37 protein-coding genes (1 of these 37 cut by a window edge) are annotated in these 57,671 nt (G+C 49.0%); 2 read left to right on the top strand and 35 right to left on the bottom strand.

The window, feature by feature from the left end:
• The first annotated feature begins 5 nt into the window (after positions 1-5).
• Entirely contained in the window at positions 6-1,019 is a 1,014-nt protein-coding gene (locus H608_RS0116480) for a zinc-binding alcohol dehydrogenase family protein (protein ID WP_028788647.1), read from the top strand.
• Positions 1,020-1,152: 133 nt separating this feature from the next.
• Here H608_RS0116480 and H608_RS0116470 read toward each other — a convergent pair whose 3' ends face one another.
• From H608_RS0116470 to H608_RS0116455, 4 genes are read right to left on the bottom strand one after another with little or no spacing between them, the layout of a single operon-like run.
• Positions 1,153-1,941 carry an SDR family oxidoreductase gene (locus H608_RS0116470; RefSeq protein WP_028788646.1) on the bottom strand — a complete coding sequence of 263 codons (789 nt, stop codon included), beginning with the start codon at positions 1,939-1,941 and terminating at the stop codon, positions 1,153-1,155.
• A 10-nt stretch (positions 1,942-1,951) separates the two neighbouring features.
• Entirely contained in the window at positions 1,952-2,791 is an 840-nt protein-coding gene (locus H608_RS0116465; RefSeq protein ID WP_038008728.1) for an amidohydrolase family protein, read from the bottom strand.
• A 4-nt stretch (positions 2,792-2,795) separates the two neighbouring features.
• Positions 2,796-4,061, bottom strand: a complete 1,266-nt coding sequence (gene fucP / locus H608_RS0116460; RefSeq protein WP_028788644.1) for an L-fucose:H+ symporter permease — start codon at positions 4,059-4,061, stop codon at positions 2,796-2,798.
• Between the two features lie 12 nt (positions 4,062-4,073).
• Positions 4,074-4,979 carry an AraC family transcriptional regulator gene (locus H608_RS0116455; RefSeq protein ID WP_028788643.1) on the bottom strand — a complete coding sequence of 302 codons (906 nt, stop codon included), beginning with the start codon at positions 4,977-4,979 and terminating at the stop codon, positions 4,074-4,076.
• A gap of 132 nt (positions 4,980-5,111) precedes the next feature.
• Here H608_RS0116455 and H608_RS0116450 point away from each other — a divergent pair, with 132 nt between their 5' ends.
• On the top strand, positions 5,112-6,551 hold the full coding sequence (locus H608_RS0116450) for a sialate O-acetylesterase (protein ID WP_028788642.1): 1,440 nt from the start codon (positions 5,112-5,114) through the stop codon (positions 6,549-6,551).
• Positions 6,552-6,702: 151 nt separating this feature from the next.
• Here H608_RS0116450 and H608_RS0116445 read toward each other — a convergent pair whose 3' ends face one another.
• The 31 genes from H608_RS0116445 to H608_RS0116295 all read right to left on the bottom strand — a co-directional run.
• Positions 6,703-8,991 carry a DUF5703 domain-containing protein gene (locus tag H608_RS0116445; RefSeq protein WP_028788641.1) on the bottom strand — a complete coding sequence of 763 codons (2,289 nt, stop codon included), beginning with the start codon at positions 8,989-8,991 and terminating at the stop codon, positions 6,703-6,705.
• Positions 8,988-12,359: a glycosyl hydrolase gene (locus H608_RS0116440; protein WP_038008725.1), complete on the bottom strand. Its 3,372-nt coding sequence runs from the start codon at positions 12,357-12,359 to the stop codon at positions 8,988-8,990. The genes H608_RS0116445 and H608_RS0116440 overlap by 4 nt, the downstream gene beginning before the upstream one ends.
• A gap of 5 nt (positions 12,360-12,364) precedes the next feature.
• A complete protein-coding gene (locus H608_RS0116435; RefSeq protein WP_028788639.1) occupies positions 12,365-13,474 on the bottom strand; it encodes a glycoside hydrolase family protein in 1,110 nt (369 codons plus the stop codon).
• A 4-nt stretch (positions 13,475-13,478) separates the two neighbouring features.
• Positions 13,479-16,820 carry a glycoside hydrolase family 2 TIM barrel-domain containing protein gene (locus H608_RS22695; RefSeq protein WP_245565770.1) on the bottom strand — a complete coding sequence of 1,114 codons (3,342 nt, stop codon included), beginning with the start codon at positions 16,818-16,820 and terminating at the stop codon, positions 13,479-13,481.
• Between the two features lie 9 nt (positions 16,821-16,829).
• Entirely contained in the window at positions 16,830-18,140 is a 1,311-nt protein-coding gene (locus H608_RS0116425) for a bile acid:sodium symporter family protein (protein ID WP_028788638.1), read from the bottom strand.
• An 18-nt stretch (positions 18,141-18,158) separates the two neighbouring features.
• Entirely contained in the window at positions 18,159-18,818 is a 660-nt protein-coding gene (locus H608_RS0116420) for an aspartate/glutamate racemase family protein (RefSeq protein ID WP_028788637.1), read from the bottom strand.
• 2 nt (positions 18,819-18,820) lie between these two features.
• Positions 18,821-20,101 carry a four-carbon acid sugar kinase family protein gene (locus H608_RS0116415; RefSeq protein ID WP_028788636.1) on the bottom strand — a complete coding sequence of 427 codons (1,281 nt, stop codon included), beginning with the start codon at positions 20,099-20,101 and terminating at the stop codon, positions 18,821-18,823.
• Complete coding sequence (locus tag H608_RS0116410; RefSeq protein ID WP_028788635.1) at positions 20,098-21,342, bottom strand: ribulose-bisphosphate carboxylase large subunit family protein; 1,245 nt, start codon at positions 21,340-21,342, stop codon at positions 20,098-20,100. The genes H608_RS0116415 and H608_RS0116410 overlap by 4 nt, the downstream gene beginning before the upstream one ends.
• 3 nt (positions 21,343-21,345) lie before the next feature.
• Complete coding sequence (locus H608_RS0116405) at positions 21,346-23,367, bottom strand: aceric acid hydrolase (protein WP_028788634.1); 2,022 nt, start codon at positions 23,365-23,367, stop codon at positions 21,346-21,348.
• Positions 23,368-23,390: 23 nt separating this feature from the next.
• The gene (locus tag H608_RS0116400; RefSeq protein WP_028788633.1) at positions 23,391-25,562 is read right to left on the bottom strand and encodes an alpha-L-rhamnosidase-related protein; all 2,172 of its coding nucleotides are present in this window, start codon (positions 25,560-25,562) and stop codon (positions 23,391-23,393) included.
• A gap of 22 nt (positions 25,563-25,584) precedes the next feature.
• Positions 25,585-27,165, bottom strand: coding sequence for a sodium:solute symporter family transporter (locus H608_RS0116395; protein ID WP_028788632.1), 1,581 nt, complete (start codon positions 27,163-27,165; stop codon positions 25,585-25,587).
• Positions 27,166-27,177: 12 nt separating this feature from the next.
• Positions 27,178-28,272, bottom strand: a complete 1,095-nt coding sequence (locus tag H608_RS0116390; RefSeq protein WP_028788631.1) for a Gfo/Idh/MocA family protein — start codon at positions 28,270-28,272, stop codon at positions 27,178-27,180.
• A gap of 14 nt (positions 28,273-28,286) precedes the next feature.
• Positions 28,287-29,036: an L-rhamnose mutarotase gene (locus tag H608_RS0116385; RefSeq protein WP_028788630.1), complete on the bottom strand. Its 750-nt coding sequence runs from the start codon at positions 29,034-29,036 to the stop codon at positions 28,287-28,289.
• A complete protein-coding gene (locus tag H608_RS0116380; RefSeq protein WP_028788629.1) occupies positions 29,033-30,952 on the bottom strand; it encodes a hypothetical protein in 1,920 nt (639 codons plus the stop codon). Before H608_RS0116380 ends, H608_RS0116385 begins: the two co-directional genes overlap by 4 nt.
• Before the next feature lie 123 nt (positions 30,953-31,075).
• A complete protein-coding gene (locus H608_RS0116375; protein ID WP_028788628.1) occupies positions 31,076-31,939 on the bottom strand; it encodes a sugar phosphate isomerase/epimerase family protein in 864 nt (287 codons plus the stop codon).
• An 82-nt stretch (positions 31,940-32,021) separates the two neighbouring features.
• Positions 32,022-33,440 carry an alpha/beta hydrolase family protein gene (locus tag H608_RS0116370; protein ID WP_245565769.1) on the bottom strand — a complete coding sequence of 473 codons (1,419 nt, stop codon included), beginning with the start codon at positions 33,438-33,440 and terminating at the stop codon, positions 32,022-32,024.
• On the bottom strand, positions 33,437-34,984 hold the full coding sequence (locus tag H608_RS0116365; RefSeq protein WP_028788626.1) for a sodium:solute symporter family protein: 1,548 nt from the start codon (positions 34,982-34,984) through the stop codon (positions 33,437-33,439). The genes H608_RS0116370 and H608_RS0116365 overlap by 4 nt, the downstream gene beginning before the upstream one ends.
• A 23-nt stretch (positions 34,985-35,007) precedes the next feature.
• The gene (locus H608_RS0116360; RefSeq protein ID WP_028788625.1) at positions 35,008-36,051 is read right to left on the bottom strand and encodes a four-carbon acid sugar kinase family protein; all 1,044 of its coding nucleotides are present in this window, start codon (positions 36,049-36,051) and stop codon (positions 35,008-35,010) included.
• Positions 36,048-37,088: a 4-hydroxythreonine-4-phosphate dehydrogenase PdxA gene (gene pdxA, locus H608_RS0116355; protein ID WP_028788624.1), complete on the bottom strand. Its 1,041-nt coding sequence runs from the start codon at positions 37,086-37,088 to the stop codon at positions 36,048-36,050. The genes H608_RS0116360 and pdxA overlap by 4 nt, the downstream gene beginning before the upstream one ends.
• 9 nt (positions 37,089-37,097) lie before the next feature.
• Complete coding sequence (locus tag H608_RS0116350; protein WP_028788623.1) at positions 37,098-38,015, bottom strand: dihydrodipicolinate synthase family protein; 918 nt, start codon at positions 38,013-38,015, stop codon at positions 37,098-37,100.
• A complete protein-coding gene (locus H608_RS0116345) occupies positions 38,012-39,163 on the bottom strand; it encodes an iron-containing alcohol dehydrogenase (protein WP_028788622.1) in 1,152 nt (383 codons plus the stop codon). Before H608_RS0116345 ends, H608_RS0116350 begins: the two co-directional genes overlap by 4 nt.
• 6 nt (positions 39,164-39,169) lie before the next feature.
• On the bottom strand, positions 39,170-40,126 hold the full coding sequence (locus H608_RS0116340; protein ID WP_028788621.1) for a dihydrodipicolinate synthase family protein: 957 nt from the start codon (positions 40,124-40,126) through the stop codon (positions 39,170-39,172).
• 21 nt (positions 40,127-40,147) lie between these two features.
• On the bottom strand, positions 40,148-40,981 hold the full coding sequence (locus tag H608_RS0116335; protein ID WP_038008721.1) for a fumarylacetoacetate hydrolase family protein: 834 nt from the start codon (positions 40,979-40,981) through the stop codon (positions 40,148-40,150).
• A 35-nt stretch (positions 40,982-41,016) separates the two neighbouring features.
• Entirely contained in the window at positions 41,017-42,585 is a 1,569-nt protein-coding gene (locus H608_RS0116330; RefSeq protein ID WP_028788619.1) for a sodium:solute symporter family protein, read from the bottom strand.
• Positions 42,586-42,612: 27 nt separating this feature from the next.
• Entirely contained in the window at positions 42,613-46,407 is a 3,795-nt protein-coding gene (locus H608_RS22690) for a family 78 glycoside hydrolase catalytic domain (RefSeq protein WP_051268387.1), read from the bottom strand.
• Positions 46,408-46,422: 15 nt separating this feature from the next.
• Positions 46,423-49,191 carry a glycoside hydrolase family 2 gene (locus H608_RS0116320; RefSeq protein WP_051268396.1) on the bottom strand — a complete coding sequence of 923 codons (2,769 nt, stop codon included), beginning with the start codon at positions 49,189-49,191 and terminating at the stop codon, positions 46,423-46,425.
• A gap of 6 nt (positions 49,192-49,197) precedes the next feature.
• Entirely contained in the window at positions 49,198-50,739 is a 1,542-nt protein-coding gene (locus H608_RS22685; RefSeq protein WP_038008719.1) for an MGH1-like glycoside hydrolase domain-containing protein, read from the bottom strand.
• 2 nt (positions 50,740-50,741) lie between these two features.
• Positions 50,742-52,580: an exo-alpha-sialidase gene (locus H608_RS0116310; protein ID WP_028788617.1), complete on the bottom strand. Its 1,839-nt coding sequence runs from the start codon at positions 52,578-52,580 to the stop codon at positions 50,742-50,744.
• A gap of 12 nt (positions 52,581-52,592) precedes the next feature.
• Complete coding sequence (locus H608_RS0116305) at positions 52,593-53,519, bottom strand: glycoside hydrolase family 43 protein (protein ID WP_028788616.1); 927 nt, start codon at positions 53,517-53,519, stop codon at positions 52,593-52,595.
• Between the two features lie 5 nt (positions 53,520-53,524).
• Entirely contained in the window at positions 53,525-54,925 is a 1,401-nt protein-coding gene (locus tag H608_RS0116300) for a glycoside hydrolase family 140 protein (protein ID WP_155990210.1), read from the bottom strand.
• Positions 54,922-57,671: the 3' portion of a DUF6298 domain-containing protein gene (locus H608_RS0116295; RefSeq protein WP_081658919.1), read on the bottom strand. 382 nt of this gene lie beyond the right edge of the window; only the last 2,750 of its 3,132 coding nucleotides appear in the window; the start codon falls outside the window, past its right edge — the gene reads right to left on this strand; the stop codon is at positions 54,922-54,924. The genes H608_RS0116300 and H608_RS0116295 overlap by 4 nt, the downstream gene beginning before the upstream one ends.

The raw sequence follows: 57,671 nt of genomic DNA, 5'->3' as shown, positions 1-57,671 counted from the left end.
GATCCATGAGAACACTGGTTTGTACAACACCCGGACAATTCGATTACCAGGATACGGCTGTGCCCACGCTGACAGAGGGGCACAGCCTGTTAAAAATACAACGCATCGGCATTTGCGGTACCGACCTGCATGCTTTCGAAGGCACACAGCCTTACTTTCAATATCCGCGCATCCTCGGTCATGAACTGGCTGCGACCATAGAGGAGCTTGGAGCAGCGCAAGGATTCGAAAAAGGAGAAGCCGTAACATTTATTCCCTATTTCCATTGCGGCACCTGCATTGCCTGCCGTCGTGGTAAGTTTAACTGTTGCGTACAGATGCAAGTATGTGGCGTGCACGTGGATGGCGGCATGCGTGAATACCTCTCGGTACCCTCGCATTCGCTGATAAAGGGACAGGGATTGGGTTTTGATGAACTGGCCCTGGTGGAGCCATTGGCGATTGGGGCACACTCCATCCGTCGTGCCGCCGTAGAGCCCCGCGAATGGGTATTGGTGATCGGTGCAGGACCAATCGGATTGGGCATCATTGAATTTGCCAGAATCGCCGGAGCCAATGTGATAGCAATGGATGTGAACCAGCGGCGTTTACAATTCTGCAAAGACCAATTAAAAATCGAACACACCGTTGATGCCACGAAGGCGGATGCAAAAGAACAAATAGCGACTATTACAAATAATGATATGCCAACCGTAGTTATTGACGCTACGGGCAACCTGCGGGCGATCGAAGGCGCTTTCAACTATCTGGCACATGGCGGTCGTTATGTAATGGTTGGGCTACAAAAAGAAAATATTTCCTTCAGCCATCCCGAGTTTCACAAACGCGAAGCTACGCTGATGAGCAGCCGCAATGCCACGCGTGAAGATTTTGAACACGTGATCAGCAGCATGAAAGCGGGAAAAGTAAACCCTTCAACCTATATTACGCACCGTGTAAATTTTGAGGAATTAGCAGATCAGTTTGCGTCATGGCTCGATCCCAAAAATGGAGTGATCAAGGCGATGGCATCGATTTAAGTCAAAAGTAAAAACAGCTGGTTAGAATTCTGCGCCTTAAATTTCTTTGCGCCTTTGCGTGGAAAATAAGCGTCGATTGCACGCAAAGGCGCATAAGAAGCAAAGACCGATAAGTTTTTGATTTTTGAATTGCTTAAGCGTTGGCCAAAGCCCGATCGAGGTGTACATAGCCTCCATCCACATGAATAATCTGCCCGGTGGTATGCGAAGAAACATTACTCAACAGGAATACTGTCATGTTTGCAATCTCTTCCGGTGTAGTCATGCGGTTCTCCAAAGGAATCCGCGCCGTGATTTCTTTTAATTTCTCTTCCGGATTTTTCAGCGTCTTGATCCATTTGTCGTAAGCCGGTGTATAACATTCCGCCACGACTACTGCATTTACCCGTATCCCATATTTCAACAACTCCACCGCCCATTCCCGTGTCAAGGCATTGCGTCCGCCATTGGCAGCGGCATAGGCCGAAGTATTGCCCTGCCCTGTTTCAGCGGTCTTTGACGTAATATTTACGATCGAACCTTTTGATTGTTTCAACGCCGGCAATGCATGATGTACGATCAGATAATAATGTACCAGGTTGCGATGCAGGCTGGCCATGAAATCTTCGTAGTTGCCATTTTCCAGTCCTACGCCGTCGTTCACCCCCGCATTGTTCACCACGCCGTCGATGCGGCCGTATTCCGCTAATACCTTCTCTACCGCTTCCGCACAGGCTTGGGGCTCGGCCAGCTCGGCCGCTACCTGTCCGGCTTTGCCGCCATTCTTTTTTATCGCTTCAACAATGGCTGCATTATCTTTTTCATTGCGGCCAATGATCACGGGTATGGCGCCTTCGTTGGCCAGTGCATGACTGATGCCTTCCCCGATTCCTTTGGCGCCACCTGTTACGATGATCACTTTATCCGTTAACTGCAGATTCATTTTTCCTGTTTTATAAATTATAAAATGATACGGCATTACCACCGAAGAAAGCGGCTTGCTCTTCTTCAGCAAATACCGAATAGTATTCTTTTACAATGGCCAGCATCCGTTCATACGATGCCGCTACCAGGCACACCGGCCAGTCGCTGCCGTACACCAGTCGTTTCATGCCAAATGCATCGGTCACTATGTCCAGGTAAGGTTTGAAATGTGCAGGTTGCCAATTTCGCCAATCGGCTTCCGTAACCATTCCGCTTACCTTGCACCATACATTTTGCAAGGAAGCCAGTTCGCGGATATCTTTTTCCCAATCACCTATCGTACCCGCTTTGATGCCCGGCTTTGCAATATGATCAAGGATAAATTTTTGCTCCGGGAATGCGGCTGCCAATTCGCATGCGTACTTCAACTGATCTGGGAAAATGAGTATATCGTAGGTATAATCGTATTTCGCCAGTAAAGAAATACCTCTTTTGAATGCCGGTTGCAACATCAACGCACGATCCGCTTCTCCCTGCAATACATGCCGGAATCCTTTTAATTTCGGATAAGCTTTGTATCCCATCAGCGTTTCTTCTACTCTTTCATCCCGCAGATCCACCCACCCCACTACACCTTTTATAAACGCATTTGCTTCGGCATTTTCTAACTGAAATTCATTTTCCGCCAGCGATTGATCCGATTGTACGGTAACGCACCCGTCGAAGCCGTTTGCTTCCAATACCGGTTGCAGATCGGCGGGTAAAAAGTCTCGTTGTATCACCTTCATTTCTTCCGTGATCCAGTTGTCACGCACGGGATCAAATTGCCAGAAATGCTGATGTGCATCTATTTTAGGGATCGAATTCATAAGATTAATGGGCGGTGGTTAGTTTCACTTTGTTCTCATTGTAATTACGCAGGCCGAAATAGCCTACCACCAGGAAACACGCGGCCGGCACCAGGTAAGAGAGCTGGATATTCGTGGCATCGGATACGGCTCCCATCAGTACAGGGAATAGCGCACCGCCCACAATCGACATGATGATCAATGCAGATCCATCTTTGGTGCGTGAACCCAAACCACGGATGCCTAAGGCAAATATGGTCGGGAACATGATCGACATAAACAGCTCCACGCCAAACAAACAATAGATAGCTGCTTTGCCTGTTACCAATACAGCCGCCGTAGTAAGCAGTACACACATAATACCGTAGATGGTAAGCAGCCGGGCGGGAGAAATAAACTTCATGAGGAATGTGCCCACAAAACGCCCGATCATAAATAGCAGCAGGGCAATCGCAAGATAGCTGGCCGCGGCTTTTTCATCGATGCCCGCTACCCTGTCTGCAAACCGGATAAAGAAACTGGTCATGCATACCTGCGCACCTACATAAAAGAATTGCGCGATCACAGCCCATACCAGGTTCTTCTGTTTGAACAGTGAACCCGTGCTTTGTTCACCGGTTGGTTCTTCTTCTTTGATCTCCGGTAGTCTTGTCCGCCAGATCAGTATCGCTACCAGCAATACCACGGAGGCAATAATGATATAAGGAATTTGTACCGAAGCCGCTTCCTGGTCAAGGTAGGCATTCAGTTCGGCCGGGCTCATTGCCTTTTCCTGTTCGTTCGTTAACACTACACCCGAAAGAATAAACATCCCGCCGATCTTCGGCGCAATGGACTGTGCCAGTCCGTTAAAAGCCTGCGCAAAGTTGAGGCGTTGTGTAGCGGTATCCGGCGAACCCAACACCGTGATATACGGATTGGCGGCGGTTTCCAGGAAAGTAAGACCGGAGGCAATGATAAAAGAAGCCACCAAAAAGAAACCGTAAGAGCGGATGAATGATGCCGGATAAAACAAAAAAGCTCCAACGGCGAACAACATCAGCCCAACCAATATGCCACTTTTGTATCCGAACCGCTTCATGAATTGTCCCGCCGGAATGGCCAGCAGGAAATAAGCGAAGTAGGAAGCCGAGTCGATGAACGCGGATTGTGTATCCGACAAGCGGCAGGCTTTTTTCAAATGTGGAATAAGAATGGGATTCAGGTTGAGCGCAAAGCCCCAGAGAAAAAACAACGAAGTGATCAGCACAATGGCGAACCCGTATGTCTTTCCTGCTTTTTGTAAGGTCATATAATAGTTGGGTTAGTTGTTGAGTGTCCGGTATTTTTTGGGCGACATCCCGATGATGGTCCGGAAGCGCTTGGAAAAATAATAGGGATCGTCGAAGCCCATGCTGAAAGCAATGTCTTTCACCGAACGGTCGGTAAAGTTCAACTGCTGGCAGGCTTTCTGCATTTTCATCTGTACGAAATAATCAATGGGTGCGTACCCGGTTTTTTGTTTGAACAGATTCGAAAAGCGCGACACCGAATAATTATAGAGCGCGCTCAGTTCATTCAGGGAAATATTTTCGTTGATATGATCCTGCATATACAGGATGGCATTGTCCACACAATCCATTTTGTCGCTGCCCGTTTCTGCATAGTGGCGGGAATTATAAACAAACAAAGCCAGGAAATGCGAAAGACACATGTTGGCAAACAACAGGTTGTCGATACTATAACCTAATTCCAGTGTCTTGTATATTTTGGTAAACAGCGGAATCACATCACCGTTATTCTTGATACGGTGCGGCTTGAAGTGCTGCTGGATGGCATGTACTTCATTCAATTCCGGTAAGGCATCGCCGCCAAAATGAATCCAGTAAATGCTCCAGGGATGTTCCTCGCTGCTGCCGTAAGCATGCTCTGCATTTTGCGGCAGAATGAAAAATTCGTTGGGACCAACCTCGTATCGTTGATTGCCGATCTTATACCAGCCATGCCCGTCGACACAATAAAAAAGAAAATTTTCCGGCAGGCCTTTCTTGCGATAGGTATAATGATCTTTTGCTTTGGGATAATAGCCGATGGAACAAATATGAAGGCTGCGCAGCAGCAGGTTGCTCTGCACCCTCGTCTTGAGGATCGTGCGCGGAATTTCGATGCGTTGCCGCCCTGTTCCGTACCAGATATTTTTCCGGGAGCCTTCCTTATTGGTTTCTTTCATAATGGCAAAACGAATGGGTAAATTAATGAATGCATTCCGGCTGACCTTCCTGCACTGTACCGATGGACAAAACTCGTATTTACGGGTCAGATTCCGTTATTTTCGTAGCCTCAACGATTTTAAGCGCCTTGTATGAAACAATCAACCGTTTTCCGTCTGTCTGTTACGCTTTTTGTGTTGTTTTCTTTTTCCGTGATGGCTATCGCTCAGCCGCAGCTACCGGCTTTCTTCTCGGATGGCATGGTATTGCAGCAGCAAACCGATGCCGCCATCTGGGGCAAGTCTGCCGCCGGCAAAACGGTAAAATTGACCACTTCCTGGGATCGCAGGAGCTATACCGCAAAGGCAGATGAGCAGGGACGCTGGAAAATCCGGGTACGTACCCCGCAGGCGGGCGGCCCGTATGAAATTTCCATCACCGATGGACAAACCATCCGCCTCCGCGATGTAGTAATTGGTGAGGTATGGCTTTGCAGCGGTCAATCGAACATGGAAATGCCCATGAAAGGTTATCGCGATCAACCCGTGATTGGCGCCAACGAGGCGATCTTTGCTGCCAATAATCCGCAGCTTCGCTTCTTTACCGTACCACGTGCACTGCGCATGCAACCACAGGATACCGTCAAAGCCAGCAACTGGAAAAAAGCGACGCCTGAAACAGTAGCAGATTTCAGTGCTACGGCTTATTTCTTCGGCAGGCAAATGCAGCAAACGCTGAACGTGCCCATTGGACTCATGCAAATCAGTTACGGAGGCTCTTCGGCCGAAGCCTGGATGAACGAAGAAGCACTGACCGCATTTCCTGGTATTAAAAAATTGCCCGCGGCAGATTCCGCGAAGATCAGTCAGCGCTCGCCGATGTCATTGTACAACGGCATGCTCAAACCGTTTATCGGCTATGCGATCCGCGGTTGCATCTGGTACCAGGGCGAAAGCAACTACGAACGCCCCGATGAATACGAAACCTTATTCCCCGCGATGGTGAGTTTATGGAGAAAAGAATTTGGCCAGGGCGACTTCCCTTTTTACTACGCACAGATAGCACCTTACAACTATTCACAATTGCCGCCCTACAATACCGGGGGCAAATACAACTCTGCCTATGTCCGCGATGCACAACGCAAAGCGCTGGATAAAATTCCGAACAGCGGCATGATCGTGTTGATGGATGTTGGCGAAGAGAACTGCATTCACCCCTCCCAGAAGGCTGCTGGCGGACAAAGATTTGCTTATCTCGCACTCGGCGATACCTATGGTAAAAAAGGCTTCGCCTACAGATCGCCTTTGCCTGATTCGATAAGAATTCAGAATGGTACAGTGGTGATCCGTTTCAAAAATGCGCCGGTTGGACTGACGACTTTCGGGAAGCCATTGGTAAACTTTGAAATTGCCGGTGCCGATAAATACTGGCGTCCTGCCCGTGCCGTAATTTCAAAAGGAGAGCTGCATATTTCTTCACCTGAAATAAAAGATCCGGTGGCGGTGCGTTATGCGTTCAAGGATTTTGTGATTGGAGAGTTGTTTAATACAGCAGGATTGCCGGTGAGCTCTTTCAGAACAGACGACTGGTGATTAAGTCAAAAGTAAAAAATAGCCGGCTGAAACTCTGCGCCTTAATTTCTTTGCGCCTTTGCGTGAAAAGAAACGTCGATTTCACGCGAAGATGCATAAGAAGCAAAGCTGCCAAGAACCTTTTGACTTTTGAATTTTTACTTTTTACTTTTTACTTAACCAGCATTTCCACATCCGCTCTCCTTGCCTCCGGCGTTACTTTAAGGTTCATCACTTTCCCATCCTTCAACTCCGCTTCTACAATTGTATTATAAGGCGCGTGTAACTTAAAACGCACATCGAGCTCTTTCGGCCAGGCGGGGAACAACAAGATGCGTTTGCCATCTGTTTGCAATAACATTTCCTGCAAACCAATCCAGGCGCTGCCACCCCAGTTGTGATCGGGAACCCAATCAAATCCCGGACCCCAGAAAGCAGGGAAACGACGACCGCCATCAGCCAGCTTCTGCGAGGTCAGTTGCCAGGCTTCCTTACTCAATCCCAAACGCGCAGCCCAGATATTATCCTGTTTCCAGCCAACATGACTGCGGAATTTGATTACGTTCGTATCGTAACGCCAGGTGTTCAAAGCCGTATCCAGACCGGGTTTGCCTACACCGAATATCCCCCATGGATATACCGGGTACAACTGCGGCGACTCGGTATTATTGATACGCTCCCACAGTTTTGCGGGCGCAATAGTCGTGTGTCCATTGAATGTTGTATAACTCATAGGAGGTATACGTTGGAGAAAAGCCTGCCAGTTTTTGCGCTGTTCTGCCGACAAAGGCAATTCCAATAAGCGCTGCGTTACCACCCGCAGGGCGGCGACTGTAGACGTAGCGTTATAAGCCATCTTATACGTTTCCGCAGCTGATCCGGGGTACAATACCAAATGGCCATTTTCGTCCAATGCTTTTCTTCCGCGTTGCAATGCGAGATACTGGTAATGCTCATCGAAGAAACGAAGACAACTTTCAATGAAGGGTACATAGTTGCTTATGTCCATTCCCGTGTATTGTTGCTGATCCAGCATCATCAGGCAAAATTCCAGCACCGTATCCCATTGGTATTCCAGCCAGGCATTGTATTCTACACCGGGATCAAAATTCGCGGGGCGCTTCTGTCCGTATTCTGCATAGTTGGGCAGACCGAAGTTTTCCATCTGCTCGGTGAAGCTCGCGCCACCATGATTCCAATAAGTCCGGGTACGTATCTCAGCATTTTTCAGGATGCGCATATAAAACTGCAATTGTGCCTGCAGCAAATCGAAGTCGCCATTTTTGAACAGGGGAAAATAAACAAGCCGCTGGTTCTGCATTGTGTGTAATCCCCCACCCCAATTGCGGAAGTCGGGACCGAATGCACGCGCCGTATCGGTAAAAACGGGATCAACCGTAAACAATCCGCCATTGAATTTGGTGGGCCAACTGCTGTTGGCATTGCAGCCCATCATGTAGCGGAACAACTTTGCATTGCGACCGGCAGCATGCGCGGTCGATTGTTCATTGCCCGGATCGATATCGATATAACTGCGTTGCCAAAATTGCTTCCACCAGTTGCGGCTGCGTTTGCTGAGACCTGTGGCCATTGGTTTATACGTATGCTGCAGAGAATCGAGCGACCGTTGCCATTGCGCAATATCCGGTGTTTGCGCCGTATGAAAATAAATAGCGAGTTGATGACTGCGTTGCGCACGCCGGCTTTTCAATTCCCAACCTTTAAAGGCGGTCTGCTGGTACATTCCCGATGTGTGCGTACCCGCTACAAATCCTTTCCCGGTAAAATACCCGCCCGATGCGAGGTAAGCCAGGGGATTATAAAGAGCATCTTTAACAGCATTCAGTCCCTGCTGCGCAACCGTTGAATCAAAGATGGTTCGCGCACCGTTGTGATGATAAAACAATACGCCATTCTCGCGGAAACTGACCGAATCGCGATGAGCAATGGTTTGTTTCGGCCCCGCCCATTTCCAGGAGTTGCCGAAGTTTTCGCGTGTCGACAACAGGCGATCTTCGTGCCGCCAGTTTTCATACACCGCGGTTACATTGACCCGCTTATTCGCATCCACTGAAAAGCGTACCACCGGGTGCAACACATCTGCTTCGATGGTGATTTTTAATTTTAATGAACCACGGCTGGCAGAGACGGTAACGTACCCTTCATCGAGATGCAATTCCTGCAAGAAGAGTTCACCACCAAACGGATCGGGATCAAATTTCATTCGCAAGCGGCCGGATTTAAGCAGGGTATTGTTTTCATCGAAACTGCCGGAGCGGGCAATATAAACGAAGAGTTCGTTTTTTTCCACCCAAACATTCATGCCGATATCGCCGCCGCCGCAAGGCATGGAGCCTGCCGCATTTCCGGACGGGCTATTCCACCGCAGGTTTTGCGCAAACGCCGGAAGCGAAAGCAACAGCGCACAGAACATTGCTATGAAAAAAATGTGTCGGATCATTTTGCATTGGTCAGCACCAGTTTCACTTCGCCCAATAGGCCGGCCGGCAACAGGGGTTTATCTTTCAGGCGGAAAGGTGCTGTGGTGCGGGTAATTCTTTTTTCCTCCGGTAATGCCTGGTCGCCGATCAAACGGTTGGCCCAGGTATTGGTCACCGATATCTCGATCGTATTCTGCCCTCTATGCACTGCCGCCGTCAGATCGAGCCGGTAAGGCCGGGTCCACAAGATACCACATTCCTGTCCGTTGACGCGGACCGATGCGATATTCGCAAGGCTATCAAGTTCGAGCCAGATTTTTTTGCCTGTATCGGCTGCCGTCCAGCTAAACGAATTTTTATAAACAGCCGTGCCGGAGTAAAAACGAATTGCCGGATCCGCATGCTGCGACCAGCTACTCAATGTATCCAATACCACCGGATTTACGGGTCCGCCATTTTTCGGATCGAACTGCACGTTCCAGGAGGCGGACAGTTTTTTTGCAGAGAGCGTACGGAAGTTTATCGCCGGTTTTTCTGTTGTTTTTTGTTTGGTTACAATCACAAACAGCGACTGGTCTTTATCAAGCTTGACAGAGAGTTGCGTACGGCCCCCGGCCAACTTCCAGGCTTTATCCTGGTATACTTTACCCGAAACCGGATCAGCTATGATGACGGCAGTGCCTTTTTCCCGGAGGGAAATGAGATACGTACCCGCCTTTTCAGCCTGATTGCTGATAAAGTAAATGTCTTCCTGTTCAGTGCGGCGGTGTGTCCATGCCAGCTTACGTTGTCCACCAACCACCTGCAGGTCACGCGTCAATCCGTATTGCCCGAAGTCGGAAGAAACATACGGCGCATCTACCAGCTTTCCTTTGTAGCCGCCTTTGTATATTTTCAGCAAAATATTTCTCAGTGTATCCGCATCATCGTGCAGGCTATTCGTCTGATCATACGACCTTCCCATTACAATCGTTGCGCCTTGTTGTAATAGCCCGAGCAATTTACGCGCAACCGGCACCGACATCAGGTTGGAAGCAGGCAGTAGTTGATGATGAGTTGGCAAGACCAGTATAGCATAGCTCATGCCGCCCGGAAATACCACACGCCCATTTTTCACCGTCGCGTTGAGCAATGCATCCGGATTGAAGGAGTCATAGGCATAACCGCCCAACGGATCGATCCATTTCTCGGGATCAGCCATATTCGCCGAATGCGTAACACCATCGGGTATCACACGCGTGGGTTGATTTTTATTAGCCAATCTTTCTTTTTCCTTTTGAACAATGGCTGGTCCATAAATACCGGGCAAGGTATTCACCAACCGATCCGGTAACAGTGAACGCCTGGGCAATTCTTCGCCGGTAAATACTGCAATGTCTGCAACCGGATCACCGAGTTGCAACAAGGCGTGACAACGCGTTAGGTATTCCATCCACGCATATCCCGGCTTGAACCAGGTTTGATCACGCTGGTAATAAAGTCCTACTCCATCCAGTGTCATGCCCGGACGGCGATCCATCCAAGGATTGTGTACGAACACATGAATCACCATTTTATTCATACCCAGGGCAAAATTTCTGTCACCAAGTGCTTTCAGCATACCCGGATGCTCCGACCAGTTCATCCGCAAAGTGGTGAATGCCTCTGCCTGTATAATTTTCTTTCCATAGATATGCGCGGCACTGATGGCATCGAGCATATCGTTGGGTTTGTCGTGTGTGGGACTGTTGAGCCAGAATTCTCCCATCGGGATATCGACCTGGCTGTAATGCAGCAATCCATCACTCATCATAGTAGGCGCTACCGTTTCCGCCGACCAGGTGCATCCTTTTTCACGAACCAATCCTTTGATGGTTCCATAAAAAACATCGTGTAACATTTCCGCTATCGTCTGACGAACATCGTGTAAGAATTTTTCAGAACTGGCCGCATCGCGTAGCGGCAGGCCCGTCATCGCCAGTAACCAGGGTTGTATATCGTAACCACGGCGGTTACGGAACTGCTTTGCAAAATCCTTGCTCCAGTTCTGGCTACCCGCTTCCCAACTGTCCATGTGAAACAGTTTCAGTACTTCGCCAGCAAGTTGCGGGTCGGTTTGTGCAAATGCCTGGCCAAACCAGCTATTGAACTGCAGGGTGATCGCGTCGGGATTGAACTTATCACATTCCAGACCTTTTCCCGCACCGGCTGTCGCATTTTCATGACCGGTAGAGGTATGACCGATGCGAACGATGACCCAGCTATCAAAACCTTCCGGCAATTGCCCACCGGCAAAACTTACTTTTCCTTCTTTATCGAGTGAAGCCGTCAGATCAATTATTTTATCCAACGGGATAGCAGTAGCCGCAGGAACCGTTTGGGATGTGGCAGGCAAACTCAGCCGCCACATGGAACCATTCTTACTTTCGTATTGATTAATCACTGCTTCCCCTGACAACCTGAGTTGCATCAGCTTCAAGGAAGGTTTCCATTTAGCCGCGTCCAGGTCTTCGGCTCCGGGCTCAGTGCCTTCTTTGTCATAAACAAAACGGAAATATTGCGAAGTTGTTTCGGGTAAGGCATGCGTTACATCTTCATCCGTATCCTGCCAGCCATGCCGCGGTGGTGAAAGCCTGGTGAGTGTGGTAAAGTTTTTTCCATCCTTACTTGCCTGCACAATCAAACGATGCGACTGATAATTATTCGATCCCGTTTTGATACGTAAGGAGCGGACTGTTACCGGTTGCGGATAAGCATATTGAATCCAGGTACCATTATCACCGCGGAAACTTTCTTTACTATCCGCTTTTGTCAAAAACGACGCATTGACATTATTACTGGTGGTTACTTCGGGCTGTATGAACTGCAGCTCCCAATCGCGCTGGCGAACCGGATAAGCATAAGTGGCTACCTCTTTATAATAACCTTTTACAGCTTCCGGTTGTGGCAATTGAATAGTGCCTTTGAAATCTGCTTTGACAAATTGTTTACTCCATACCAGTTTCTGCATGGAAAGTTCCGGTGTAATCCAGGGGCCGCCCGCCAATGAAAATCCATCGCTCAGGTGCATGCCGAGCTGCAGGTCGAGGCGTTTGGCTTCCTGCATCGCAAAATGAACAAGCTGCCACCATTCCGGTGATAACTGACGTGCGGTGGGTTGAAAGATCGGGGGCGTTACCGTATCCTTGATGGGCATGAGATAAGCACCGCCGATGCCTGCCGCTTTCATCGCTTCCAGGTCGGCGGTAATGCCTGCACGTGAAAAAGCCCCGTGCATCCAGTACCAGATCACCCAGGGTTTGGCGGAGGCGGGAGGATTACGGAAATGATCAACGGCATTGCGTTGCTGTGCAAACGAAAAGTTCACCAGCAGCAGCACACCAATTATCGTTACAAAAATTTTCTTCATGCTGATTATTTCGCCGCCTCGATTACCGGAAATCGCAGCGGGCTTTTGCCCTTGTCAACTGAGGTAGCCACCGCTATCCCCCGCTGGTCCTTGTTATTAACGGCACAATAAAAATGATATACGACACCCTTATGTTTTACGACAAACGATTTGTGTGCAAAGCGTTCATCATACGGCTCTGATGATTTGATCAGGTCGTCACCTTTCCAGTCTGTCCAGTTCACCAGGTCATAGGAGCAGGCAAACCGGTTGAAGGCATCTTTGCGGCCTTCCCAGAACGCACCGAAATAAAACATGATCCAAAGATCGCCCTTCTTTTGAATAACGGCGTCGCCCGTAATGCCGATCCGATGATGCATCACCGGATCGATGCCATAACGCTTCCAGGTGATCATATCGTTGGACACGGCCATGCCGATGCGCTCGAACCAGCGCCACTTCGGTGTATTGTTACTCGTATCGCCATTGGCATTGTAATACATCACAAAAGGATAGCCGGTGGTTTTGCTTTTATCCCAGATAACGGAACTCTTGAACAGTTTTTTATTTTCCCACCAACGTACATCCGGATCGCTTGCCGTGAGTACCGGTGCCGGTTCGCGCTGCCATTCCTGTGCTTTATCGATCGGTCCGGTCGTGTGTGCTATGCCGATCGCAAGCGGTCCCGCTTCATAACCACGATCCTTTCCACCGAAATAAGACATCCAATACCTGCCATTATATTGCTGCAATTTATAATCACCGCCCCATTTGGTATGCTGCAAAGCGATGTATCCGGCTTTCTGATGCGTATCCCACTGCGTAGTATCAGAGAATGAAAGTACGCGGCCCATCACTTTCCAATCAAGCAGGTCTTTGCTGCGCGACATCCATGTTTCGTAACCACGACCATCAAATACCACGTAGGTCATGTACCACCACTTCCCTTTCCGGTACACATTGGGACAATCAATCTTCCTGTCTTTGTTTTCGGGCACGATCACCAACCCGTACTTATAAGGCGTTTTTACTTCCTGGTATACCTGTTCCATTACGTGGGCCGGCACTTCTTTACCCTGCGCCCAGGCACTCATCGTCAACAACTGACAAAACAGGATCAAACTGATTCTTCGCATAGGTTTACTTAATTCCTTTGACTGCGCGGGCATTTGTTCCCGGCGCTGGTTTGGCTGCGTCCAATGGAAGCAGGTAAAAACGATACTGGTAATTCTGCGCGGGAACACGGTATTGTTCCAATGGCGCTGCTACATCGCTCCAACTGTCGTTGCCACCGACCCCCATTTGCACAAGATCGATATTCAGCGTCACATAACCCGCATCGCGCAACCGGTACGTATGACGGGCCGCGCGGATATTTGCTTCGGTATAAGGCCAGGCACTCATGCTGAGCAGGCTATCTGCTACCACCAATAATCCATTTCCTTTTTTATTATGTAGATACATCCAGCGCACATCCGTGCGGTTCCCATTTTCCTGCGGCACCACGTAAGGTTCCATGAATTCTTCGATCGGCTGATTATACAGGCCGGCATCGAAGCCCCAGCGACGATCGGTATAATTTTCATATAACCCTTTTCCATACCATTGTACCTGATCATAACTGCGATCGATACCGAGCTGCATACCCACGCGTGGAATATCCGGCAGACCGGGCTTCACGTCCAGCGAATAGTCTACTTGCACCACACCGTTTGATTGCACGGTATAATCGATTTTTACTTTCGCGCTATCGTTGATCAGTGTATAATAACTGGTAACGGTGGCTTTCCCCTCATTGATTTTCAGGTATTCGATTTTAGGTGTTTGTTCAAACCATTGACGCAATTTCTTATCTGCTTTCCATCCGCGTTTGTCGTTGTCGGTCAATGCACGGGTGAAATGTGGCATCAGCGGTGCTTTCAACTGTTCCCGGCCTTTCCACTTGTACGAACTTAATGCGCCGTTCTTATCAAACAATAACACAAAATCTTTTCCCTTCACCTGCCAGGACTCTGCAGTGGCTTCGGCCTTCAATGCCTTCTCCGTTGCAACGCCGGGACGGACCAGTGCCGTGAGCGCGAGTTGATCCGAAGCGATTACGTGTCCCTTTGGCGCCCATGCCGTTGCGTCTTTCAATTGAAACTCGAGTGTGGCGAAATATTCTTTCCCGCTTTGCAAACGCGGCAGCCATTGTTGGATACTAAAGACAGTATCGCGTTCTGCCTCGAGGCTTATCGGCGATAAAGTCTTTCTCATCACTTCAACACCGTCTACCTTCACGATCCACACGGGTACGTACACTGCTGCATTGTTCACCGGACCGCGATTGGTCAGTCTTACGGTATATGCTTCATTGTCTGCCCATTCCAGTACGATTGGTTGAAACACGCGCTTGCATTCATACATTGCCGCTTTGGGTCGACCGTCGGCGGCAACAATTCCCTTGATGGTAAAATTGTCGAAATACTTTTCTCCGAAATCACCGCCGTACGCGTAGTAAGGTCTGCCGGCGCTGTCCAGTTTGGTCAATCCCTGGTCTTTGTATTCCCAGATGCAGCCCCCGATCACACGGGGAAGGCTGCGCCATTGATCCCAGAGGTCTTTGATATTACCAGCGCTGTTGCCCATGGCGTGTGCATATTCACAAAAGAAAACCGGACGCTTGTCTCCGTTCGGCTGGTTCACCAGCAACGGCGCGGTATACAAGGCAGGATACATCCTGCTGATCATATCCACATAATATTGATCGAGCGGATTCTGCGTGCGGTGTGAGTGATCATTGGGTTTGAGGTAACGCGGATCGGACGGATCCATATATCCTTTTTCCTTCGGACTTCCCATGGCCGGTTCGTAATGGATCGGGCGTGTAATATCGAAATCCCGGAGCCATGCCGCCATTGCCGCATGGTTGGGACCACGGCCGGCTTCGTTGCCCAGACTCCAGAAGATAATAGAAGGATGATTCTTATCGCGCAAGGCCATGCGATTGCTGCGTTCGAGATAGGCACCTGTCCAGGCCGCATCATTGCTGAGTTTCCCACCGAGACCGTGTGTTTCAAGATTCGCTTCATCGATCACCAAGATGCCATACTCATCGCAAAGGTCCAGCAGATACGGATCGGAAGGATAATGGCTCAGACGAATGCAATTGAAATTAAATTGTTTGATCGTCTGCACATCACGGCGAATGTCTTCGCGTGAAAGCGCTTTGCCTTTTTCGGGATGATGATCGGGGCGGTTTACGCCATATAAATAAGTGAGCTTGCCATTGATCAGCAGCTTACTGTTCTCTTTTGAAAACTCCACAGACCTGAATCCCACTTTGCAACTTTTCGTTTCGAGCAAACGGCCCGTTGAATCTTCCAGTGAAAGCACCAGCCTATACAGGTTTGGTTGCTCGGGGCTCCATTTGAGCGGATTGGAAATTTTACTTTCCAGCAAACCAAATTTCACATTATCTAAGCGGGGATAAATCTCATTGATAATGGACTCCACCGATCTCTCCAAAGGCACACTCAATACCGCTCGTTGTGAAGCATCGTAAAGTTGCGCCTTCAATTTATAACCCGGCACCTGCTCTCCCGTCAGGTTCTCCATGCGCGGACGAATGCTGAGGATGGCATCCGTGTAATTGCTGTCCAATGTGGTCTGGTAAAAAAAATCGGCGATACGCAAAGAAGGTTCCGCCATAAGAAATACTTCACGATGAATACCGCTGAGGCGCCACTGGTCCTGGTCTTCGAGAAAGGATCCGTCACTCCAGCGGATTACCCAAACGGAAATAATGTTCTCTCCCGCTTTTAAATAGGGCGTGATATTAAACTCCGAAGAAAGGAAACTGTCTTCGGCATAGCCCGCAAATTTTCCATTTATCCAAACCTTGTAAGCGGAGCTGACACCACCGAAATGCAGTGTGACGTTCATTTCTTTCCAATTAACCGGTAACGTAAACGAACGCTGGTAACATCCGGTACCATTGTAATCTTTCGGTACATGCGGAGGATTAACGGGCCGGAAAGGATAAACGGCGCTTTTATAAATGGGTTTATCGTAGCCCTGCATTTCCCAACTAGAAGGCACGGGTATTTTTTTCCAGCCCTGCACTTTTGCTTTATAAAAATCAGCCGGTGCATCGGCAGGTTTGAGCGCAAAAGAGAAATCCCAGTCACCGTTTAACGAAAGATAACGTCCGCTCTTTTCACGATCGCCGTTTAACGCATCGGTTATGTTTCCAAATGAGTAAGCTGTGGCACGCGCCGCATCGCGGTTGATGCCGCTGATGGTTGGATCTTCGTAAGGTTCGGTGGCAAATATTTCCGGTTTATTGGGAATAGCCGCCGGCGTTTTATCGACAAGCTGCGCCGTTGCCAGCAGTGTACTGAACAGCGATAAATTCAGCAAGCCATAACGTATGTAGTAGTTCTTCAGCATACAATCGTTGACAGGTTTGATCAAAGTTCCGGTTCCTGCGAAGATATCCATCCCGTAGGGTCATGGAGTTTGCGAGGTTTCTTCTGTTTGTTGCGGTTCATCGTCCACCGGATGACGCCGCCAGTAATTGGCCAGGATAGACCCCGAAATATTCATCCATGGACTGAATACAGCTGCGGGAAGTCCCACCGTGCCCAGCTTCCCCATGCTACCGGCCAATCCGGAAGCCATGCCGCCATTTTGCAATCCCACTTCAAAAGCTACCGTACGGGCAGAATTTTTATCGAGCCGGAACAACCGGCTGAGCCAGTAACCGAAAAAGTAACCGGCGGCGTTGTGAATGACGGAACTGATGAATAAAAGGAAACCTACACGCATCAGGTTTTCGTGACCTGCCGCCGTGGTAACCGTGGTAAAATAAATAATGCCGAACATCGAAAAATAAGGCATCCGGCTGTCGAGTTTCGGATAACGCCGCGCCAGTTGATGATACAAAACGCCTGCAATCACCGCGCCCAGCAGGAAAGCAAAAATTTCGAATGACTGCAATAACTCAGGCGAACTTATATTTTCTCTTAAAAAATTATAAAGTCCCAACGGCAGTACTGCCAGCCACAACACCGCAAACAGCGTGATACCCATGACTACTTTTTTACCATAGGGCGTTGCCGTTTTCAGGTAGTCGTGGAGTAACGCTGCACCAATCGGCACAATCACGATCTTGATGATCTCGATCATCATATCCACGAAGTGTACTTCGATCAATGTACCCGCCAGCAACTTCATCAACAAAGGTGTGAGAAAAGGTGCGGCAATGGTAGCCATGGCGGTAACGATCACGGACAATACCAGGTTGGCGCGCGCGAGATAAACCATCACGTTGGAAGCTAATCCGCTGGAACAGGAACCGATCAGGATAATACCAGCTGCAATCTCCGGCTCAAAGTCAAATATTTTTGTCAGCAGCAATCCCATCAATGGCATAATGGAAAAATGGCAGAGTAATCCGATCACCACGCCTTTACCGGTTTGTGCAAGACCGGTGAAATCCCTTAAACTCATTTGTATACCCATGCCAAACATCACCAGCTGGATGATCACCAATATCAACCACTTGTTGCGCAGGTCCACAGATCCCCAGCGTGTAAAAGCATCGGGAAAACACATACCGGCAACCACTGCTACAATGATCCAGGCGGTATACCGGTACCCTTTTAATGCAGGCACGGCACCCAGTCCAATGGCAAGACTGATGGCAGACAATAAGCCACAAGCTTTCGCCAGAGCAATATTGCCGGTTGCAGCAGCAATAACAAGCGCCAGCACGGCCGCAGGTAAAAGAAATATAAAAAAGCGGTTGATCTGTTTCATACAGCAATCGTTGGCAGATTAAAGAACGGTAGCTAACTGTTGGATGGCAATGGCAGGGCTTGAAAGAATAGCAATCTTTTTTACTGATGGATCTAAGGCTTCCACGACGCGCGCCATCGAAGCCTGTGCCAGTACAATAACATCAACACGTGAGGCAAGGCTCGTCAAAGCATCTGCCACTTTTTTATCGTGTGTGGCCGAATCGCCGCCCATCAATGCTTCGAAAGCGCCTTCGCAAAGCACGGACTCCAGTTCGATCGTTTTGCCTGCAGCTATGGCTCTCCTGCGAACGAGATCACTTGTCGGTTGCAACGTAGTTGGCAAGGTGGCAACAACACCGATACGTGTTCCTTCACGCACGGCTCTGTCTGCCATGGGCTGATCTACACGCCATACGGGTACGCCCGTCAGCAAGGCGGCCTGCTCCACGGCGGCACCGATGGAAGAACAGGTAACGAGAATATGATCCGCACCTGCAGCTTCTGCGGCGCCTACATGATTCACCACACGACGGGCAACGCCGGGTGTTAATTCACCATTGGCGATCACTTGTTTGATCAGGCTGTCATCCACAATATTGAACACATTCACATTGGGCAAATGGGCGGTGCAGAGTTCCAGGAATACGGGCACCAATGTGGCTGATGTATGGATCAGTCCCAGTGTTTTCTTTTGCATGTTTATAATTTTCCTTTTTCTAAAATGATAAAATAGTTTTCATCACCGACCTGTCCGCCTTTGAAGTTCACTTCTTTTCCATCCAATGGCGAGCCGGGTGCGGTGGCGCGGCAAAGCGGCGCTCCCATCACCAGCGGTGCAATCATTTCTACCGCGTGGATACCCATGGCACGGGCAGCATAACTGCTTGTGTCACCACCCGCAACAACTATCCGCTTAACAGCAGTTTTTGCGACCAGCTCGCGTCCTGTGTGACCGAGCGAAGTACCTGTTTGTTCCGCCGGTATTAATTCTGCATTCGTTCTTTCATGACCACCGGTGTGAATGATGACACTTTGCCCGTTGTTCAGTGTGCGACAGGCAGCATCGGTATTTTCATTTACATGAAAAAGAGCGAAGCCTGCTTTTTCAGCACGATTGATTTGCGCAGCCGTAACAGGGGAACAACTACCCGCCAGTACCAGCAACGGCGATGCGGGTCCGGGATCGTTCCACTGCGGTGATGCCGGTAACGCACCCGTCTCGCGCCAGTATTGGCCCAATGCCATTTCAATACCGGAAGATCCAACGGAAAAAAGTTGTTCGTCATTCGCCAATTCATCCAGCAATGCTCCTACGCCGGACAATTGTGAAGTGTAAAGCGCATCTATTAATACAACCCCGGATTGTTGTTGGAGATAACTTTTCTTTTCGCTGAGCGATTGTTCCAATTGTAAAATCGACAGTAGACGAATAGACAGTTTTGTTTGTTTGGCCAGATGCAAATGCAGATCGCTTTCATCCGCGGGCGTTACAGGATGTTTGCTCATCGAAGGATGACGATCGAGGCGGTATATTTCACCTGCACTGCCAATGCCCATGCGCGCAAAAAGATTTCCGAAAACACAATAACGTCCCAGCGCGGGTGCTGCCACCAGTAAAGGAATAGATGGCTGATGAAATATTTTCGATGCCGTATCGATAGCGCGTCCTATGCTGCCGATGGTAGGCGACGAATCGAAAGTAGAACAAACTTTATAATGAATATGCCGCGCACCGGTTGCTTTCATTTGCATGAATGCCGGATGCAGCGTGGCTTCCATCGCTTCGGGTGACATGCTTCGTGTGAGGCCGGCAACACCATATGCCTGCAGATCCGGATAACTTTTTAATTGCTCCGGAGTTGGTGGATCGAGGAACAGGCGTGTTTTCAAACCCGCGCGGCACAGGAATTCCAGCGCATCCGTGGATCCGGTGAAGTCGTCGCCATAAAAGGCCAGTCTTAATGCGGGTACGTTACTCAAGCTTTACCAAATTTTTCAACCGATGAAGCAAATTCCTTGTATTGCGCGGCGGCTTCTTCCACCGACAAACCATCTACTGCCGCCTGCCAGGCCTGGTGCAAGGCGACAACGCCCGCCGCGGGTCCCATCGGATGGGCGAGAATACCACCGCCAGCCATGTATAACAAATCCGTTGTTTTTGTTCTGCGATAGGTTTCGGGAGCTTGTCCACCCCATTGCCCTGAAGACACCACCGGCATCACCAGTTTTTGATTACCTAATGGTGTCAGACAAGACGCGATCGAGCGTACAACCGAATCATCCGTTTCCCAGAATTTATTCTGAATACCATTTACGTGCAGTTGATCCACACCGGCTAACCGCCATATTTTCTGGTAAGCGGGAAATTCAATGCCCAGCAATGGGTGGCGGTTCAACATACCCCAGCCATTCCGGTGACCGTGAATGGCAAGCTGGCCCTGGTCCGTTATTTTCTTCACCCCGGAAACGCCCACGCTGTTGATGCTTAACATGGCGCAGGTACCTCCGCTCTTGATTATTTTTTCATAGCGATACAACATCTCGTCTATTTCCCCGGAAATGTTGAAGGCATACATGATCTTCTTACCTGTTTTGTCTGCGTGACGATTGATCACTTGCATGATCGTATCCACCCGTTCGTCGAAACGTGAATTGGCGGTAGCAGACATCAGTTCATCGTCTTTTACAAAATCGATTCCGGCGGCGGCCAGTTTCTCAACAATAGCGGCGGTATCGGCAGGCGTCAGGCCCACACTGGGTTTAATGATGGTGCCGATCAACGGACGTCCATACACATTGGTGAGTTCGCGGCAACCCGGAATACCGAAGGCCGGTCCTTTATAATGTGTTGTATAGGATTCAGGCAGGTCAATGTCCATCAATTTAAGACCGGTGAACTGTTTGATCTCATAGAGGTTGCCCTGCAATGTAGAAATCATTACGGGCAGGTTGTATCCGAAATTTTCTAAACTCCACGACACGCGCAGTTCTGCCCGATGATACTGCGAAGAGCCTGTATCAAGTCCGGGAATGGCGGGTACGTTAACGGTCTCTATGTACTTCACATGTTCGACACGCGCGGCAAACCGTTGTTTGAGGTCTTCCGTTTCGCCGGGTACGGCAACGAATGTTCCGGAAGATTGTTCTCCCGCGAGCACCGCCGCTGCCTTTTCAGGATCGAGCGGCGTTTCCACATAATAGGTAGCAGTAATTCTTTCCATTGATCAGGGATTTGTCCTTACCACCGGCAACCACACCCGCATGTCCGTCTGGCCTCTGTTGGCCCAGGCGTAATAAGGGATCAGTTGAACGGTAACCGGTTTGGTGGATGTATTCAGTGTCCGGTACAGTTTATTGTTCCAGTTGTTATTAGTTAATTGAAATACCTGCCCTTCCAATGCATTCAAGCGTCCGCCAGAAATCTGTTTGTTCACCGGTTTGAAACGGCCGTTGGAAGGAATGATGATATCGTTCACCGCAATGCCCGCAGGCAGATCGGCAGATTCGAGGCAATACACAACAGGGCCGCGTTTTACGGCTACCTGGTTATTGGTTTCTTCTACCAATGGATTTGATTCAATCAACGTTGCCGGCATGTCCATGACCAATTCGATTCGATCTCCTTTTTTCCAGGTCTGCGCCAGTTTCTGGTATTGTCCGCCTTTGATATTAGCCGCAACAAGTTTCCCATTGATTTTAATCGTTGCTTTATTACACCAGCCCGGAATGCGCAGGTATACCGGCACGGCTGTCGTCGGCGCTTCATTGATCACAATAGTCACGGCACCATTCCACGGATAGTCGGTTTGCTGTTCCAGTGCGAAACGCGCACCATTGTGGAGTTCCGTTGACAATTTACTTCCACCATATAAATGAATATAAAGCCCGTCTTCGCTGATGCCGTAGAGATAATTGTTTACTTCCGCCACGGTACGCACGGTATTGGGCGGACAGCAATTCGATAATTTGATATAACGCTGACGGCCTCCTTCCCAACGCAGATGATACGGATAGTTGGCCGATGCCGAAAGCGGATTGGTATAAAAAAACTTCGCGCCGTCCATGCTTACACCACTCAGCACACTGTTGTACAAGGTCAATTCAACGATGTCGGCATATTTTGCCTCTCCGGTTAACTGCAACATGCGCCAGTTCCACAATACATTGCCAATATTGGCGCAGGTTTCGTTGTGCGCGCTATGATTGGGTAATTGAAAATCGCGGCCATAGGCCTGATGCACTTTCTGAACAGTATCGGGTTTGTAAGAGGTGCCATCCACCGATACTCCATCATACAACGCGCCGCAGCCGCCCGTGACATACATTTTTGTATTGATCACATTATCCCATAGACGGTCCAGCGTGTTTAATAGTGAAGTGTCGCCGGTTTCGGCATACACATCGGCCACGCCTGCAAAAAGGTAATTCGCTCTCACGGCGTGCCCGACTACCCTTTTCATATCGCGGAAAGGTGCGCGGTCGGAGTTGTCGTCTGTTCCTTCCGTCTTGCCGCGGATATCAATGAGTTTGCGGGCCAGTTGCAGATACCGTTGATCACCGAGTGTACGGTACATTTCAATGATGCCCATATAATGTGAAGGACAGATCGCGTTGCGCGCCTGTTCGGGAGACGCCGAATCATAAAAACCAATCAGGAAATCCGTTGCCTTCCGCGCAATATCCAATAATGTTTTTTTACCCGTTACCCTGTAGTGCACACAGGCCGCGGTCATCAGATGTCCGAAGTTATAAGCTTCAAAGCTGAGTTTGTCATCGAACATTTTCGCCGCTCCTGTTTTGCGTTGCTCTATGATAGATTTAGTATAAATATATCCATCCGGCTTTTGCGCCTTACCGATTACGGTAATAGCATCGTCCATCCATCGATCCAGTTTCTGGTCTTTGGTGAGCGCATACATGCTCGCAACAGCTTCGAGGGTTTTATAAAAATCACCGTCATGAAAGGACGGGCCTTTAAAACGGCCGGTATCCAACCCTGCAGCTATTTCGAAGTTTTTAAACGAATGACTCAATGAAGCATCTTTGTAAGTTTTCCATAACAACGGCACCATCGAATCGCGGCAAACGGCGAAACGTTCCGCCCAAAACCCTTTGGTCCATTGCACTTCATTCACGCCAACACCGGTGAGCTTTGCATAACGGCTGGCCTGTGTATTCACCAGGCTGTTCTGCGCCATTGTCGTAACCGGCAACGCCAGCATCATTCCCACGATCAGCTTTTTCATTGCATTATTTTTTATAACGATTCTTACAAAGCCTGGTAACGGATGTCATATTGTACACCGGGCAGGATTTTGACCTCATACGTATCGGGAGCCGTTTGTGTCAGCTCGATGTTTTTACCGGAAGGCTTGTTTTTGCTTTTCAGTTTCAATACACCCTCACCGGCAGGTGATTTCATTTTTACTTGTTTTGTATTGCAGTACAATTCGATATCGCCCTGTGGCGTAGGTACTTTCCCTTCCATCCATTGCAGCCCGCCGAGCACGGGAGCCACTTCATAGGTTGCATAACCCGCCGTCAGCGGCTTTACGCCGAGATAATATTTCCCTAACAAATAAATCGGGCTGGCGCCCCAGGCATGACACAAACTTTTGCCGAAGGGGCGACCATACATCGCATAGTGTTCGCCTTCCTTTTTGGAAGGATCATATTCTTCCCAAAAAGAAGTAGCACCTAGCCGCAGCATGCCGCCCCAGTAGCTTTTCATTTCTTTTCTGACGAAATCCTGTTCACCCATGGCGCACAAAGCTTCCAGCTCGTAGAAGCGCATATACGGTGTAGTGATCTTTTGTACATTGGGATTGAGCAACACCGAATTTTTCACCGCTTGTTTTTGTGCGGCATTGAAATAATCAAAGAAAATGGAGAACATGTTGGCGTAACGCGTAACGTTATCGGTTTGCTTTCCATCCACCAGGCTGTGTACGAGTGCCTGTTTGGAAGGATTCCAGTAAGTGGCAAAGAATTGCTGACGAAGCGAAGCGGCCTGCTGGTTGTAATCCGCCCCGGCTGTTTTATCGCCCGCAATCCCCGCACAGATCGCCATGGTTTCGAGACTGCGGCATAACAACAGTTGCTCAAAACTGACGGCGCCTTTTTTACTCAAACCAGTTGCCCAGTCGATGAAAACCCAATCACCGGCGAGTCCCGACATCCAACCGTTTTGATCGCGACGGCCGAGGCAGTAATCCATCAGGCTTTTCATGCGCGGATAAAATTGTTTGATGAACGTCTGATCACCGGTGTACAGGTAATAGTCATAGATACCGAGGAACCAATAAAACGTGTAATCCATGATCGTGTTGATGTGCGAGGTAACGGGATCTTTACCACGCAGCGCCATCATCGTTCGCTCAACAGTCGGCTGATCGAAATAGGAATAATAATTCATCAGGTAGCTCTGGTAGGCGTCGCCGCTCCAAACCCAGCGGTCGCGTTTAATACCATCTATGAAAAACTCCCTGGTGTTGAGTTCGAAAGTGTAGCGGGCTACGTCATAAATGCGGTTGATCTCTTCATCATTGCAACGAAAATTTCCACGCTCTTTCACATCGGCGTATTCGTATAATAAGGAAACGGAATCAAGTGTAAGGCCGGGATCACCCTGGATAAACACATACCGGAACGCCTTTGACAAGGTAGGTATCGTATCGATGGATTGCGGCGCATCGAAATGAAAACGATCGAGCGTTTCGCAATGCGTGGTGGACAATGCCTCTTCGCGGGACTCCCCATAATAGAGTGAAAGATTGCCTTTCCCTTTCACGCCGTGCAACCGTACAAAACCAAAAGTCTCGCGACCGAAGTCGATCACCTGCCCGCCGGCAACCTTCTCCACCGACTTAGCAGAGAGTGGCCGCACCGGCAAACGGAATTGCGAAGGACGTTGAGCCGGTGTATTGAAATTCCAGCTACCGGCCTGCAGCCAATTGGTAGCAGAAATGTCAGATGTCTTACCCGTTTCGTCGATCCATTCTTTGTCTTCAAACGTTACGAGCCAGGAAGCATCGGAAACAATCGTTCTTCCTTTGATAAAAACAGCCGGCACTTCGGCCTGGTTAAAAACTTTGATATTTATCTTGTGTTTACCCGCGGGCAGCGTGATTTTCGAAGGACTTCCTTCAAAGGGTTTGCCATCCAGCTTTACATTGTACTGACCTTCCGCAAAAATCTCCACCTCTTCCGGCGCCGCCACTTCTACCACTTTATGAAAATCCATCAACACGTAATGGTTATCAATTTTCCAGAAAACAGGAAAAAAAGTGCCGCGTTCGGTACGGCGATTCTGCACTTTGTTGGAAAGTACGATCTCGAAATCGCCGGGATACCAGATCCACGTGGCCTGTTGCGCTTCTGCAAAAACCACAAACAGCAATGCTGCAATAGTAAATAATGCGCGACGGCGATATTTCTTCATCAATTGTTGGCAAGTATGCATATTAAAAACCATTAAAGAAAATGTATAAGGAAATCATGACGATGATCAGCGCGATCCATACGCGCCAAACCAGTGGCGTAGCTTTGGGTAATACGTCATTGCTGAGGATAGCAGTGGCAGATGTTTTACCGACCAGGGAAATAACAACCGCCAGGAACAACAGACCCGCAAAAATGTAAAAAGACAACATCATATAGTGCGGCCAGAAGGAATATTGATCGGCAGGGAAAACCCACAAATACAAAATACCGATACCCAGGCTAATAGCAGAGCCGATCGACAAGGTAAAGTTCACCGCGAGACGCGTAGTCCGTTTCCAGAATACGGCGATCAGGAACACCACGGAAAGTGGTGGCGCAATAAAGCCGAGCACCGCCTGGAATACATCAAATAAATTCAACCCGCGAATGCTGTCGATGGCAATGGCCATGCCTACCGCAAACAAACAACCCGCAATTACCGTGATGCGTCCCATGCGGATGATTTGCTTCGAAGTGGCATTGGGATTGATCTTCTTTACATACAGATCTGTGGTAAAGACCGTACTCAAAGCGTTCAATGAAGAGCCTATCGTGCCGACTAATACCGCAATCAATACCACGATCACCAATCCATTTAATCCCGGAGGAAACAAGTTGGTGACAAGCGTCATGTAAGCTTCGTCGGGGCTTGACAAATTGGGAAACAATTCAAAACAGATGATGCCGGGAATGATGAATAACGGTAAGGATAAAATTTTCAGCCAGCCGATAAAACTCACGCCCAGTTGCCCCTGTTCGAGATTACGTGCGCCGAGAACAGACTGCACCATCGCCTGATCGGTACAAAAGAAAGCGACTGCAGCAACAGGATAACCCAATAAGATAGCATACCAGGGATACTTGGGATCGCTGGCAGGACGGAACAGGTTCCAGTATTCGGAGGGCGCTTTATGAAAAAGTTCGGAGATGCCACCCACCTTCTGAATGCCGAGAATGGCGAGCAACAAAGAAACGGCAATGAGCAGGATCATCTGGAAAACATTCACACGGGCGATGGCACGCAGCCCTCCGGCAAAAGCAAACAGACCGGCAAACAACACCAGCACGATCACCGACTGCCACATCGGGATACCGAGTACCTGCCGTACAAGAAAACCTCCGGCAAACAAACCCAGCGAAAGCCACGAGATCAATATTTTGATCAGTGCATACCACGCAAGAATATTGCGTGTATCGTCGCCGTACTTCTTGCCCATGAATTCGGGCATGGTTGTTACTTTACTCGCCAGGTAACGCGGGGCAAAGACCATCGCCAGTAAAAACAAAAACACGAAAGCATACCATTCAAAATTACCTGCTACAATCCCCGTGCTGTAACCAATACTGGCAAAGGCCAGCAGCATGGAAGGACCAACATTCGTGCCCCACATATTAAAACCGATGCTGTGCCAGTTGAGTGAATTACCGGCGAGGAACAGGGTCTCTCCTTCTTTTTTCTTCCGGCCAAAACTGGCGCGATACCCGATGTAAAGCAGGATCAGGAGGTACGCGATCACGATGGCGTAGTCAACCGTTTGCAATTTGGCAAGTATATTATTCATGCAGCAGCTTTCTTATTTGCGGGAGGTCAGCGCTCCCAATGATGGTAATCCATATCCGGCAAGAATATCCGCGATCTTCACGGGTTGTCCTGTCTGCAGACTTTTATCCATTGCCTGCAATAAAGCAACCGTACCGATTCCTTCGCGCATATCGGGATAAGCCGTAAATCCATCTTTGATGGAATCCGCGAAATACTCCAAGTAGTTCTGGTATTCTCCGGCGTGATGGCTTTGCCCTTCAAACCTGAAATAATACTTTATCGTGCTGTCGCCCCAGGTGATCGTTTTTTCCTCGCCGGTTTTGTCGGTGATGGCATAACGGAGTTCGTGGTAATCTGCCTGGCTGGCGCCATCGGTTCCACGCAACACGGTCGTCATGCCACTTTCACGATATGCCGGCTGAATTGGTGAAGTGTAAACACCACTCACACGTGCTATTCTGCCATCGGCTGCTTTAAAAATAAAATGCATGGTATCCTCGTTCTTCAGTCCTGCTTTCCGGGCATTCGGACTGATCATGCCATAGCCCATCACTTCTTCGATAGCAGGCAGGTACCACCTGATAAAATCTACCGGATGACTTAAACCGCCGTACAACCACTTGAAGCTTTCTTCCAATGCCCACTTTTTATCGAGGAACCAGCGGTGGTCTGCATGGTAGCTGCTTTCGATGGTAATCAGCTCTCCTATTTCCCCGGCTTCAAAATCCTGGCGCTGGCGCTTGGCCGGCTCAAAGAAGCGGGAGCTTTGTCCTACAAAAACTTTTTTCCCTGTTTGTTCTTGCAGGTCCAGCAAGGCTTTGGCATCTCGGAGATCATCGATAAAAGGTTTGGTACAGATAACATGTTTATCATGTTGTAATGCTTTCTTCACATGATCGGCATGCAGGTGATCCGGTGTATAAATCGCGATTGCATCTATCTGCGGATCATCGAGCATGTCTTCATAACGGGTTGTGTACCGATCGAAACCAAATTCCAAAGCACGTTGTTTGCAAAGCGCTTCGTTGACATCGCAGATTTTTTTAAGTTCGATCTTCTTGCTTTGCAGGGCGGCCGATATCGTGCTTCTTCCTTCACCGAGACCTAATATGCCTAATCGTAACATGCTATGCTGTTTATTTATTTTAAAACTTCTGGAAACACCCAAACTTCCGAGGAATCAGTACCCGGTATTCCTGCCTGGTATTTTTTCATTTGCCGGTTCCATTCATCCACGCGCGGATTATCTTTCGCAGTAAGCGGATTCAATTCATCGAGGGTTTTATCTGCCGGAATGCTGATCACTAAAACCAGTTGATCATCTTTCCGGTAAAGTAGTAACTGCCGGAACTGTGCACGGCAGAATCCCTGTGCCACTTCCGGCCATTGCTCAAACTGCGTGGCGTGTGCGTTCATGTATTCGCGTTGCAATAAGGTATCCGGCACCAGCGCAGCGGTCAGCAGGATATGTTTCCATTCACCGCCGTCACCGGTGCTGTCGGTTGTTGCGCAACGGCTGCGATCAAAGGCATAAAAATAATCCGGGTATTCACGAATCGTTACACCCTGTAAAGTATTGATGGCCTTTTTGAAAGCACCTGGTTTTTCTATTACGGCAAAAATGAAATAATGATTCTTCCAGCGATAGAGCGAACCGCCGGGTATGCCTGCTTCCGCAGCGATCTTTTTTATCTGTGCCGCTGTGGTGTTGTCGGGTTGTGTAACCACCAGTTCGATTATGGAAGGATGTGCCGATGCCGCTTTGTGACGGACTGCTGTATTTTCAGGGGAGGTAGTTTCTTTGCACGCATTCAGACAAAATATACTTATCAGCAGCATCGCTGCCAATAGCCGGGAACGTACACGAAAAAAGTTATTGCTTGTTTTCATTTTTTCTCCTGATTGATGGGCCAGTTTTTATCTGCCGTCTTTCTTCCCTCCAAAAGATGACGGTATGCGGGTTCCAACCCCGCCTGCTGACGAATACTGTCCTTTACCGCGGGACCGTTATTCGTCCATATATTGCCGGGACCATTGGCGTTTTGTAAATATTTTTCAGCAGGTGTCCAGTTATCTTTTACATTGAAAAAAGAAGACCCTTCGTCCGTATAGAGATAAAACCAGTGATCAGGTAAATGTGCATAAGGCGCTTCGTAAATGCTGTCGATATAATTGCCGCTGATCACAGAACCGGGTTGTGCAGATAAGGTATAGATCGCTGCCACATCGTACATGTGTTTGCCGTAATGATGAATTTTATTGGATAGAATGCGGTTGTTGCGCATCACGTTGAGCGTACGCGTCCAGCCCCAGCCGACACTGATGCCCGTGTAAGAAAGTTCAGCCAATTCATTATGCGCAATCAATATGTCGCGGACAAAACCCGCGCCGATACCCACACAACCCCAATCTTCATTGGTAGCATTGGTGATCAGGTTATTGGTGATCTCTATGGCGCGGCACCACTCACGTTGATCAGTGGGGTCGTATGGCAGGTGAACTTCTACCGGTTCTTCAGAAAAAACACCGGCGAGAATGGCCGTGCCGCCGATATCATCGAACAGGTTTCCGCGGATCATTGATTGCTGTGTGCCTTTGCCAAAGTCGAGTGCGGTGGATGCAAGATGTTCAAACAAACAATTTTCTATACCGATGTTATGGGCAAAACGGATATCGACGGCAGCAGCCGGCCGGCCAACCCATGCCTGGTTTTCCAATGATTTTTTATCGGGTGTACCCGGTACTTTGAGTTTGTACGCATCCAGCATATAAAGTCCTGCCTGGTGCGGCACATGCCCTTGCCGGGATGGACGCAACCAACCGGTATGTTGAAAGCGAAGGCCTTTGATGTTGACATATTTCACCGGATGATCGATCGTGCCTTCGAGGCGCAGAAGTGTTTCATGGTAAGGGGCAATAACGCTGGCTGCTGACAGGTCCTCACCGTTGCGTGGCCAGTAGTAAACTTTAGCTGCACCGATATCGAGGAACCATTCGCCGGGTTGATCCAATAGTTGAACAGCATTGGCAAGAAAAAAAGCAGAGTTGCCGGTTTCTTTGGATATCCATGGCGCAGGCCACGGATGTTCGCTCTGGATGCGGCTTTCAGGTTGATGAAAAAAAAGTTGTGCGCTGTCACCTTGTACCCTGATTTCTTTCACACGAAGAATGGCGATGGCCCACCACTGATGAATGACCATTTCTAATGACGGGGCATTCGTCAATCCCTTTATTGCTGGCCAGGGAATGCGGCAGGTTTGATCGGCTTTGTTCCAACTGAGTATACGGCTCATGCTGTCGGCATTGCGATCGCGGGCGCGGACAGCTTTTTGTCCGTTGATCCAGAGCTGGCGGAATTCGGCAGGTCGTCCGCCATCAAGTGGAACGTCGGCTACCCACACTTTTCCTTTCGCAGCAGCGGGAAGTCCGGGTACGCTACCGGCTTTCTTCCATCCGGTAATGTTGCGGCCGCCGCTGATCACGGGTGTTTCACCCGGAGCGGCTTCGATGGTTGTCGGGCTATCGGCGGTGCCGGTATCTTCGGGTCTTATGAAAACAGGTTCATTAAGAAAATAATTGCCGCCTTTGACAACGATGCGTATGCCTCCCTGAATACGTGGATCATTTAACCGGCGCCATTCACGGGCCATACGCAATGCAGCATTGACCGTAGCCAGCGGACGCGAGATGGTTCCGTCCTGGTTGTCGGCACCTGCAGGTGATACATAAATATCAGCTGAATGAGCAGAGATGGTAAATATAAGCAGGAACACTACCGTAAGGCATAGAGGCAATCGTTTCATCATTTGACCGTTAATGCGATAAATGTGCTTAAGTAGCAGGCAATTAAGCAATAAATTTACCGCCAGACCTTACCTTAAAAAATGTAAGAATTGGGTATAATGATGGAGAATTTTCCTATACCGGCCTCAGTTTCCGGTTTGGAAAATCCGGCGCAGATAAGCCACGTTGGCGCCATAGTTTCCTTTAACGTCGCGGGGTTTGCGGGCATCGCGGCTTCTTTCGATCACGAGCCAGCCGCGCCATTTCATTTTATCCAGGGTCTTTTTTACTTTTTTCATGTCGATCTGCGGATCGTTTTCCAGCCACACGCTGTCCTTGTTGCTGGCGTGGATCATGGCAATTCTTTTAGCGCCCAGGATTTTCAGTTCTTTATACAGATCGCGGCCTTCGCGAAGCGGATTGGAAAAGTTGAAATAGATACGGATCGCATCCGAACCGATCTCTTTTAGCAATGCTACTTCTTCGGTAGCAGACAAGGCCGTTTCGATGGCAATTACCACCCCGGCTTCCTGGGCCATGCGGCCGGCAACTCGCAGCCTGGCCACCACCGAATCACGGACCTCCGGATTTTTCTTCAGATCACATTGTACACCCAGCGGCAGGAAGGCCGTTTTCACGCCCATTAATTTCATCGTGGTTATACAGTCTTGTATCGATTGAATATATTCCTGCCGGTTGCAGAATGATTGCGCATAATAACCTGTCATCGCCACCGAAGAAAATTCAATATGCTGCTCTTTTGCCTTGTCGATAAATTGCTGCCGGATCGAATCCGTGAGCAATTGGTTTTCAAAGGTGGGACGATTGCCCAGTCCACCCATGTCAATTTCCAATCCATCCGCACCGATTTGTTTCGACAATTCGATAGCACCAAGTTTTTGGCGTTTCAGCAGCATCAGATCGATTACGCCGATTTTATAACGCTGATTGCTTTGAGCGATGGCGATTGCAGGCAATGCCAGCGTGAGAAATATGAAAAGTCTGATCATAGAAATTCAAAAGTCAAAATTCAAAAGTCAAAAATACGAATGCCAAATGGTCAATAGTGAATGGTGGATGTTTACCTAAAACTTATAACTTAATACTTATAACTTTTCTCCATCGCATTTCCAGCTCCGCAAAACCATGAACCGCATTCGCGGGTAATCGCTCCCCTTTATCACCAAAAACATACAATAGCTTTTCTTCTTCGATCACCACACCTGATTCATCGGGTTGTCCATCGGTGAGCTTCGGAAAAGGCTTAAGGTTTAATTGACGTTGCAGGAAATCATACACCGCTTTTCTTTTATTAATGCCGAAATCATGCCCTTCGTCGGGCAGATGCACATTCTCCACTTTCTCCGCCACACCATAATAGCCGTACATTTTTTTCAGGTAAGGAAAATCGTGTTCAGGCATCCTGTCTGTCCAGTCGCGGCCATCGCTGACTACCAACTGGGGACGCGGAGCCGCCATGGCAGCTATTTCCATATTATCTGTGCGGCCACCACATGCATGAATGGGCATACCACTTTCACAAGGGCAACCGCCGTAGAAATAAGAAGAAAGGGAAACGACCGGCGCACTCACTTTAATGCGATCGTCGATCGCGGTCAGTAATACAGTGTGAGAACCCGCACCCGAACCACCGGTTATGGCCACGCGGTTGGTATCGGCATCGGCACGTGCCAGCAAATAATCCATGATGCGCAGCGTGGCCAGCACCTGCATCGTCATGGAAAGACTTCGCCGGTGATCATCTATGTTGAATTGCAACAACGATTCTCCCCAGGCAAAAAGATCATAGCTGAACGTCATCGCACCCATGCGCGCCAGCATGGCACAACGGTATTGACAATCTGCGCGGTAACGTTGTTTCGGCCAGTGCCCGTCCGGATTCAGGATCACCGGAATTTTTCCTTTAGCGCGCAAAGGCCGGTACAAGGATCCGCTGACGTATACACCCGGGAATATTTCGAGGGCAATATTCTGTACCGTATAATCTTTGTATTTCCGTTCCGCAGTGATGATGGGCTTGCTTCCGGGAGAGGCCGGCATCGGGTTTAACTGCAACGCATCCAGCAAACAAGGACGCAAGGCGGCTTTGCGCGCTTCCCAGGATTTTTTATCATTATACAATGCTGCAATGCGATCGAGTTCGGCCCAGCCTTCCTCCGGTGTCCAGCGGTAATATTCATATGCACTCAGCTTATAAACACGCTCTTTGTCTTTCTTCAATTTGAGATCGAGCGGTTTCAAAATATTATCTGCCGTCTCCTCAAATCCGGGACGGAAACGCCAGTCTGCATAACTGACCCATTTGTTGTTCACCATCGAATCGGGATACCTGATGGTGACCCCGAAGCGTGCCTGAATGCTATCGAGCACTTCGCGCAACGGACGGCGATAAGCTTCGTCTGAGTTCTGCTGTGCACCGGCCTGCAAGATCATCAGGCAACTACACAACATGATTGCAACCAGCTGAATTATTTTTTTATAGCACTTCATCTTTCTTCAACGTTTTTTTTACGATGACGGCTGTAGAGCAACGCCGGATCCAGCACAGGTTTGGGAAAGAAAAGACTGGCTACATATCCGACAATGATCACGATCAGGTGACTGTATACGCCCAACATCAGTTTGTGATGTGTAAAGTTATACGGTCCGAGATCAAGCAACACCTTTTTTTCGTGTACGCCCACGGGCGTAGAAGTCAATACCGCATAGGCAGTAAACAAGATACAAACGATGATACCGATGTTCACACCCTGACGGTTGGCACGTGACGATAAAAAGCCCAACAGAAAGATCCCGACGATGCCACCCGAGAAAATTGCATACAGGGTGAAGACGACACCCAGCACACCTTCGTTGCCTGCACGAACGTACAAGGCACCGATCAAAGCAGATATGGCACCCGCTGCCACCACCATTATTTTACTCGCTTTGAGGTATTCGCCATCGGGACGGTTACGTTTTATTTTCTTGTAATAGTCTTCCACACCTACCGCCGCCATCGAGTTCAGGTCGGCGCTCAGACTGCAAATCGCGGCCGAGATCAATGCGGCTACAATGAAACCAACGACGCCTGTCGGTAATTGCGTCATCATAAAATGCGGGAACGCCGCCTCCGCTTTCATCCCTTCAGGCATCCCCTGCTGCTGATAAAAAACGTACAACGCCGTGCCGATGAACATAAACATCGTCCAGATCGGAATGGTGAGCGTAATACCCATCAGTGAAGCGCGGATAGCCGATTTGTCCGTGCGCGCAGTAAGATAACGTTGCACTACGGTCTGGTCCGTTCCGTATTTCTGGATCGCATAAAAAGCACCATTCACTACCATCACAAACAAGGTGAGTTGTGTAAGGTCAGTGCTGTAAGGTCCGAAACCCGTCCGGCCTCCTGCACTGGCAACACGCCATGCTTCGGGCACGCCGCCTTTGATAGAAAATAATAAAATGCCGAGACAAATAACACCGCTGGCAAACAACATGAATCCCTGGAACACATCGAGCCAGATCACTGCCTGAATACCACCCTTGAGGTTGATAACAACCAGTATCGCGCTTACTACGATCAAAATAATATAAGCATCGATACCGGTAAGTTCGCGAATAGCTACGGCAATCAGGAATAACACCGTGCCCATGCCCGCGAACTGTCGGAGAATAAAAGACGATGAGCTATAATAACGCGCCAATACACCAAAGCGACGTTCAAAATATTCATAGGTACTCAGTCCGATTACCCGACGATACAACGGAACGATGAACCAGATAGTGCCCAACAGTACCACCGGCACCATCAACCCCTGTACCAGTAATATCCAGTTGCTGGTGAACCCTTGCGCGGGATAACCGAGAAAAGTAACGCTGCTGATCAGCGTGGAGAGCAATGACAAACCCAGGGCCCAGGAAGGAAAATTGCCTTTGGAAAGAAAAAAGTTTTCGGTAGTGCGTTGCCGCCCGGAAAAACGAAAACCAAGATAAAGGGTAACGCCCAATACCAAAAGGATGATGACGTAATCGATAAAATGCAATTGATTCATATGGGCGATCGTTGATAAAAAATTTATAGCAATCTTGCTTTCACCGTTTGCGGCCAGGCATAACTACCAGGTTTCAAAGTAAAACAGGCATTGCGACCACGAAGGCGCACCACACCCTGCGCCAACTCCTGGATTGGTACCAATTTCGTTTCGTTCAGTTCATCGAGAATAGCGGCGGCTGTCGCCCCACCTTCAATCATCAATTCAGGTTGTGGCAGTGCAGCCACCAACATGGCTACCTTTGCCGCCATGTATTTTCGCAATGCTGCCGCCGTTCGCGTTGTGTTGCCTTCTTCAAAAGCAATGATCATTTTTTCGGCCGTTAGCGAAAGCTTTGTATCGTCCGCATTCAACGAAATTTCACCTACCTCCACATTCCATTGCTTCCATTCTTTTCTGCGCTCGGGATAGCGGGTACCGCTGATCAGTAACAAGGGGCTACCCCACTCCTGTTCCCGTTGCAAACGCTCCCGGTATTGTTTTGACAGCAATGCCTTAAAGAAATCACTGCTGCCAGCCGGTAGCGTACCCGCATTTATCCGCTGCGCCATCTGTGCCACATCGTAAATGGTACCGGTTTCTGCTATTGTTATGCCGTTCATCTCTTCCGGTTTTGCGCGCAACATGGAAAGAACGTCCGCACTTGTTACCGGAAATTCAGGATCGGCAGCAAAACCCGCTTCGTGAACGGGAATATCATTTATAAAATAATTGCCGTTGCGGATCGTACGCCCCAACGACGGATTGGCGGGTGACAGGATGGCTTGCTTGCTTCCGGTCATTTCCATCAGCATGCGCAATTCCATCAACACATGTCCCCGCAGCACCGAGTCTGTTTTTTGAAAAAGCCAGTCCGGTTTTGCGGCGAGTACATTTTCCGCAATCGTTCGTGTACGTAAACGCGCTTCCGCTTCCGGCAATGAACGGCTATCCGTACATGCCACCCAGAGACCGGCATCCGGAGCAATGTCATTTCCCCGCGTCAATATCGTGGTAAGGCCAAAGCGATGACCGATACCGGCCATTTCAGCCGCACCTGTGAGGTCATCTGCAATGACCGCGATCATGCGTTATTTGTTTTATATACGCTCAACTGAACGGCACTTTCAATCGCCAGCACCATGGCGTCAGGGCTGGCAATACCCTTTCCTGCAATTTCGAATGCCGTGCCATGGTCAACAGAAGTCCGGATAATCGGCAGTCCCATTGTAATGTTCACGCCTTTCACACTGTCCATGCGGTTTTTCTCAGCGTTCCATTTGAAGCCTGCGAGTTTGAATGGAATATGTCCCTGGTCGTGGTACATGGCTACTACGCCACCGTAGTAACCAGTAGCTGCTTTGGCAAACAGCGTATCGGGGGGAACGGGACCTTCCACCTCATATCCCAATTCACGCGCTTCGAGTACGGCGGGCAAAATTTCTTCATCGTCTTCCGTACCAAACAATCCGCTGTCGCCTGCATGTGGATTCAATCCGGCAATGCCGATGCGGAGATTGGTTTCTCCCAATTGTTTCATGCCGTTATGCAACAACTCCGTTACCTGGAGAATGCGTTCTTTCTTTACCAAATCGCAGGCCTGGCGCAGGGAAACGTGTGTGCTCACGTGAATCACTTTCATCTTGTCTTCTACCAGCAGCATCGCATACTTACTTGTGCCGGTATAGTGCGCATAAATCTCCGTGTGTCCCGCAAAATGATGCCCGGCTTCGTTGATCGATTTTTTATTGATCGGTCCGGTGACGGTGGCGTCTACTTCTCCTGCCAATGCCAACTCGATCACTTTTTTCACTGCTTCGAAACTGGCATTGCCGGCCATCGCGCTCACCTCGCCAAACTTTAATTCTTCGGGGTTCACATTTTTAAGATCAAGCACTTCAACCGTGCCCTGCTGAAACACGGCCTCGCTTACGGAAGCAATGGTCTTTACTTTTAACGGAATATTCAGTCTTTCGCGTATAGCATGAAACACGCCGGCGTCACCGACGATCAGCGGACGGCATCTTTCATAAATCGAATCGTTCATCAATGCTTTCAATGCGATCTCAGGACCAATACTCGCGGGATCTCCCATGGTGATCGCTATAACAGGTTTATTATTCATGCTCTTTAATTATTTTGTTGCGTACGTTTCTTTTAATACCTGCCATGCTTCCACTAAAGCAGGTTTTTCCTCTTCCGGCACATTTTGCAATGGCGGCATTACCGTTGCACCGCAGATATGTTCCAGTTCCAGCAATAGTTTTAGCGCGCCTAGCGATTGCCCGAGTGTACGGCCTGCCTGGTACAGATTGCCGAGTTCATCCGACCCCTTCTGCCAGAATTCAGCATCCGCATCGCGGTTTTCTTCGACCGCTTTTACCAATTGTGCATACAATGCCGGATGAAGATTGCCGGTGCTTGGAACAAGGCCATCACCACCCTGCTTCAATGCAACAACGGATCGTGCTGCCCAGCCCAGCAAGTGGCTGAAATCATCGCGGGCCGACCAGCGTTGCAATGATTCTTGTAAGCGCTCGTCACTTCTTTCCGAATCTTTTAACCCTACTATTTTTTCGTGATGACTTAATTTTTCTATCAGTTCCAGTGGAATGGACATATGAGTGGTGGCCGGAATATTATAGATCATCAGCGGTCCTCTTGCTGCATCTGCCAGGCATTCAAAATAATGAAGCATTCCGGATTCAGTCAATGCATAATAAGAAGGCAATGTAGCCACCGCCACATCTGCACCATGATCAAAAGCGTGATTGGCGAGATCAACAGCTTCCTGGAATACCAGCGAAGAGATGCCCACATAGAGTTGCGTACCCGGTGTTTTAAGTTGCCCTGCCGTTTCCGCGTATTTTTTTCGCAGAGATGCGGAAAGTGAGGTTGATTCACCGGTTGTGCCTGCGATAAAGGGATGTACCCCGGCGTCTGCAAAATGCTGCATCAGTTTACCAACACCAGCAATATCCAATTCCAATGAAGTGGTAAGCGGCGTTACTGCGGGAATGACGATCCCGCTATATTTTTTATTTTTTTTCATGCGTGAAAAGCGGCCTTGTATATCGCGATCGCATCAGCTTCACCGATGGTACGCGGATTGTTTTTAAGTAGACGTTGTATAGTGATGGCTTCTGCCGCCATGGCGGGAATAGCTTCTTCGGGTACGTTAACGTCTGCGAGTGTTGCCGGCAGGCCGCAGTCACGGATCAGTTCCCTGATGCGGGTCACGCCGGCTTTTGCCGTTTGTTCCACCGATGACTGACGCTCACATCCCAATGCTATTGCAACATCGGCATAGCGATCCACTGCAGCGGGAATATTGTATTCCATAACGTATGGCAACAACAGGGCATTGGATAATCCGTGCGGCAAATGAAACTTGCTGCCAAGCGGATACGATAAGGCATGTACACCGGCCGTGTTCACCGGCCCAAGGCAAAAACCGCCGAGCAAACTTCCCATTGCTACCTGCTCGCGCGCATACACATCGTTGCCCTGCTGAACAGCTTTGACAATATTCGCCGAAATACGGCGCATACCTTCCGCCGCAAACATGTCGATAAAAGGTTGGGCGAACTTATTGGTATACGCTTCCAGGCAATGCGTCAGGGCATCAATGCCGGTTGCTGCAGTAATAGCCGGCGGAACGCTGATCGTGAGTAAAGGATCGACATAAACCTGATCGGGCACCAGCCAGGGGCTGATGATTCCCTTTTTCTGGTTATCCGGATCAACCAGGATGGCATTGGGCGACACTTCGCTGCCGGTGCCCGCTGTTGCAGGCGCACAGATCAAAGGCACTTTACGTCCTTTTAGTAAACCAATGCCGACATACCCGGACAATGTCTGCTCATTGTGTAATTGCGCTGCCACCAGCTTCGCTACGTCCAGCACACTGCCGCCGCCAATACCGATTACCACATCCGGATCGAAGGGCGTTGCCGTTTTCATTACGGTGGCAAAATCTGCGAAGGAAGGCTCCTGTACAATGGCCGTATAGATTTCAACACCGAGGCCTTTTCGCTGCCAGGCCTCCAACATTTCGGCCAGCGCAGCTTTCAGCGGTTCAATGGTCATCAGGAATACGCGACGATAATTTTTATCAATCATCTCTTCCTGCAATTGCCGTAAACAACCATTGCCAATAATTAATTTACCAGGGAAAAATAGCTGAAGTGTGGATTGCATGAATAGTTATTTAACCAGCAAGGGTTCGGAAACAGTTACCGGCCTGATGTCCAGCCGCTCGCACCAGGAATAGAATTTATTTATCAGTTCGTCAAGCTGCTGTTGTTGTAAAGGCGTAAGCTGCACTACTTGCGTACGGCTGCTTTGTTGCAACGGCAATCCCCTTTTCTGCAAAAAATATTTCGCACTTAGTGGGTACGCTTCGTGTATCAAAGGATCGGCGGCCGTCAATTCGGCTTGCAGCCAGGCAGCTTCAGCCTGATAAGCCGGATCAGCTGCATGATCGCATAACCATACCATCAACTCGGGATAGAAATTTCCGGAGATGGACGACATGCCACGCGCGCCGCTCCGCAACGACGTAAGTGTATTGGGTGTATGGGCATCGTAAAACTCCAGCACCTGTTGTTCACGGCAGATCGCCAGTTTTTCTTCTACCCATTCTTTTTTTATGGACGTGTCTTTGTGGTAAATAAAACGGCCTGTATCGATCAACTGCCGGAACACGTCCGGCCCTAAAATTCTTTTATAGGGCGCCGGACATTCATACAGACCAAGCGGTATGTCTTCCGTCAACTGCAAGAGCTTGAAAAAGTTTCCAAGCAAGGTTGTATCCGACTCATCAATATTCGCGAAATGTGCCGTGATCATGATCACGGCATTCACACCTGTATCATAAATCTGTCGTGTAAACCGGGCTTTGTCGTCGATCGTTTGTCCGAAGGAGCCCGTCGCTACTACCGGCACACGCCCGTCTACATATTGAACGATGCGGCGGGTGAGTTCGAGGCGTTCGTCCTCTGTCAGGCTGAACATCTCACTGCTGAGGCAGTTGGCAAAAAGTCCTTTGACGCCGGCGTTGAGGTAGAAATCGACCAATGAAAATACTGCGTCCATATCGATCCGGCCTTTGCTATCGAAAGGCGTGATCATCACCGGGACAAATTTTTTAACATCACTCATTGTCGTTGTTTTATGTATTGCTCAGGCAACATTGTTCACCAGTTCTCCTATTCCTTCAATGGTAATCCGGATCTCATCCCCGGACATTAATGTAAAATCAGCATCGGGCACCACACAAGTTCCTGTCATCAGGTATGCACCTGCCGGAAAACCAAGTTCACGATACAGGAACTCCACGAGTTCGGTATAACGGCGTTTCATTTGCCCGGTGGTCGTTGCTCCTTCAAAAACCAATTGTCTTTTTCTGAATATCCGCATGGCGATTGTCGTTTGCATCGACGGTGGGTCGGGCGTCACCAACACACAAGGGCCGATGGCCGCGCTGCCATCGTATACTTTTGCCTGCGGCAGATAGAGTGGATTCTCTCCCTCAATACTACGGCTGCTCATGTCATTGCCAATCGTGTAACCAACGATAGTTCCTGAAGAAGTAATTACGAGCGTTAATTCAGGCTCGGGAACGTTCCATTTGCTGTCCTTTCTTATTCGTACATAACCATTGGAAGCGATCACCCGTGAAGCGACGGATTTGAAAAAGAGCTCCGGACGTTCGGCTTCGTAGACTTTGTCATAGAAGTCAGCCCCGCCACTTTCTTTGCTTTCTTCCATTCGCGCATTCTTGCTTCGGAGATAAGTGACACCGGCGGCCCACACTTCCTGTGTACCGATAGGTGCCTGCAAGGATGACCAGTCAGGGTTGGCAGCAGGCAAAAGCGTTGGTAATTCGCGGCTTATTTGCGCATGCAGGTCATCCCTGTTGATGAAAACATCCCAGTCATTTTGCGGAGAAACATACAGTTGCTCCCCGTCTTCAATTAAAATGTGACCGTCAGCGCGATAGATTTTGTATGGCATAATCGTCCGGATTTCTCAAACCTATTATCAAAATATCACTCAACAATCCTGCTCTGTGCTTGCCGGATCCGGGTCAGCAGCATTCCGGTCAAAAAGATGGTAAGCGTGCCCACCACGATGATCATATTCTTATGCAGCGGGCTCCGGAGGAAGGCGTAATTGCCGGAGAGGCGGTCGGAAAAAGTCATCCATAAAATGACCGCGATGCCTATGAGCACCGCCGTAAAAGCTTCACGGTTACGGGTTTGACGGCTGATTAATCCCAATAAAAACAGTCCGAGCATGCCTCCCGCAAAAATGCCTGAGAGTTCCCACCAAATATCCAGGATGCTTTTGGAGCCGATCATGGCAAGGCCGGTACACAAGCCGGTAATACCGAAAACGACGGTTGCAATGTGCAACACGCGCAGGTAACGTTTGTCATCCAGATCGGGACGGAAATATTTTTTAACGATATCAACGGTAAACACCGTCGCCGAGGCATTCATGCCCGAACTGATTGTACTCATGGCGGCAGAGAGAATCGCTGATACGATCAGCCCAACCAAACCGGCCGGCACTTTCGTGACCATGAAATGCGGTAAAACTTTATCGCCGAAATCACCGGGCTTCAAAGAGGCGGCGAGTTGCTGTATCTGTTCAGGTGTGGCTCCTGTCCCCAGCCGCTCGGCCGCAACCTGTAATCGCACCGGTTCGATCAGTTCAGGAGACACCTGGTAATAGGCATACAGCGCTGTTCCGATTACAAAAAACAGCAAAGAAGCGGGTACGTACATCCAAACACAAAGCCACACCGAACGTGCCGCCTGTTTTGGCGAACTCGCCGTATGATAACGTTGTACATAATTCTGATCCATCCCGAAATTATTCAGGTTGATAAAGAACCCGTACAACAGCACCATCCAGAAGGTAGAGGTGGTGAAATCAAATGATGCACTTCCCAAACTGAATTTGTTATCCGCCGCCGCGATGTCTGCTACCTTTAAAATACCGCCCGGTATTTCCCGGATGATGAGCACCAATATAAGAATGGCACCAAGTGTTTTGATCACCCCTTGCACCACTTCCGTCCAGATAACAGCTTCGATGCCGCCCAATACCGTATAGAGAATAATGCAAATGCCCATCACCACCATGATCATGTGCATGGAAAAACCCGTCAGCGCCTGCAGACTCAAAGCCATACCGAAAAAGATGGAACCGATGCGCGCAAACTGGGTCAATAAAAAACAGATGACCGCATAGGTTCGTGCCCACGGGCCAAATCGTTGTTCGAGATTGGTGTAGGCCGATACACCGCCGGTCCTGCGATAAAAAGGAACAAAATATTTGGCAGCGATCCATGCAGCCAACGGCATAGAAAGACTAAACACAAAAGCATTCCAGTTGGAGCCAAAGGCTTTGCCCGGTACGCCTAAAAAAGTATTGCTGCTGAGAAAAGTTGCATAAATGGAAAGACCGATCGCCCAACCCGGTATTTTGCCGGAGGCGATAGTAAACTGTTCGGGATTTTTGTTGCGGCGTGAAAAATAAAACCCGATAAAAATCATAGCTGCCAGGTAAACTACAATGACAGCGATGTCGATCAATGGCAAATCGTTCATGGCATAAGCTTAAGGTTTGCGAAACCGTTAATCGTCCTGGCTGAGCTGCGCGCCGCCCACTTTGGCGCCGGGCCATTGCTCATTTGCAATCGGCATCAGTTGCAATTGCGATGGATCCACCTTCACATACTTTATACGCTCTCTTCTCCATGTATATACAATGTGCACCATCCCATCTTTCCCCTGTATAACCGAAGGGTAAGAATATTGACTCACCGGTGAATCTTCCAACACAAGCGCCGCCATCCATTGTTTGCCGTCGACCGTTACGGCTACATTGAGCGGCGTGCGCGGGCCTTTCCCATTTTTTAATTCCGGGGCAGGTTTCACATGATTATATACCAGCAACTGACGGCCGTCCTGCAGGGTAACGGCATCCGTGCCTGAGTTGTTGTTGGGTAAAGGCGAAGCCTGCATGGCGCTCCATGTCTTGCCGCCATCTTTGCTCCACGATTCATTGAGCGTACGGTTTTTGCTGCGGCAAAGAATCTGTATACTGCCATCTTTATAAAAAAGAATGGAAGGTTGAATGGCGCTGAAAATGGTGCCATCGTTAAGCGGGCCGGTTTTAGTCCAGGTACGCCCCTGGTCGGACGTCATTTCCAGGTGCGCACGCCATCCGCCTTTCTCCGTGCTGCTCGGGCAAACGAGCTGGTTGCCGACCATTACCGGTTTGTTTTTGATCGGACCTAAATAACCTTCAGGTAACGCTTCACGTTTGCTCCAGGTATGACCGTTGTCTGATGACCGGATCATCCAGCCTGTCCATCCGGCTACATTGGGACCGATTTTATAAAAAAGCAGCAAGTCGCCGCCGGGCACCTGGTATAATACCGGGTTGTAACAGGCATAGCGGGTTGTATCATTGAGAATGCCATCCGCTACTTTCTGTGGTTCCGACCATTTATCGTTTTTTAAATGACTGACCCAGATACACACATCTTTGTTTCCTTCCTTGGTACCGCCAAACCAGGAAGCGATCAATCCCTCCGGCGTCTCGGCAATGGTAGCGGCATGACTTTCCGGGAAAGAAGCGCGATCAAAAATGAACTCATCTTTGATGATTCCTTTGCGGAAAGATTTCGGTGCAACAAACGAATAGGTCCCGGATCCGATGGCAAATACCAGGTAACGGCCATCGGTTTTTTCCAACTTCACTTCTTTTATTTCGCTTAAAGGATTTCCATTGATGGTGATGCCTTCTGTTGATACAGCCGGCAGCCAGATGCGTGCGGTCGTATTGGCCGGAATCCTGATCAGCCAGGTGAACTGATCGTTCTCATTTTTCCAATGGCTGTTGACCATGCCGTAAGGTGTGCGATAGCTGGCATAAACGGAATCGAGGCCGTCTATCAACTCCGGTTTCATTTCCAGTTGACGGAATGCCGTTGATCCCGGTGCCTGCTTAATACCCGCGGCATGTTCGTAATACCACACGAGCAGGTCGCCGAGTAACATCACGTGGTTCTGCGAATTCATTTGCGGATTGGCGGTGTTGCCGTTCCACAACTCCCAGATTGTAGTGGCGCCGTTCTCCGTCATGTAACCCCAGCTTGGATAAGTTTTATTGGAGGCAAGCGTAAAGGCAATATCCGAACGCTGAAACTCCGTCAAACAACGCATCAGCCACTGCGTACCGATCACGCCGGTACTGATGTGCATGTGGTTGTCAATTTTTATTTTATTATAAATATTATTGAAGACAGTCTCCCTTAAAGAATCCGGCACCATGTCAAAATACAGAGGCAGCAGGTTCGCCGTGACCGTATTATTGGCGTAATAATTTTTCTGGCGGTTGAGGTATTTTTTATTGAAAGCCTGGCGAATGCGGTCTGCCAACTCCCGATAGGCGGAAACATCTTTCTGATTGCCGGACACCTCCGCGAATTCCTGCATGTAGCCTAGTAACAGGTAATAGTAAGCCGAAGCGATCAGTTGTCCATCGGTATTGCGCATGCTGTCGCGCGAGCGGATGAGTTCGAGTGATTCGGGCGGCACGCACCAATCGCCGTATTTATCTTTTGTGATAAGATCATCTTTCAGGTAACGGCCTTTCATGTAATCCATCCATTTTTTCATGGAAGAGTAATGCCGCGTAATGCTTCTGCTGTCACCGAACTGGCGATACAACATACGCGCAGTCATGAGATACGTACCCGGCCAGGTGACGTTATCGCTGTAATAGTTCCAGAAAGCGGGAGCTACATCCGGAATGGCGCCTTCGGCAGTTTGCGCATCTTCGATGTCCTGCATCCATTTGGCATAGAGCGAAGCATTGTCAAACAAAAAACTTTCGCCTAATGACCCGGTGGCGCGGTCCCCAAGCCATGGTTGCCGTTCGTTTCGTTGCGGACAATCGACCGGCATTCCTTTATAGTTAGAAGCTATCCCCCACCACGCATTACGGAACAATTTATTCATGATCGTATCAGACGACACAAAACGTCCGGTGTTCTGCATGTCATCATACACAAATTTTCCTTCGAAATCGGTCAGCTTAGGTTCACCCGGAAACCCGGTGATCTCTACATAACGGAAACCATGGTAAACAAAACAGGGCTCCCAGGTTTCTTTGCCTTCGCCTTTCAGGGTATACTTGTCGGTAACGCGTGCATCGCGCAGGTTGGCGACATATAGTTCGCCTGAAGGTTGCAGGCTTTCAGCAAAACGTAATTGAACGGTCTGACCTCTTTTTCCCGAAACCTGCATCTTCACCCATCCGGAGAAATTCTGGCCCATGTCCATGATGTACGTACCCGGTTTCAGTTGTTTCAGCGACACCGGTTTGATGGTTTGCATCACGCGCATTGGCGGCGCCATCTGTGCGCGAAGTTTTCCCTGGGGAGCAGGAACGGGTTCTGCATTCATCCAACCCTTGCCGGCATAAGCCGGAGTAAGCCAGCCCGTAAGCTCGCTGGTCGCATCGTACTCTTCCCCATCGTATTCGTTATTGGTACGTATCGGACCATCGGTTTGTATTTTCCAGGAGGGATCGGTTACGATCGTTTCCCTTTTCCCGTCCGTGTATTCAATTTCGAGTTGAAGTAACAATCTTGGATAGCCAAAATTGTTGATCTTTTGCGGTTTGTAATTTTGCCGCATGGTAAAGAACCGTCCATTGCCAAGCACCACGCCTACTACATTCTGCCCCGTCTTTACTTGTGCTGTTACATCATAAGTGTTGTACAAAACTGTCTTGCGGTAATCCGTTGGAACAGGCGCCAGCACCTGGTCACCGATACGTTGATGGTTTATATACAGCTCATACAACCCGAGTCCGCTGATATAAGCCGTGGCACGTTTAACCGCACGGGGGCTGTTGAATGTTTTTCTGAAATACCGCGCAGACAATCTCGACCACTGGCTGATGCTGTCCCATTTCGAAGGTTTTTCATAACCGATCCAGCGGGCTTTCCAATCCGTTTTTTGTAACAAGCCCATGCTCCATTTCGCGGGCTCGCTCCATGCAGTCTCCCCTTTGTTGGTAAATGCTTTTACTTTCCAGAAATATTCATGACGGCTTTGCAAAGGTTTGCCTGCATAGGGAACGAGGATGGAATGCGGGCTTTGTACTTTTCCGGAATTCCAGATATCGCCCTGGTTCTTATCCAGCAATGCGCGGGAAGAAGCCACCAATACCTGATAGCCTTGTTGTACAACGCTGTTAGCCCCTGATTCAAGGTTCCAGGAGAAGCGTGGCTGTACCTCATCTATTCCTACCGGATCCGACAATTGTTCACATCGCAATGAATGGATACGCACTTGTGCCGAAGCAAATAGTGTAGTAAGTATCCAGCAACCAAGAATGAATAATTTCTTCATACAACAATAGTATAACTACCGGACCTGTGAAGACCGGAAATCAAAATATAGATTCAGATGTAACGCGCGTGTCGGATCTTTTTCATAGTCATATAGAATATTCTTCCGTCCCATAGGACCTGTATTTTCCGCACGTTGCGTTTTGGTACCGATCGCTCCTATTCCATTCAGAAAAGAAATATCTCCCTTCGGGAAAATGATCTGGTAGTTCTGCCATTGATCATCTTTAAACGCAGGAGTGAATAAGCGAAAGAAAATATCTTCCTGGTCGGTGAGCACCGTAAAAGAGGGACCGCTGGTAAGGAAACGACACCAATATAAGTTGGCGTGATACCCTTTAAACTCAGGATAGACCCAGCTCTCGCCGGTCTCCGTACCGTTGTAATCCTTGTGCCAAACGCCGAAGCGATTTCCTTTCAACCGGTTTTTCCAGACGCGGTAAGGACCGCTGCCCATGTAATCGATGCCGCGTATTTGTGATTCAGGAAAATTAAAATTGATTCCGGCAAATAAGGTGAAATATTCTCCCGGGAAATAGCTGACGCTGAGACGAACCATGCCGTCCGGGTAAACTTTCCATTCCAGCGTATTGTAATGTTGTTTGCGGTCGTAAGATGACCGGATGACTAACGTATCATTGTCATACACAAAACTCATCGTGCCAAAATTATTGACTCCCTGTTCGATCACCGGGCCGTTGTTGAAAGGGATGATCCCTTCCTGGTTCTTCACTTCCATCAATAAGCCTTTATCACGATGTATACGCAATTGCAGATCGTTTGCATTTACCAGGTAAATCGAATCCTGTTGGATAACACTGGGGTGCGTGGCATTGCCTGCTTTCCATAATCTATTCAATACAGTTGCCGGTCGGACGATGGGGAAACTCCAGGTAAACAGTTCGCGACCAAACGGGTCGTTGGCTGTAACATACAATACATCGTTATCGCTCCAGTCAGCAGGAAGGTTCAGTTCTACAAATCCTTTTTCTCCCGGAGCGAGTGAGGGAGCTTTGGCCGATCCGGAATCTGCAGTTCCGTTTGCAAGCTTCAGCAGCTTCCAGGAGAAAGTGCATTGAGAAATATTGGTAAAATGATACCGGTTCTCGATGCGCAGCTTTCCGTCGAATGCCGGTGTGATTTCTTTTCGTTCAAAAAACACCGGACTCCATACTTCTTTGATCGTATAGAAACTTCCTTCTTTTTCATGATAAGGCCCCACGATGCCATCGGCCCCTCGGTTCTTATCTGTATCGATGGAGTCTTTTTTATCCTTACGCACCACGCCCTGATCGGCGAAATCCCAAAGGAAACCACCTGCCGACAGCGGATTCTGCCACATGGCTTTCCAGTAATCTTCGAGACCGGCGCCATGACCGCCATCGTACATGCCGTGCAAAAATTCGGTAGGCATTACAATCTCGCGGCCATTGTCGTAGTTACCGATACCGTAATTGTATTCGCGATAATGCTGTGTTTCTATGCCGTTGAACAACTGCCAGGGATGCACAACCGGACGTTGCTGAATATCAAATTGGGTAAAGAATTTATCCAGTTCGGTATTGTGTCCGCCTTCATTGCCATTGGCCCAAAAAATAATGGAAGGATGATTTGCATCGTGACGGATCATTTGTTCGAGCAAACGTGTGCCGGTCGGTGTATCGTAGTGTCCGTGCCAGCCTGCAAGCTCGTCCATCACAAACAAGCCGAGGGAGTCGCAGACCTCGAGGAAATGATCGTCGGGCGGATAGTGCGCCATACGAACGGCATTCATGTTCATCTCTTTCATCAGCAACACATCTTTGATGCTGATGTCGCGGCTGGTGGTACGCCCGCTGGTGGGCCAGAAGGAATGCCGATTTACTCCTTTCATTTTCACTTTTACACCATTTACATAAATACCGTCCCGCTGTTTCAGCTCAACGGTACGAAAACCAAAACGGACTTTCTTTTCGTGAAGGAGTTTGTTTTTATCCCACCATTGTACTACCGCATAGTAGAGATTGGGCGTTTCCGGCGTCCACTGCAACACGTTGGCGATATGGCTTTTCAATCCGGTGACCCGATCGTTTACGGGAGCAGAAAAAGGTTCTCCAATTTTTTGATTGGCAGATGTAAATAATTGTACCTGCAGATTGCCTGACCTTTTTCCCGCTACTTCCGCTATAGCCGTGAAGGTACCATCGGCCTTTGCATCGATGGCAACATGATCGATGAATTGTTGCGGATGTGCTTCGAGATAAACGGGACGGAAGATGCCGCCGAAAATCCAGAAGTCGGCTTTGCGTTCGGCTTCATTTACGGATTGATTGGCGGAATGTTTGGCAACCGTGACTTCGAGCAGGTTTTCTTTTCCCGGTTTTATCAGTGAACTGACATCATAACGAAAAGCATAGAACGCGCCCTGGTGCGTTGGTCCGGCTAACTTACCATTTAGCTTTACCGTGGCATCGGTCATCACGCCTTCGAATACGAGGAATAGTTTTTTATTTTTCCAGGCTGCCGGAATGGAGAACTTATAACGATAACGGCCTTCTTCTTTTCCGCGGATGCTGTCTTTGGCAAAACCGTAGTCGTATTTCCCAAAACCTTGCAGTTCCCAGCAGGACGGTACGGGAATAGTACTCCACTTACCCGCATTCATTCCACCCGTTACAAAGAAGTCCCAATTAACCGTGTGATCATTTCCCGTACCTGACAAATATTGCCTTTCCGTTTGCTGTGCAGTGGCAGAAACACCCGCAAGCAAACAACTCAATCCAATTATATAACGAATCAATTTCATGCGCATTTATTTTCCACCATATACGGTCAATGGTCCGAGCTCGTCGCGGCTCTGTCGTTTTTTTCCATTTACCCATACACTCAGGCCTTTGCCTTTGTTGTAATGTTTCCCAGTCTTGTCCCAAAGTATCGTAATGATTTTTCCCTGGTATAAAACATTATCAAGACAGAACCAATCCCATTTATCAGCAGGCAGTAAGGGATTGACTGTAAAAGTATTTCCCTCCACGGGACGAAGACCGACCAGGCCCGTTATGATCAGATCATTGAACGTTGAATGATTATAGTAGCGGCTGCGTTCCTGATCGCCCTTGAGCCAGTAACCTGTTTTTTCATCGAGGTATTCTCCGATATAAGGGCGGCCGCGATAATACTGCGATTCGACATAGGTTTCCAGCAAATCGAAATAAGCCGAATGAGAAACAATGTCCTGTCTGCCGTTGTTCAGCAAGTTGGCCATACCGGTCAACGTCTGCGAAGTAGCGAAGGGCCACACCGCACCGTCCCACTCGCAATTGCAGCAGCCGTGTGTACGGAACTGCGGATGACTGCGATCGGCAGTTGTTAAGCCAAACGGCGCACAGAAATGTTTCGGATCGAGCGCCGCTTTCCAGGCTACATTATACTTTGCATCCGGCAGGTTAAAATACCAGGGAACAAACCCAATCGCTTCGCGCACGCGGGCCAGCGTATCGCCTTTTTCCTTTCTTACTTCAAAAAAATCGTCGTCGTTGCTCCACAACTTCTGCTGTACCAATTGCTTTAATGTATCTGCTTTGGCCTTGTATAATTTTGCCATTTCATCTTTCCAGGCAAGGTTCGCTATTGCATATAGCGCTTTTGCATTCCCATACATATAGCTGTTGATGGACGGGCGCGGATTTTTTTCCTTGCGGCCACCGCTGATCGTTTCCTCCATGGCATCACGCACATCGTATTGCCAGAAAAGTCCGTCTGCACCTCTGCGCTCCTGTTCCCATGCCTTGTAATCTGCCGTCAGATCGGGCAATAAGTCCAGCAATATTTCCCGGTCACCATTCACTTTATAACGGTTGTAAATAGCATCGATATTCCAACTGCTGTAAAAACGCAATTTTTTCATCGGACCACCATTATTGCCGCGATACCAGATGCGGATATAGTCGTTCAGGTATTGCTGATCATGCAACCAGCGTGCTTCGTATATGTGATGACCAAGACCACTGCTGATCATATTGTATTTGTCGGCATAGCTGCGCTGTACAAGAAACTCGGTGAACACATATCCCTGTTCTGTTTTTTTGATGTGCTTGCGCAATGTCCACCAACGGTAATAGAACATCTCTTCGAAGTTCTGTTGCGGACATTCGAACAATGGAATATTCTGCTGCATCCAGTCCCAGGCACTGTCGTTGGGGATAGCCTGACGGATATTTTCGTCTTCCATACCGTTGAAATAATCAACGTAATGGCGGAACGCTGCAGGTTTCAATATAGCAGGTTTTAGTTTTTGCGCTTGCGCAAACAAACCAACTACACATAAAAAACAGATGACGCAGAATCGACGCATGATTAAAATGTTTGGGTCTTCAGGTAATGAATCTGGTAAACGGCCTCTTTCAACCGGCTATCAGCACCCGGCAGATCATAGTCCTGGTCGGTTGGTGTATCTGCGTCGGGAAAACGGCGCACACCGCCCGTGCGGAATACGATACGTTGCGCTTTAGCAATGGGCGCAAAACAAATATTGTTTACCGGCTTGCCGTTGTTCAATGTGACTGTATAAAAACGGGTGGCCGCGTTCAGTTCAATCTTTACGGTCAGTTTTTCCCCGGCCTTATAAGTTCCGATGGAACGATTCCGGTAGCCGGCTTTGGTATAGACGGTTCCTGTCGAATCCAGTGATAACCGCAAACAAGGCGTTCCTTTTTCATCCACGATTTCAATATCGAGATGGCCGTTGTCCGCTTGTTTCGGGGTGATGGCGAACTCAGCTACTACGGCACTTGATACAGGAAACATTCTCTCGGCCTTTGCATAGTCGAACGGATCGCTGTCGTGTAAGCTCAGCACTTTTTCATTTCCCTGCCGGAAGATTTCCGTCCTGCACCAGAGCGGGCTGTAGAGGTTCCAACGATCGAGTTCCTTTCCGGCGGGCAAATTGGTGAAAACATCGTTTACGTTACCGGTTTCTTTATCGATCACCGGCACCGGAATGCGGCTGACCCAGATATCTTCTTTGTTCATGCTGTAGGTAACCCACATGACGCTATCCGGTGGTACGCCATTCATCTCCATAATACCCCGCACATATTGCGGGCCGTAGCTTTTGTATTCACCGCCATAACGCATGGAAGTGATCTCGCCATTTACCAATAATAAATTATGATAACGCAATCCGTCGTTACTCACACTCACGGCCAGCGGCCAGCGGAATTCGGAAGGATTGTATACTGTGGCGTAACGCCCGTCTGCCGTACGTTGCCCCCAGATTTTGGCATTGGCATTGACAAAACCGGGAGCGCGAACAGGATTGTATTGCCAGGTTCTGCCACCATCGGCACTGATACTGGTCAGTGCATATTTCCAGAATCCAACCACACGCTGATCGGGCAAACGATAATAGCTGAATGCTTTGAAATCCTTCTTCAACGGAATGAGCGGATCATTGCGGTCGGACTCTTCCACCATCTGCTGCATCAGCAGAGGCGAATCGAGAATTTCCTTACATGCAGCAACCAGTCCTTTGTCTTTTGATGAAGTATAAAAAGGGTAGTTCGTATTTTTTTCGTTGAAATTATGGTTGTAACGGAGGAAGTAAATCGGCCCGAAGCTGCCGTCGGCCCTCACCTCACGGATCACGCGGCCAATGCCGTTACCATCATTCGGGTCATCCTTTTTCCCTAACACAATACCATAGTAACCTAAGGCAAACAACCGGTTTTGTTTGGAGGTATAGAAACCGATCCGCTGGTGCATGACCGCATAGGTGTTTTTGGCCACGTCTGCCCTTCCGGGTTTCGTAAATCCATCTGGTATTTTGTATACGGGGAAAAGCGGAACAGGGTTAGTCCAGTTGACACCATCGGGTGATTGCTGGAACCATGTTTGTCCGGGCGGTACGTGTTCGCCCACAGGATCACTCAGGTAATGCAGGTAAAATTTCCCTTTCCAATAAGCCAGCATCGGCGCGTGGTTGTAAGTCCAGCTATTAGATGTATCTGCGCGATTGGCCCGCATGGTCTGGATATTGTGCACACCCAGCGCGGGACTGAGTTGCCCGTGGTGATAGTCTACATTGGAAAGCGTGGTGCCGGTGTAACGCGCAGTGTCCTGTGCCTGCAAGGCAAACGGCGCTGCGATCAGCATAACTGCACCAAGCCAGCACGCTATTTTTTTTGTTGTCTTCATGTCGTAACCCTCTTAGCGGTCAAGTTGCTTCAGCAGCTTTTTGACCGTTTTCTTTTTTACCGGAACAATCGTTCCGTGTTTATGTCCCGTCGGGATCTGAATCTGTTGATTGATATTTTCAAAATGGACAAAGTCGGTAGTACTTACCGCTTCATAGGTCTTATTGCGGTAAGAATCGAAATAGATCAGCCATTTATTTTTCACCTTAACTGTATTGGGGCCTTCTGTGAAAGGTTCGGTGAAGGGTGGCGATACATTTTTATAAGGTCCGGCGGGTTTATCAGCAAAAGCCACTTTGATATTTCGCTCGGGGCGCGTATTGTCTTTCAACACCAATACATAATTGTCTTTGGCTCTCTTGACGATCTGCGCATCGATCACGCTGAATCCCGGATCGAGAAACAATTGCGTTTTGCTGAACGTTTGAAAATCAGGTGTGGACGTAATGTACATGCGATGGTTGTTGCTGTCCGCTTCCTGTCCGCGTTCAAAACGGCCGGGGATCGTGGATGCCCAGATGATGAGGTATTGTCTGGCCTCTTCATCATAAAACAATTCGGGTGCCCATACGTTCACGGTTGTGGGCTCCTGCTCCATTACGGAAATGAAACGTTGTGGTGTCCAGTGCACAAGATCTTTAGACGAAGCATAGCCAAATCCTTTGTCGCCGCGCCAACTGCTGGTCCATACGAGATGAAAAGTGCCGTCAGGTCCCTGCACCATCGAAGGATCACGCATTACCTTTTGCTGACCGATTTCGGGTTTTAATAAAACAGTATCGAGCTCTTTCCATTTGTAACCGTCGTAGCTATATAACATCCGCAATCCCTGATCGGCCGGTTCGTGGAAAGACGTGAACAGGTAGGCTTTTGATGAGCAGGAAGTAAAACAAATCATCAAAAGAAAGCCGGACAGTATCGTGAAAGGTGTACGTTTCATATCAATCAATTTGGTTCTACTACCAATACCCAATCGTTGCCATTTTTTTCTTCCCGTACTATGGGCGTGAACAGGTTATCGGCAGCACCCGACTTTTCCCATCCGGTAAATTCACCGGTGCGCGGATTGAACCAGCGGGTTTTTATTTTTTCCCATCCCAGTTTTGCGCGATCGATGCGAACAGGCAATCCGGTGTAGGTATAAGCCAGCAAAAATTTATCGCCACGCGTAGCGAGGATGTATTGGTATTGTTTGCGGGTGTTGTCAACAACCAGGTCTTGCGCCGGCCTGCGTGTACCCGGATAAGCTTCCATCAGTTTACGCAGGTGCACCATCTGCATAGCGCCGGGGGCTTTAATATCTTCCTTCCATTCTTCGCGCACGCCGAAGTTGGCATCTTTGTCACCTTTGTGATGAAACTGCATAACCGCGTTGTTACCATAAGTAAAACCGAATCCTCCGGCAAACACACTCCAGTAGGCATAGCGGCGCAGATCGGCATCATTCCACCGGGGCTGCAATGAATCATGCAGACCATAGGGAATGTGCTCGTAGGAAGGTTCACCATCAATTGTTGGTTTTGCCGGTTGCCCTTTAAAATCTTCCACTACATAACGCCAGTTATCTTCCCCATAGTGACGCGTTTCATTGCTATTGGTATCCTGCGCGTAAGTTTTATGTCCGCTCTGGAACATATTGAAGTCGAGCCAGGGTTCGTTGTGAAACCACTCCGAAGAAGAGGTACGGCCGCGCGGATGAAAGGTCATCAGGTGGGCAGGGTCTTTTTGTTTCAATGTTGATCCCAATACTTTCCATACGTCCAGTGAATCGCTTCCTTTGATATCGCCGCCGTTGAGCCAGATGATATTTGGTTTGTTCTTGTAGCGCTCGGCAAGAAAACCTGCATAAGCACCGGCCTGCTCCTGGTTCACTTTACCGCCTTTTACATTGGAGCCCCATACCGGTACCAATGCCATGTATATTCCATGACGGGCTGCTTCATCAATCGCATAATCCACATGATCCCAGAAATCGTATTGGGAACTGTCTTTGTAATCCGCTCCTTCCGTTGTAAGTGGTTGCGCAATATTTTTATTAATCAATGCGCTATCACCATATACGTTCACGGCATTGTTCACATCATGAATCGTCATTACCTGCACCACATTAAAGCCCTGTTCTTTGCGGATGGCCATGTATTGTGCAATTTCTTCACGGGTAAGTTTTACAAACAGCAACCAGCCGGTATCACCCAGCCAGAAGAAGGGTTTGCCATCTGCGGTAACGATACTGCGCTTGTCTTCTCCGATTTTAAGCGCCTGCATGCCTTCAACGCCGGATTTCAGCGGTTCGCTGCAGCCACTCATGAACAGTACTACTAAAACTGCGATTATTATTCTCATCATTCATTAACTTTTACCCAAAGCACCCAACTGCCTGATGGCGGAGTGAGGCTTGCGGTTTTATTATTCCGGATTTGTTCTTTTTTGCGGATGGCTCCTGTGCGCGGATCGATCCAGGTGGCCGTTGCCGGCTTGCCGGAGAGGCCGGGTTTCAGTTCAGTACCCGATTCACCATAAGCAATGAAGTTGCCGGCATCATCGGATAAAATATATTGTTTGCCGGTTACAGGAAGCGGGCGCATGCGCGTTGCATCACTTAGCATTCCTTCCGGCAATCGTGGCAGTTGCGCCATCGAGCCACCGGCCATGAACACGGCCCAGCCGAGGTTATCGCTGTCTGCCGAGTAGATCACGGCCTTCTGCGGATATTTTTCCCGGTACTCACGCACGGCGCGATATACCTGTTCGAAGGATGATCGTTTTGGTTTCAGCAATCGCGCATGCTGACGGGGCGCGAGGTTTTGTCCTCCTGCGGGTGCGTACACGCTTCCATCAGCCTGGTAATGCCAGTAACGGATATCGATGATATCGATCACTGCAGCATGTTGCGGGTCGGCAAGCAGGGAGTCCTGCACATCTTTCGTTACACTCAATGCGATCATCGGATGCTCACCTTTTTCCTTTTCCCACTCCGCGATCACACCTGTCCAGAATTTTACAAAATGTAAAGGACCGGTAAATTCTTCGCTGATGGTATGGATCACGCTGCCATTGCCGCGGAAGTTATCGAGGCATTGACGGATATAGGCAATATGCAAGGGGCGACGCACCGGATGTGTTTCATCATAAAATTGCTCCGCCATGAAGATGCGTTTATCGCCTGCATAGGGAACGGGTTCAGGGAAACCGGTATTGTTGATATTGTTGGCAGGACGCCAGGGGAAGTCCGCGTAATGTGCGCCTGCTTCGATGATATTATGTTGAAAATAATTCTGGTGAACGAGGATCAGTCCTTTCCGATCGGCCAGATCGGCAAACCGGCGAAGGCGATTCCAGTACCAGGCATTGTATTTTGTGAGATCGTATTTACTAAGGCCGTCCCAGGCAGTGCCTTGCCCGCTGCGCGCGAACGGCAATTCATAAAACGGTGCCCATACCTCTCCGTCCATCCTGCGGATACGTTCATGGTCGTCGCGGCGGCGCTCGTACCACAAGCCATAATTCTGTTCGATCGCCAGGATATTGCGGGACTGCATGGTGTCGGCAACGGCATCGAGGTCATCTGTTAATCCCGTGCCGGTGCGGCCCGGAACAAATCTTGTAATCGCCATTCCTGCTTTTGCCGCGCCATAGGGACGTGCGCTGCCATTCCACCAGGGAACGCTGAGGCGGTTGCCTGCTACAACAGCATTTTGTCTTTGCAGCCAGCCATTTTTCACCTCCAATGCAGACAGCACGTGATAGCGTGGTGGCGCCGGCACACCAATCTGATCAATTGTTTTAACCCCGCGAACATCCGTAATGACCGGGTTAGAACTGATCACCGTGTAAATAAATTCTACCAATGTTTGTGCAGGATTTTTGGCCAATGAAGTAAGTTCAGCCGCCGTGGCAACAGAAGGACTGCTGCTGGCATCGGTCTGGATATTCATTACCTGCGGGCGTGAATCTATCTTTTTGCCAAGGCGCTCGCGCAATTGCGCATAATACAAACTGCGCGGTTCGATGCTATTGTTGGATTCGCCCCAATAGCCATCGCCTGCAAACTGGCTCCATGCACCAAATGACCAGTTCTGTGCTCCGGGTGGCTGATAACAATCGATTCTCGCGGCGCTGCAATTCCACAAAACACTGTTTGCGGTATTCCATCCTGCTCCTTGTCCGTCCTGCCCGCGATTGAAAAAAGAAATGGCATTGCCATCGACGTTTACGATATCAAACAAAACACCTGGGGCCCAACTGTCGATACCACCGCTGAAACCATAAGCATTCTTCGCTTCGCACTGCACAAAAGCATTCGGGCCCGGTGCACAAAATCCTGTTGCAAAATCGTGTATACCTTCTTCCGAAAAGCAGCGCTGGAAAAGTGTTTGCTGGCCTGCGGTAAAAAAAACATTACGGCGTTCACCGCCTATTTCGGAAACAGGTTTTTGAGCGATGCAATCTTCAACGGTAATACGTGCACCATTTTCATACACCGCCACAGCCGATCCGGCGAAGTGATGGAACTGTACGCGACGTACCCAGCAATCTTTTGCCTCATCGATGGTGATGGCCATCCAGCGATGGTCTTCGTCTTTTGCGTTCGCTTTATTGAAATCAGCTTCTAGTGTCAGCTCTTCCACGCCGCAATTACTGATACAGCCTTTCCAGGTAAACGGAACAATTTTCCCGCCGCCGTAATTAATATCCAACGCTGTTGTCAACGGTGCATCGATGGTGAGTTGATTTCCTTTGATAGCCGTGATGGTGCGTGTCCAGCGGATGTCGCGTTGCCCGGGTTTCCATCCAAGTGAAGTAATACCGCCGCCGAAATGATCGGTTTTGAGCAACTGTATCCATTGCTGAACGGAAGGGCGGATGATTTGCAACTCCTGCCCTTCTTTCAAGCCTTTTGTATTTCCTACTTCGAAAGACGTGGCATTCACCGGCACATAATTCGTTTGTATGGAAATGGTATCTCCGCTGATACGGTCATCTGTTCCATTTATTTCTATGAGCGTTGCGCGGCTGAGACCCGTGCCGCGAAGAATGGTTTTATCAATCCCGCTTCCCCGCAGTACCACACCAGACATACGGAGGCGAAGTG

The sequence above is a fragment of the Terrimonas ferruginea DSM 30193 genome (genome assembly GCF_000425585.1).
GTDB lineage: Bacteria > Bacteroidota > Bacteroidia > Chitinophagales > Chitinophagaceae > Terrimonas > Terrimonas ferruginea.
Note: the sequence above shows the minus strand (reverse complement) of the source record. Positions and strands in the feature narration are given on the sequence as shown.

Excerpts from the sequence above, each read along its gene's own strand:
- H608_RS0116480 (WP_028788647.1), top strand. The coding sequence starts at position 6 with ATGAGAACACTGGTTTGTACAACACCCGGACAATTCGATTACCAGGAT.
- H608_RS0116470 (WP_028788646.1), bottom strand. The coding sequence starts at position 1,941 with ATGAATCTGCAGTTAACGGATAAAGTGATCATCGTAACAGGTGGCGCC.
- H608_RS0116465 (WP_038008728.1), bottom strand. The coding sequence starts at position 2,791 with ATGAATTCGATCCCTAAAATAGATGCACATCAGCATTTCTGGCAATTT.
- fucP (WP_028788644.1), bottom strand. The coding sequence starts at position 4,061 with ATGACCTTACAAAAAGCAGGAAAGACATACGGGTTCGCCATTGTGCTG.
- H608_RS0116455 (WP_028788643.1), bottom strand. The coding sequence starts at position 4,979 with ATGAAAGAAACCAATAAGGAAGGCTCCCGGAAAAATATCTGGTACGGA.
- H608_RS0116450 (WP_028788642.1), top strand. The coding sequence starts at position 5,112 with ATGAAACAATCAACCGTTTTCCGTCTGTCTGTTACGCTTTTTGTGTTG.
- H608_RS0116445 (WP_028788641.1), bottom strand. The coding sequence starts at position 8,991 with ATGATCCGACACATTTTTTTCATAGCAATGTTCTGTGCGCTGTTGCTT.
- H608_RS0116440 (WP_038008725.1), bottom strand. The coding sequence starts at position 12,359 with ATGAAGAAAATTTTTGTAACGATAATTGGTGTGCTGCTGCTGGTGAAC.
- H608_RS0116435 (WP_028788639.1), bottom strand. The coding sequence starts at position 13,474 with ATGCGAAGAATCAGTTTGATCCTGTTTTGTCAGTTGTTGACGATGAGT.
- H608_RS22695 (WP_245565770.1), bottom strand. The coding sequence starts at position 16,820 with ATGGATATCTTCGCAGGAACCGGAACTTTGATCAAACCTGTCAACGAT.
- H608_RS0116425 (WP_028788638.1), bottom strand. The coding sequence starts at position 18,140 with ATGAAACAGATCAACCGCTTTTTTATATTTCTTTTACCTGCGGCCGTG.
- H608_RS0116420 (WP_028788637.1), bottom strand. The coding sequence starts at position 18,818 with ATGCAAAAGAAAACACTGGGACTGATCCATACATCAGCCACATTGGTG.
- H608_RS0116410 (WP_028788635.1), bottom strand. The coding sequence starts at position 21,342 with ATGGAAAGAATTACTGCTACCTATTATGTGGAAACGCCGCTCGATCCT.
- H608_RS0116405 (WP_028788634.1), bottom strand. The coding sequence starts at position 23,367 with ATGAAAAAGCTGATCGTGGGAATGATGCTGGCGTTGCCGGTTACGACA.
- H608_RS0116400 (WP_028788633.1), bottom strand. The coding sequence starts at position 25,562 with ATGAAGAAATATCGCCGTCGCGCATTATTTACTATTGCAGCATTGCTG.
- H608_RS0116395 (WP_028788632.1), bottom strand. The coding sequence starts at position 27,165 with ATGAATAATATACTTGCCAAATTGCAAACGGTTGACTACGCCATCGTG.
- H608_RS0116390 (WP_028788631.1), bottom strand. The coding sequence starts at position 28,272 with ATGTTACGATTAGGCATATTAGGTCTCGGTGAAGGAAGAAGCACGATA.
- H608_RS0116385 (WP_028788630.1), bottom strand. The coding sequence starts at position 29,036 with ATGAAAACAAGCAATAACTTTTTTCGTGTACGTTCCCGGCTATTGGCA.
- H608_RS0116380 (WP_028788629.1), bottom strand. The coding sequence starts at position 30,952 with ATGATGAAACGATTGCCTCTATGCCTTACGGTAGTGTTCCTGCTTATA.
- H608_RS0116375 (WP_028788628.1), bottom strand. The coding sequence starts at position 31,939 with ATGATCAGACTTTTCATATTTCTCACGCTGGCATTGCCTGCAATCGCC.
- H608_RS0116370 (WP_245565769.1), bottom strand. The coding sequence starts at position 33,440 with ATGAAGTGCTATAAAAAAATAATTCAGCTGGTTGCAATCATGTTGTGT.
- H608_RS0116365 (WP_028788626.1), bottom strand. The coding sequence starts at position 34,984 with ATGAATCAATTGCATTTTATCGATTACGTCATCATCCTTTTGGTATTG.
- H608_RS0116360 (WP_028788625.1), bottom strand. The coding sequence starts at position 36,051 with ATGATCGCGGTCATTGCAGATGACCTCACAGGTGCGGCTGAAATGGCC.
- pdxA (WP_028788624.1), bottom strand. The coding sequence starts at position 37,088 with ATGAATAATAAACCTGTTATAGCGATCACCATGGGAGATCCCGCGAGT.
- H608_RS0116350 (WP_028788623.1), bottom strand. The coding sequence starts at position 38,015 with ATGAAAAAAAATAAAAAATATAGCGGGATCGTCATTCCCGCAGTAACG.
- H608_RS0116345 (WP_028788622.1), bottom strand. The coding sequence starts at position 39,163 with ATGCAATCCACACTTCAGCTATTTTTCCCTGGTAAATTAATTATTGGC.
- H608_RS0116340 (WP_028788621.1), bottom strand. The coding sequence starts at position 40,126 with ATGAGTGATGTTAAAAAATTTGTCCCGGTGATGATCACGCCTTTCGAT.
- H608_RS0116335 (WP_038008721.1), bottom strand. The coding sequence starts at position 40,981 with ATGCCATACAAAATCTATCGCGCTGACGGTCACATTTTAATTGAAGAC.
- H608_RS0116330 (WP_028788619.1), bottom strand. The coding sequence starts at position 42,585 with ATGAACGATTTGCCATTGATCGACATCGCTGTCATTGTAGTTTACCTG.
- H608_RS22690 (WP_051268387.1), bottom strand. The coding sequence starts at position 46,407 with ATGAAGAAATTATTCATTCTTGGTTGCTGGATACTTACTACACTATTT.
- H608_RS0116320 (WP_051268396.1), bottom strand. The coding sequence starts at position 49,191 with ATGAAATTGATTCGTTATATAATTGGATTGAGTTGTTTGCTTGCGGGT.
- H608_RS22685 (WP_038008719.1), bottom strand. The coding sequence starts at position 50,739 with ATGCGTCGATTCTGCGTCATCTGTTTTTTATGTGTAGTTGGTTTGTTT.
- H608_RS0116310 (WP_028788617.1), bottom strand. The coding sequence starts at position 52,580 with ATGAAGACAACAAAAAAAATAGCGTGCTGGCTTGGTGCAGTTATGCTG.
- H608_RS0116305 (WP_028788616.1), bottom strand. The coding sequence starts at position 53,519 with ATGAAACGTACACCTTTCACGATACTGTCCGGCTTTCTTTTGATGATT.
- H608_RS0116300 (WP_155990210.1), bottom strand. The coding sequence starts at position 54,925 with ATGATGAGAATAATAATCGCAGTTTTAGTAGTACTGTTCATGAGTGGC.